Origin of the sequence: Pseudomonas citronellolis, assembly GCF_001586155.1 — a bacterium.
In the GTDB taxonomy this organism is placed as follows: domain Bacteria; phylum Pseudomonadota; class Gammaproteobacteria; order Pseudomonadales; family Pseudomonadaceae; genus Pseudomonas; species Pseudomonas citronellolis.
Map to the genome: position 1 here is coordinate 4901403 of NZ_CP014158.1, position 56128 is coordinate 4957530.

At 68.0% G+C, this 56128-nt stretch carries 50 protein-coding genes (2 of these 50 only partly in view); 30 read left to right on the forward strand and 20 right to left on the reverse strand.

All coding sequences use genetic code 11. The annotated features are described in order from the left end of the window. On the reverse strand, positions 1-2594 hold the 5' portion of the coding sequence (locus PcP3B5_RS21285; protein ID WP_145923934.1) for a DEAD/DEAH box helicase. The gene continues 1738 nt to the left of window position 1, outside the view; only the first 2594 of its 4332 coding nucleotides appear in the window; the start codon lies at positions 2592-2594; its stop codon lies beyond the left edge, outside the window. Positions 2595-2865: 271 nt separating this feature from the next. Here PcP3B5_RS21285 and PcP3B5_RS21290 point away from each other — a divergent pair, with 271 nt between their 5' ends. The 5 genes from PcP3B5_RS21290 to PcP3B5_RS21310 are packed head-to-tail and all read left to right on the forward strand — an operon-like array spanning position 2866 to position 5353. Continuing rightward, positions 2866-3471: a DUF4388 domain-containing protein gene (locus PcP3B5_RS21290; protein ID WP_009621610.1), complete on the forward strand. Its 606-nt coding sequence runs from the start codon at positions 2866-2868 to the stop codon at positions 3469-3471. Next, positions 3468-4022 carry a GTP-binding protein gene (locus PcP3B5_RS21295; RefSeq protein WP_061562334.1) on the forward strand — a complete coding sequence of 185 codons (555 nt, stop codon included), beginning with the start codon at positions 3468-3470 and terminating at the stop codon, positions 4020-4022. Before PcP3B5_RS21290 ends, PcP3B5_RS21295 begins: the two co-directional genes overlap by 4 nt. Then, positions 4019-4387, forward strand: a complete 369-nt coding sequence (locus PcP3B5_RS21300; protein ID WP_009621606.1) for a roadblock/LC7 domain-containing protein — start codon at positions 4019-4021, stop codon at positions 4385-4387. Before PcP3B5_RS21295 ends, PcP3B5_RS21300 begins: the two co-directional genes overlap by 4 nt. A 10-nt stretch (positions 4388-4397) precedes the next feature. Beyond that, positions 4398-4934 (forward strand): protoglobin domain-containing protein, encoded by a 537-nt coding sequence (locus PcP3B5_RS21305; protein ID WP_043270837.1) that lies wholly within the window; start codon positions 4398-4400, stop codon positions 4932-4934. A 44-nt stretch (positions 4935-4978) separates the two neighbouring features. Further along, complete coding sequence (locus PcP3B5_RS21310; protein ID WP_043270838.1) at positions 4979-5353, forward strand: hypothetical protein; 375 nt, start codon at positions 4979-4981, stop codon at positions 5351-5353. 708 nt (positions 5354-6061) lie between these two features. Here PcP3B5_RS21310 and PcP3B5_RS21315 read toward each other — a convergent pair. Then, the gene (locus PcP3B5_RS21315; protein WP_009621602.1) at positions 6062-7624 is read right to left on the reverse strand and encodes a sigma-54-dependent phenylalanine hydroxylase transcriptional regulator PhhR; all 1563 of its coding nucleotides are present in this window, start codon (positions 7622-7624) and stop codon (positions 6062-6064) included. A 260-nt stretch (positions 7625-7884) separates the two neighbouring features. Between PcP3B5_RS21315 and phhA the strand changes: the two genes are divergently transcribed. The 3 genes from phhA to PcP3B5_RS21330 all read left to right on the forward strand — a co-directional run bounded on the left by phhA (position 7885) and on the right by PcP3B5_RS21330 (position 10363). Beyond that, a complete protein-coding gene (gene phhA, locus PcP3B5_RS21320) occupies positions 7885-8673 on the forward strand; it encodes a phenylalanine 4-monooxygenase (RefSeq protein ID WP_043270840.1) in 789 nt (262 codons plus the stop codon). 140 nt (positions 8674-8813) lie between these two features. After that, a complete protein-coding gene (locus PcP3B5_RS21325; RefSeq protein ID WP_009621600.1) occupies positions 8814-9170 on the forward strand; it encodes a 4a-hydroxytetrahydrobiopterin dehydratase in 357 nt (118 codons plus the stop codon). Further along, a complete protein-coding gene (locus tag PcP3B5_RS21330) occupies positions 9167-10363 on the forward strand; it encodes an amino acid aminotransferase (protein WP_061562335.1) in 1197 nt (398 codons plus the stop codon). The genes PcP3B5_RS21325 and PcP3B5_RS21330 overlap by 4 nt, the downstream gene beginning before the upstream one ends. A gap of 55 nt (positions 10364-10418) precedes the next feature. On the opposite strand, the gene PcP3B5_RS21335 is transcribed toward PcP3B5_RS21330, so the two are convergent. Then, positions 10419-11450: an AraC family transcriptional regulator gene (locus tag PcP3B5_RS21335; protein ID WP_061562336.1), complete on the reverse strand. Its 1032-nt coding sequence runs from the start codon at positions 11448-11450 to the stop codon at positions 10419-10421. 113 nt (positions 11451-11563) lie between these two features. Between PcP3B5_RS21335 and PcP3B5_RS21340 the strand changes: the two genes are divergently transcribed. Further along, positions 11564-12457, forward strand: coding sequence for a TauD/TfdA dioxygenase family protein (locus PcP3B5_RS21340; protein ID WP_061562337.1), 894 nt, complete (start codon positions 11564-11566; stop codon positions 12455-12457). Positions 12458-12816: 359 nt separating this feature from the next. Here the strand turns inward: PcP3B5_RS21340 and PcP3B5_RS21345 are convergent, their stop codons facing one another. Further along, complete coding sequence (locus PcP3B5_RS21345; RefSeq protein ID WP_061563318.1) at positions 12817-13719, reverse strand: LysR family transcriptional regulator; 903 nt, start codon at positions 13717-13719, stop codon at positions 12817-12819. Between the two features lie 108 nt (positions 13720-13827). On the opposite strand from PcP3B5_RS21345, the gene PcP3B5_RS21350 reads away from it, so the two are divergent. Together PcP3B5_RS21350 and PcP3B5_RS21355 are read left to right on the forward strand one after the other, a co-directional pair. Continuing rightward, positions 13828-14898, forward strand: a complete 1071-nt coding sequence (locus PcP3B5_RS21350; protein ID WP_061562338.1) for an AbrB family transcriptional regulator — start codon at positions 13828-13830, stop codon at positions 14896-14898. Positions 14899-14972: 74 nt separating this feature from the next. Continuing rightward, entirely contained in the window at positions 14973-16214 is a 1242-nt protein-coding gene (locus PcP3B5_RS21355) for a flavin monoamine oxidase family protein (RefSeq protein WP_061562339.1), read from the forward strand. 78 nt (positions 16215-16292) lie between these two features. Here the strand turns inward: PcP3B5_RS21355 and arfB are convergent, their stop codons facing one another. Beyond that, positions 16293-16706 (reverse strand): alternative ribosome rescue aminoacyl-tRNA hydrolase ArfB, encoded by a 414-nt coding sequence (arfB, locus tag PcP3B5_RS21360; RefSeq protein ID WP_061562340.1) that lies wholly within the window; start codon positions 16704-16706, stop codon positions 16293-16295. 236 nt (positions 16707-16942) lie between these two features. Between arfB and PcP3B5_RS21365 the strand changes: the two genes are divergently transcribed. Then, complete coding sequence (locus PcP3B5_RS21365) at positions 16943-17866, forward strand: hypothetical protein (RefSeq protein ID WP_043270853.1); 924 nt, start codon at positions 16943-16945, stop codon at positions 17864-17866. A gap of 190 nt (positions 17867-18056) precedes the next feature. On the opposite strand, the gene PcP3B5_RS21370 is transcribed toward PcP3B5_RS21365, so the two are convergent. The 8 genes from PcP3B5_RS21370 to PcP3B5_RS21405 all read right to left on the reverse strand — a co-directional run bounded on the left by PcP3B5_RS21370 (position 18057) and on the right by PcP3B5_RS21405 (position 27476). After that, positions 18057-18434: an MliC family protein gene (locus tag PcP3B5_RS21370; protein ID WP_043312837.1), complete on the reverse strand. Its 378-nt coding sequence runs from the start codon at positions 18432-18434 to the stop codon at positions 18057-18059. 102 nt (positions 18435-18536) lie between these two features. Continuing rightward, positions 18537-19946 (reverse strand): amino acid permease, encoded by a 1410-nt coding sequence (locus PcP3B5_RS21375; RefSeq protein ID WP_061562341.1) that lies wholly within the window; start codon positions 19944-19946, stop codon positions 18537-18539. A gap of 1110 nt (positions 19947-21056) precedes the next feature. Further along, positions 21057-21842: an iron-containing redox enzyme family protein gene (locus PcP3B5_RS21380; RefSeq protein WP_061562342.1), complete on the reverse strand. Its 786-nt coding sequence runs from the start codon at positions 21840-21842 to the stop codon at positions 21057-21059. Positions 21843-21904: 62 nt separating this feature from the next. Next, positions 21905-24361: an EAL domain-containing protein gene (locus PcP3B5_RS21385; RefSeq protein ID WP_061562343.1), complete on the reverse strand. Its 2457-nt coding sequence runs from the start codon at positions 24359-24361 to the stop codon at positions 21905-21907. Between the two features lie 556 nt (positions 24362-24917). After that, positions 24918-25520 (reverse strand): DsbA family protein, encoded by a 603-nt coding sequence (locus PcP3B5_RS21390; RefSeq protein ID WP_162493542.1) that lies wholly within the window; start codon positions 25518-25520, stop codon positions 24918-24920. 39 nt (positions 25521-25559) lie between these two features. Beyond that, positions 25560-26501, reverse strand: a complete 942-nt coding sequence (gene trhO / locus PcP3B5_RS21395; protein WP_061562344.1) for an oxygen-dependent tRNA uridine(34) hydroxylase TrhO — start codon at positions 26499-26501, stop codon at positions 25560-25562. A 110-nt stretch (positions 26502-26611) separates the two neighbouring features. Then, the gene (locus tag PcP3B5_RS21400; protein WP_061562345.1) at positions 26612-26917 is read right to left on the reverse strand and encodes a BolA family protein; all 306 of its coding nucleotides are present in this window, start codon (positions 26915-26917) and stop codon (positions 26612-26614) included. Positions 26918-26930: 13 nt separating this feature from the next. Further along, on the reverse strand, positions 26931-27476 hold the full coding sequence (locus PcP3B5_RS21405) for a DUF2059 domain-containing protein (protein WP_145923935.1): 546 nt from the start codon (positions 27474-27476) through the stop codon (positions 26931-26933). A 152-nt stretch (positions 27477-27628) separates the two neighbouring features. On the opposite strand from PcP3B5_RS21405, the gene PcP3B5_RS21410 reads away from it, so the two are divergent. The 4 genes from PcP3B5_RS21410 to aqpZ all read left to right on the forward strand — a co-directional run bounded on the left by PcP3B5_RS21410 (position 27629) and on the right by aqpZ (position 31588). Then, positions 27629-28642, forward strand: coding sequence for a DUF2804 domain-containing protein (locus PcP3B5_RS21410; protein ID WP_082816388.1), 1014 nt, complete (start codon positions 27629-27631; stop codon positions 28640-28642). Between the two features lie 97 nt (positions 28643-28739). After that, on the forward strand, positions 28740-30134 hold the full coding sequence (locus tag PcP3B5_RS21415) for a class II fumarate hydratase (RefSeq protein WP_061562348.1): 1395 nt from the start codon (positions 28740-28742) through the stop codon (positions 30132-30134). Next, positions 30127-30750: an NAD(P)H-dependent oxidoreductase gene (locus PcP3B5_RS21420; RefSeq protein WP_009621568.1), complete on the forward strand. Its 624-nt coding sequence runs from the start codon at positions 30127-30129 to the stop codon at positions 30748-30750. Before PcP3B5_RS21415 ends, PcP3B5_RS21420 begins: the two co-directional genes overlap by 8 nt. Before the next feature lie 151 nt (positions 30751-30901). Continuing rightward, positions 30902-31588, forward strand: a complete 687-nt coding sequence (gene aqpZ, locus PcP3B5_RS21425; protein WP_061562349.1) for an aquaporin Z — start codon at positions 30902-30904, stop codon at positions 31586-31588. A gap of 884 nt (positions 31589-32472) precedes the next feature. Here aqpZ and PcP3B5_RS21430 read toward each other — a convergent pair. Next, positions 32473-33435: a DMT family transporter gene (locus PcP3B5_RS21430; protein ID WP_061563321.1), complete on the reverse strand. Its 963-nt coding sequence runs from the start codon at positions 33433-33435 to the stop codon at positions 32473-32475. A 220-nt stretch (positions 33436-33655) separates the two neighbouring features. Between PcP3B5_RS21430 and PcP3B5_RS21435 the strand changes: the two genes are divergently transcribed. Then, a complete protein-coding gene (locus PcP3B5_RS21435) occupies positions 33656-34615 on the forward strand; it encodes a threonine dehydratase (RefSeq protein ID WP_061562350.1) in 960 nt (319 codons plus the stop codon). Here the strand turns inward: PcP3B5_RS21435 and soxR are convergent. Continuing rightward, positions 34588-35070: a redox-sensitive transcriptional activator SoxR gene (gene soxR / locus PcP3B5_RS21440; RefSeq protein WP_052267625.1), complete on the reverse strand. Its 483-nt coding sequence runs from the start codon at positions 35068-35070 to the stop codon at positions 34588-34590. The two genes, PcP3B5_RS21435 and soxR, sit on opposite strands and share 28 nt — an antisense overlap. 73 nt (positions 35071-35143) lie before the next feature. On the opposite strand from soxR, the gene PcP3B5_RS21445 reads away from it, so the two are divergent. The 7 genes from PcP3B5_RS21445 to PcP3B5_RS21480 all read left to right on the forward strand — a co-directional run bounded on the left by PcP3B5_RS21445 (position 35144) and on the right by PcP3B5_RS21480 (position 44868). Next, on the forward strand, positions 35144-35512 hold the full coding sequence (locus tag PcP3B5_RS21445; protein ID WP_043270869.1) for an antibiotic biosynthesis monooxygenase family protein: 369 nt from the start codon (positions 35144-35146) through the stop codon (positions 35510-35512). 409 nt (positions 35513-35921) lie between these two features. Then, positions 35922-37958 (forward strand): type VI secretion system Vgr family protein, encoded by a 2037-nt coding sequence (locus tag PcP3B5_RS21455; RefSeq protein WP_061562352.1) that lies wholly within the window; start codon positions 35922-35924, stop codon positions 37956-37958. Next, complete coding sequence (locus PcP3B5_RS21460; RefSeq protein ID WP_058073236.1) at positions 37955-38848, forward strand: DUF4123 domain-containing protein; 894 nt, start codon at positions 37955-37957, stop codon at positions 38846-38848. The genes PcP3B5_RS21455 and PcP3B5_RS21460 overlap by 4 nt, the downstream gene beginning before the upstream one ends. Beyond that, entirely contained in the window at positions 38845-42051 is a 3207-nt protein-coding gene (locus PcP3B5_RS30990) for a toxin VasX (RefSeq protein ID WP_061562353.1), read from the forward strand. Before PcP3B5_RS21460 ends, PcP3B5_RS30990 begins: the two co-directional genes overlap by 4 nt. Beyond that, positions 42048-42974, forward strand: a complete 927-nt coding sequence (locus PcP3B5_RS21470; protein WP_061562354.1) for a hypothetical protein — start codon at positions 42048-42050, stop codon at positions 42972-42974. The genes PcP3B5_RS30990 and PcP3B5_RS21470 overlap by 4 nt, the downstream gene beginning before the upstream one ends. Next, entirely contained in the window at positions 42971-43915 is a 945-nt protein-coding gene (locus PcP3B5_RS21475; protein ID WP_061562355.1) for a hypothetical protein, read from the forward strand. The genes PcP3B5_RS21470 and PcP3B5_RS21475 overlap by 4 nt, the downstream gene beginning before the upstream one ends. Then, positions 43912-44868 carry a hypothetical protein gene (locus PcP3B5_RS21480; protein WP_061562356.1) on the forward strand — a complete coding sequence of 319 codons (957 nt, stop codon included), beginning with the start codon at positions 43912-43914 and terminating at the stop codon, positions 44866-44868. The genes PcP3B5_RS21475 and PcP3B5_RS21480 overlap by 4 nt, the downstream gene beginning before the upstream one ends. A 9-nt stretch (positions 44869-44877) precedes the next feature. On the opposite strand, the gene PcP3B5_RS21485 is transcribed toward PcP3B5_RS21480, so the two are convergent. Both PcP3B5_RS21485 and PcP3B5_RS21490 read right to left on the reverse strand, forming a co-directional pair. Beyond that, positions 44878-45465, reverse strand: a complete 588-nt coding sequence (locus tag PcP3B5_RS21485) for a tRNA-uridine aminocarboxypropyltransferase (RefSeq protein WP_061562357.1) — start codon at positions 45463-45465, stop codon at positions 44878-44880. Beyond that, positions 45462-46358 (reverse strand): LysR family transcriptional regulator, encoded by an 897-nt coding sequence (locus tag PcP3B5_RS21490; RefSeq protein ID WP_009623521.1) that lies wholly within the window; start codon positions 46356-46358, stop codon positions 45462-45464. The genes PcP3B5_RS21485 and PcP3B5_RS21490 overlap by 4 nt, the downstream gene beginning before the upstream one ends. A gap of 286 nt (positions 46359-46644) precedes the next feature. Here PcP3B5_RS21490 and speB point away from each other — a divergent pair, with 286 nt between their 5' ends. The 6 genes from speB to PcP3B5_RS21520 all read left to right on the forward strand — a co-directional run bounded on the left by speB (position 46645) and on the right by PcP3B5_RS21520 (position 53778). Next, positions 46645-47604, forward strand: coding sequence for an agmatinase (gene speB / locus PcP3B5_RS21495; RefSeq protein WP_058072822.1), 960 nt, complete (start codon positions 46645-46647; stop codon positions 47602-47604). Positions 47605-47614: 10 nt separating this feature from the next. Then, the gene (locus PcP3B5_RS21500) at positions 47615-48019 is read left to right on the forward strand and encodes a YybH family protein (protein WP_009623523.1); all 405 of its coding nucleotides are present in this window, start codon (positions 47615-47617) and stop codon (positions 48017-48019) included. A 25-nt stretch (positions 48020-48044) separates the two neighbouring features. Next, positions 48045-49559: a purine-cytosine permease family protein gene (locus PcP3B5_RS21505; RefSeq protein ID WP_061562358.1), complete on the forward strand. Its 1515-nt coding sequence runs from the start codon at positions 48045-48047 to the stop codon at positions 49557-49559. Between the two features lie 118 nt (positions 49560-49677). Further along, the gene (locus PcP3B5_RS21510; protein ID WP_043312816.1) at positions 49678-51057 is read left to right on the forward strand and encodes a sodium:solute symporter family protein; all 1380 of its coding nucleotides are present in this window, start codon (positions 49678-49680) and stop codon (positions 51055-51057) included. A gap of 93 nt (positions 51058-51150) precedes the next feature. Next, positions 51151-52752: a 5-guanidino-2-oxopentanoate decarboxylase gene (locus PcP3B5_RS21515; RefSeq protein ID WP_061562359.1), complete on the forward strand. Its 1602-nt coding sequence runs from the start codon at positions 51151-51153 to the stop codon at positions 52750-52752. Between the two features lie 300 nt (positions 52753-53052). Then, positions 53053-53778, forward strand: a complete 726-nt coding sequence (locus tag PcP3B5_RS21520; protein ID WP_009623527.1) for an MBL fold metallo-hydrolase — start codon at positions 53053-53055, stop codon at positions 53776-53778. A gap of 69 nt (positions 53779-53847) precedes the next feature. Here PcP3B5_RS21520 and PcP3B5_RS32345 read toward each other — a convergent pair whose 3' ends face one another. The 3 genes from PcP3B5_RS32345 to PcP3B5_RS21530 form a co-directional block, all read right to left on the reverse strand. After that, positions 53848-53979 carry a PA1414 family protein gene (locus PcP3B5_RS32345; RefSeq protein ID WP_009623528.1) on the reverse strand — a complete coding sequence of 44 codons (132 nt, stop codon included), beginning with the start codon at positions 53977-53979 and terminating at the stop codon, positions 53848-53850. Positions 53980-54134: 155 nt separating this feature from the next. Then, the gene (locus tag PcP3B5_RS21525; protein WP_009623530.1) at positions 54135-55067 is read right to left on the reverse strand and encodes a DMT family transporter; all 933 of its coding nucleotides are present in this window, start codon (positions 55065-55067) and stop codon (positions 54135-54137) included. 189 nt (positions 55068-55256) lie between these two features. After that, a protein-coding gene (locus PcP3B5_RS21530) for an extracellular solute-binding protein (RefSeq protein WP_043312808.1) crosses the window boundary here: on the reverse strand, positions 55257-56128 show its 3' portion. The gene runs 229 nt beyond the window's last position; 872 of the gene's 1101 nt are visible here — the last part of the coding sequence; its start codon lies beyond the right edge, outside the window — the gene reads right to left on this strand; its stop codon occupies positions 55257-55259.

The window sequence follows — 56128 nt, forward strand, 5'->3', positions numbered from 1 at the left end:
GTGCGGCGTTCTTCCAGCGGGGCGTCGTCGAGGTAGGCGTAGGGGCTGGCGCTCAGCACTTCCGCCGCCAGCGGCGAAGGCGCCGGCAGATCGCGGGCGTGCAGCGCCACCTCGCCGGCCTCCATGCGCCGCAGCAGAGCCAGCCAGCCGTCGCAGTCCATGGCTTCGTGCAGGCAGTCGTCGAGGGTCTGGGCCACCAGCGGGTGGTCGGGAATCTCGCGCTCGCCGACGATGTTCTCCAGGCACGCCACCTGGTCGGGAAACACCGCCGCCAGCAGGTCCTCGCTGCGCATGCGTTGCAGTTGCGGCGCCACCTTGCGCCCGCCGCGGAAGCGCGGCAGGGCCAGCGAGGTGGTGGCGTTCCAGCGCCAGCGCACACCGAACAGCGGCGCGTCGAGCAGGGCCTGGATCAGCACGTGTTCTGCGCTCTTCGAGTTCAGGTAGCGCCACACCTCGTCCAGCGGGAAGCTGTGGCTGGTGGACAGCGAGAGGATGATGGCGTCCTCGGTGGCCGCCGCCTGCAGCTCGAAGTTGAAGGTGCGGCAGAAGCGCTTGCGCAGGGCCAGGCCCCAAGCGCGGTTGATGCGGCTGCCGTAGGGCGAGTGCAGCACCAGTTGCATACCGCCGGATTCGTCGAAGAAGCGCTCCAGCACCAGCGCCGACTGGCTCGGCAGCACGCCGAGGGCGGCGCGGGCGCGGGCCAGGTATTCCACCAGTTGCCGGGCCGCGGCTTCCTGCAGGCCCAGCTCGTCCTCCAGCCAGCGCAGCGCCGGGGCCAGGGGCGCGTCGCTGCCCTGCCCTTCGGCGAGCAAGGCGTCCAGGCGCTCGCGCAGGCGCGACACGCTCACCGACAGCTCGTCGCTGCGCCCGGGCGCCTCGCCCAGCCAGAACGGGATGTTCGGCGGCAGGCCCTGGGCGTCCTCGACGCGCACCTTGCCCGGCTCCACGCGGAGGATGCGATAGGAGACGTTGCCCAGCTGGAACACGTCGCCGGCCAGGCTTTCCACGGCGAAGTCCTCGTTCACCGTGCCCACGGTCAGGCCCTGGGGCTCCAGCAACACCTGGTAGTCGCCGGCGTCGGGAATGGTGCCGCCGGAGGTCACCGCGGTCAGCCGAGCGCCGCGCCGGCCACGCAGCAGGCCGTGGACGCCGTCGCGGTGCAGGTAGGCGCCGCGCTGGCCGTTGCGGCTGGCGTAGCCCTCGGCGAGCATGCGCAGCACCGCGTCGAAACGCTCGCGCGGCAGGCCGGCGTAGGGCTGGGCGTGGCTCAGCAGCTGGAACAGCTCGTCCTCGCGCCATTCGCGGCAGGCCACTTCCGCGACTATCTGCTGGGCCAGCACGTCCAGCGGCGCGCGGGGGATCGCCAGGGCGTCCAGTTCGTCGCGGCGCACGCTGTCGAGCAGCGCCACGCATTCGATCAGCTCGTCGCGGGAGGTGGGGAACAGCCGCCCTTTCGGCGTGCCGCCGACGCTGTGCCCGGAACGCCCGACGCGCTGCAGGAAAGAGGCGATGGAGCGCGGCGAGGCGACCTGGCAGACCAGCTCGACGTCGCCGATGTCGATGCCCAGCTCCAGCGAGGCGGTGGCCACCAGCACCTTCAGGCGCCCGGCCTTGAGCCGCTGCTCGGCGCCCAGGCGCTGTTCCTTGGACAGGCTGCCGTGGTGCGCGGCGACCTTGTCTATCCCCAGGCGCTCGCCCAGGTGGCGGGTGATGCGCTCGGCCAGCCGGCGGGTGTTGACGAAGACCAGGGTGGTGCGGTGCTCCTCGGCCAGCGCGGCGAGGCGGTCGTAGACGCTGTCCCAGACCTCGTGGGACATCACCGCCTCCAGCGGCGCCGGCGGCACTTCGATGCCCAGGTCGCGGGCGCGGCTGTAGCCGATGTCGACGATGCGGCAGTCGGCGTTGCCGCAGAGGAACCGCGCCACCGCCTCGATGGGTTTCTGCGTGGCGGACAGGCCGATGCGCACCAGCGGCTCGGCGCACAGGGCCTGCAGGCGCTCCAGCGACAGCGCCAGGTGGCTGCCGCGCTTGCTGCCGGCCAGGGCGTGGATTTCGTCGACGATGACGCTGCGCGCGCCGGCCAGCATCTGCCGCCCGGAGTCGGAGCCGAGCAGCACGTAGAGCGATTCCGGGGTAGTGACCAGGATGTGCGGCGGCCGCCGGCGCATGGCCTCGCGCTCGCCCTGGCTGGTGTCGCCGGTGCGCACCGCGCTGCGGATGTCCACGACCGGTAGGCCCTGGCGCTCAAGCTCGGCACGGATGCCGGCCAGGGGTTCTTCCAGGTTGATGCGGATGTCGTTGGACAGCGCCTTGAGCGGCGAGACGTAGACCACGCAGGTGCGGTCCGGCAGCTCGCCGCCGTTGGCCAGGCCCTCGCGCACCAGTTGGTCGATGGCCGAGAGGAAGGCGGTGAGGGTCTTGCCCGAGCCGGTGGGCGCGGCCACCAGGGTCGAGCGCCCAGCGCGGATCGACGGCCAGGCCTGCACCTGGGCCGGGGTGGGCGCGGCGAAGTGGCGGGCGAACCAGGCGGCGACGGCGGGGTGGAAACCCTGCAGGACGTCGGCGGGCGTGGCGCTGCTGGCGAGTCGGTTCATGGGCACCAATATGGTGGCGGCGGGCGAGGCCCTCAAGCACCGCCGATCGTGGCTGGCCTGGCGCGGCGCAGGCATCGCGCGGCCAGGTCACGGGGGACCGAAGGAAACAGCCTCAGCACTCTACACAAACGACAGCGCCCCTCGGAGATCACCTACAAGCAGTACGGGCATGTCATAACAACGCCTCCCCTTATCATCTCGGCGCATCACGAATCGCGCACTGACTTCCTACCAGGACAGGGCGCCCAGCCCGCCCTGGAGGACACTTCGTTTGGCAATTTTCGGCAAGCTCTCCGACTTCCCGCTCGCGGAAGTCCTCTCGGTCATCGGCAAGCGCGCAGGCCAGCTGACGCTTGAAGAAGCGGACGGCAGGCGGCTCCGCCTGCGGCTGCAGAACGAACGGCTGCTCGGCCTGAGCCTCGAGCAGCCGATCGGCGAGCCGGGCGAGATCAAGCGCGCCCTGCAGTCGATCGGCGACGCCAGCTTTCACTTCGAACCCACGCCGCCCATGGAGGCGAAACCCGGCCAGCACCTGCCCATCGACCAGGTGCTCGCCAGCCTGGCGCCGTCGTCCCGGGCGGAGCCGTCGGTGCATCCGGACACGCGTTTCGTGCTGATCCGCGGGCGCACGGTGACGCTGCCGGCCGAGCTCGACGCCTTCCTGGCCAGGGCCATGCCCCTGCTGGCCGAGGGTTGCAGCGCGCGGCAACTGGCCCAGGCGCTGAAGCTGGAAGTCCGCGAGACCTGCGCATCCCTGCAGCACCTGCGGGAGATCAAGAAAATCTGGCCGGTGCGCGCCCACGAGAGCGCCGGTGCATCGACGAAACATGCCAACCCCACCCTCGCCAGCCGTCTGAAGAGGCTCTTCCGCCCATGAACCAGGACAGCGCACCGCCGATCAAGGTCGTCGTCTCCGGGCCCGTGGGCTCGGGCAAGACCACCCTGATCCGCAACCTCTCGCAAATCCCCGTCGTCGACACCGAGGTGCCCAGCAGCGAAGCCATCGGCAAGGCGAACACCACTGTGGCGCTGGACTTCGGCCGGATCACCCTGGGCGCCACCGACATCCATCTGTTCGGCACGCCCGGCCAGGAGCGCTTCAGCTTCATGTGGGAACTGCTCAGCGAAGGCGCCGACGGCCTGGTGCTGATGCTGGCCGCCGACCACCCGGAACAGTTCGGCCAGGCCCGCAGCATCCTCGAAGCGATCACCAGCGTGCAGCCGGTGCCCTTCATCGTCGCCCTCACCCACTGCGACGCCGACGACCAGGCCTGGGTGCCGGCCGAGGTCGCCGCCTACTTCGATCTGCCACCGCAGCACGTCATCGCCACGGACGCCCGCGACCGGCAGAGCGCCTGCGATGTCCTGGTACAGCTGCTGGCCAACGACGATCCATCACCCGACCCCCACCACGGAGAAACCCCATGACCCGACAAGAACGCCTGCAAGCCGAACTCGACCGCCTCCGGCAGTCGGTCCCCAGCATCCGCGGGGTGCTGCTCGGCAGCCTGGACGGCATGCCCATCGTCGACGCCATCAGCGACCATGGCATCGAACCGGCGCGCATCGCAGCCATGGCCGCCGCTGCCCTGGGCGTGGGCCGGCGCATCGGCGAAACCCTCAAGAGCGGCGCGATGAAGGAACTGAGTCTGCTGGCGGAAGACGGCCGGGTGTTCATCCACCTGGCCGGCGACAAGGCCTGCCTGGCGATCGTCGCCGCACGCGACAGCAACGTGGGCCTGATCAACCTCGAAGTGGCGGACAGCCTCGCCACCCTCGACAGCATTCTCTGAGGAGCCCCCCATGCATGCAGACCGACTGTCCTGGGCCACCAAGGACGCCGCCATCGTTCACGAACTGATCGCCCTGCTGGACCTGTCCGACAAGGAATGCGCACTGCTCGCAGGCCTTGCCGAACAGGCGAAGGCCATCAGCCCGGCGCTGATCGAAGACTTCTACCAACGCCTGCTGAGCCAGGAGGCCACCCGCGAATTCATCACCGACCAGAAGCGCCTGGGGGAATCCCTGGCCACCTGGTTCTGCGAACTGTTCGGCGGCGTCTACGACGACACCTACGCGCTCAAGCGCCTGAACATCGGCCTGATCCACGTGCGCATCGGCCTGCCGGTGCGCTACCCGCTGGTCATGCTCGACCTGATCGCCCGCTACGGCGAAGAGGTGGCCGGCCAGGCCGGCGCCGAGGCGCTGACGGCCTTCCGCAAAGTCCTGGCGCTGGACGTGGCGACCTTCAACCAGGCCTACGAGAACAACCAGCTGCAACACCTGGCCGACCTCACCGGCAACGAACGGCTGGCCCGCCGCCTGCTGTCCGGCGGCTGAGCCGGGCGCTACCCTTCGCGGATTCCCCCGACGGACCGCGAGACATGGCCGAGAAAGACCGCGATTGGTACTGGCAGAACCTGAAGAACCCCGGCCAGCCCGGCGAACCACCGCCGCGTCGGCGGCAGTGGTACCTGCGCCGGGCGTTCAAGCACCTGCTGCAACTGGCCCTGCTGGTGGCGCTGGCGATAGGCGCCGGCGCCCTCTGGCAGAACCCTGCCAGCCACCAGTGGGGCGAGGCGCGCTGGCACGCCCTGCTCGGCCGCCTGGGCCTGGAGCGCCCGGCCGACAAGGTCACGGCCCAGCCCATGAAGTACACCGACAGTTCCCGGAGCCTGGCCGAGTGCATCAAGCCGGGGAACCTGATCGACGACGAGGTGCGCGCCTGCGTGAAGGGGCAGCGGGTAAAGACCTGGTGACATCCGCCGGCGGGTTCTATCGCGGGCGGAGTCCGCTCCTACGCGATCCCCATCCACACCATTCCCATGTAGGAGCGCGCCCTGCGCGCGATTCGCGGGCAGGGCCCGCTCCTACAGGGAGGCACGGTGCAAAGAGGCAAACCGAGCGGATCTTATTCGCGATCCGGCTGGCGTGTGTCGGTGATCGCGGACGGAGTCCGCTCCTGCCATACCGGCGGGCACGGCTTCTCGTAGGATGGGTTGAGCTTGCGAAACCCATGCGGTTGCGGTGATGGGTATCGCTTCGCTCAACACCATCCTACGGCGGCACGGGACAACCCGTAGGGCGCACAACGCCTACGGCGTTATCCGCCGTTTGACCGACCTCACGGCCAACGGCGGATAACCGCGAACGGTTATCCGCCCTACGGTCGGGCACGGGTGTAGGAGCGGATTCATCCGCGATCGCGGACATGGTCCGCGACACCATGACGTCGAAGTTGCGCTGATGGGTATCGCTTCGCTCAACGCCATCCTACGAAAAGCCGTGCTTCCTGGAACCGTAGGAGCGGATTCATCCGCGATCGCCCTCTCCCCAGCCCTCTCCCGCTTGCGGGAGAGGGGGCTGTCCGGTGTGGGCGGATAGTCTGGAGTCGGCCGGGAATCCGGGTTCGCGAGCAAGCTCGCGCCTACAGGGGCGGAGCCCGGGCCAGGAGCCGAACCCCGATGTCAGGACTCCCCGCCCTGCCCCAACCCATGCTGGCGCAGCTTGTTGGCGATGGTGGTGTGCGACACGCCCAGGCGCTTGCCCAGCAGTCGGCTGCTGGGGTGCTCGCGGTAGAGGCGCTCCAGCACCGCGCGTTCGAAGCGGCCGACGATGGCGTCGAGGCCGCCTTCCAGGGAGAAGTCGCCCAGCGGGTGCGGCGCGCCGTAGTCCGGCAGGCGGATGTGCTCGACCTTGATGGTGCCGCCCTCGCACAGCGACACCGCCTGGAACAGCACGTTCTCCAACTGGCGCACGTTGCCCGGCCAGTGGTAGCGGCCCAGGCGGTCCATGGCCTGGGGCGCCAGCTGCGGCAGCGGGCAGCCGATCTGCCGGCTGGCCTGGTCGAGGAAGTGCTCCACCAGCGGCGTCAGGCCGTCGAGGCATTCGCGCAGCGGCGGGATGTGCAGCGACAGCACGTTGAGGCGGTGGTACAGGTCCTGGCGGAACTCGCCCTTGGCGCACAGCTCGGACAGGTCCACCTGGGTGGCGCAGATCACCCGCACGTCCAGGTACACTTCCTCGTCGCTGCCCACCCGGCGGAAGCAGCCGTCCTGCAGGAAGCGCAGCAGCTTGGCCTGCAGGCGCGGGCTCATCTCGCCGACGCCATCGAGGAACAGGGTGCCGCCGGCGGTCAGCTCCAGCAGGCCGAGCTTGCCTTCCGGGCGCGCGCCCTCGAAGGCGCCGGGGCCGTAGCCGAACAGCTCGGTCTCGGCCATGGATTCCGGCAGCCCGGCGCAGTTCAGCGCCATGAACGGCGCCTGGCCGCGCGGGCTGGCCAGGTGGCAGGCTCGGGCCAGCAGCTCCTTGCCGGTGCCGGTCTCGCCCTCGATCAGCAGCGGCGCGTCCAGCGGCGCCATGCGCCTGGCCTCGCGCACCACCGCGGCCATCACCCGCGAGCTCTGGAAGATGCTGTCGAAACCGCGCAGCTCGTGCTTGCGCACGTTGTAGATGCGCTCGCCGACGCGGTCGGCGCGGTGCAGGGTGAGCACGGCGCCGGCCAGGGCCTCGCTTTCGTCGTGTTCGGATTGCAGCGGGGCGATGTCGGCGAGGAACACGTCGCCCTTGATCTTCACCCGCAAGCCGTTGATCCGCGCCTTGTTGGCGCGCACCAGTTCCGGCAGGTCGAGGTCCTCGGCGTAGCGCGCCAGGGGAATGCCCGGCACCTCGTCGACGCGCACCCCGAGCAGCTGCGCGGCGGCGCGGTTGCCGGCGACGATCTGCCCGGCCATATCGATGGACAGCACCGGGAAGTCCAGCGCCGCCAGCAATGCGTTGAGCTCCAGGTGGCGGCGCTCGCTGGGCATCAGGCCGACGCGCTTGACGCCGAACACCCCGGGAATGACCTCCAGCTTGGGCTTGAGCGACTGGAACTGCAGGTTGATCAGGTTCGGGCAGAGCAGGTAGATGGCGTTGCCCTGCTCGCCGCCGACCTCGCCGCGGTTGACGTTGATGCCGTAGTCGACCAGCAGGTTGAGGATGTCGCGCAGGATGCCGACGCGGTTCTGGCAGTGGACTTTGATACGCATGGCGAGCCCGGAGATTGTCGTTGTGCGGGGCGGCGCCCGGCCGGATTTCGCCGGCGAGGCGGAAATTTCCGTCAAGAATATGTGACAGCAGACGCCAGCAGCAAGCCGATGACTCGCGATTCGGCGCGATTCGTAATCTTTTCTTTACGGGCGAAGGGGATTTGCAGCGCTCGCCCAAGGCCCTCGGGGGCTGCATGGGCACGCCGACGCGGCTATTGATGAGGCATCAAAACAACAAAGGCCTCGAAGCCGGAGGACCCATGAAGACAACGCAGTACGTGGCCCGCCAACCTGACGAAGACGGTTTCATCCACTACCCCGAAACCGAGCACCAGGTCTGGAACACCCTGATCACCCGCCAGCTCAAGGTGATCGAAGGCCGCGCCTGCCAGGAATACCTGGACGGCATCGAGCAGCTCGCCCTGCCCCACGAGCGCATCCCGCAACTGGGCGAGATCAACAAGGTGCTGCAGGCCGCCACCGGCTGGCGCGTGGCCCGCGTCCCGGCGCTGATCCCGTTCCAGACCTTCTTCGAATTGCTGGCCAGCCAGCAGTTCCCGGTGGCCACCTTCATCCGCACACCGGAGGAGCTGGACTACCTGCAGGAGCCGGACATCTTCCACGAAATCTTCGGCCACTGCCCGCTGCTGACCAACCCCTGGTTCGCCGAATTCACCCACACCTACGGCAAGCTCGGCCTGGCCGCCAGCAAGGAAGAACGCGTGTACCTGGCGCGGCTGTACTGGATGACCATCGAGTTCGGCCTGCTCGACACCCCGCAGGGCCGGCGCATCTACGGCGGCGGCATCCTCTCCTCGCCGAAGGAGACCGTCTACAGCCTCTCCGGCGAGCCCGAGCACCAGGCCTTCGACCCCGTGGAAGCCATGCGCACACCCTACCGCATCGACATCCTGCAGCCGCTGTACTTCGTGCTGCCGGAGCTCAAGCGCCTGTTCGAGCTGGCCCACCAGGACATCATGGCGCTGGTCCGCCAGGCCATGCAGCTGGGCCTGCACGCGCCCAAGTTCCCGCCGAAGCAGGCAGCCTGAACCCCGAGGCCTGCCCGACATCTTTTCGTAGGAGCGAGCTTGCTCGCGAACAAACGCAGTGCCATGCGGTTCGCAAGCAAGCTCGCCTCTACAGTCCTAAGATCAATATCTTGCGTGACGCCCCCTACAAGGAGAACCCCATGACCGCCCTCAACCAAGCCCATTGCGAAGCCTGCCGCGCCGACGCGCCCCACGTCTCCGACGAAGAACTGGCGACCCTGATCAAGCAGATTCCGGACTGGAACATCGAGGTCCGCGACGGCCACATGGAGCTGGAGCGCGTGTACCTGTTCAAGAACTTCCGCCACGCCCTGGCCTTCACCAACGCCGTAGGCGCCATCGCCGAGGAGGAAGGCCACCACCCGGACCTGCTCACCCAGTGGGGCAAGGTCACCGTCACCTGGTGGAGCCACGAGCTCAAGGGCCTGCACCGCAACGACTTCATCATGGCCGCGCGCACCGACGAGCTGGCCAAGGTCGCCGAAGGCCGCAAATGAACCACTTCGCCCCCATCCCGCGCGTGCCGGGCGACCCCATCCTGGGACTGCTCGACGCCTACCGCGCCGACCCCAACCCGGCCAAGCTGGACCTGGGCGTGGGCGTCTACAAGGACGCCCAGGGCCTGACGCCGATCCCCCGCGCAGTGAAGCTGGCCGAGCAGCGCCTGGTGGAGCACGAGACCACCAAGAGCTACGTCGGCGGCCACGGCGACGCGCTGTTCGCCGCGCGCCTGTGCGAACTGGTGCTGGGCAGCGACTCGCCGCTGCTGGCCAGCCAGCGCGCCGACGCCAGCCAGACGCCCGGCGGCACCGGCGCCCTGCGCCTGGCCGCGGACTTCATCGCCCGCTGCCTGCCCGGCCGCGGCATCTGGGTCAGCGATCCGACCTGGCCGATCCACGAGACGCTGTTCGCCGCCGCCGGCCTGAAGGTGCACCACTACCCCTACGTCGGCGCCGACAACCACCTCGACGTGGAAGGCATGCTCGCCACCCTGGAAAAGGTGCCCCACGGCGACGTGGTGCTGCTGCACGCCTGCTGCCACAACCCCAGCGGCTTCGACCTGGCCTACAACGACTGGCAGAAGGTGCTGGAAGTGGTGCGCCGCCGCGAGCTGCTGCCGCTGATCGACTTCGCCTACCAGGGCTTCGGCGACGGCCTGGAGGAGGATGCCCGCGCCGTGCGGCTGTTCGCCGAGAGCCTGCCGGAGCTGCTGGTGACCAGCTCCTGCTCGAAGAACTTCGGCCTCTACCGCGACCGCGTCGGCGCGCTGATCGTCTGCGCCGCCAATGCCGAGCAACTGGGCAACGTGCGCAGCCAGCTGGCCAGCCTGGCGCGCAACCTCTGGTCCACGCCGCCGGCCCATGGCGCCGAGGTGGTGGCGACCATCCTCGGCGACCGCGACCTCAAGCAGGTCTGGCTGGAGGAAGTCACCGCCATGCGCACGCGCATAGCCGGGCTGCGCCTGGGCCTGGTCGAGGCGCTGCAGCCCCACGGCCTGGCCGAGCGCTTCGCGCACATCGCCATCCAGCGCGGCATGTTCTCCTACACCGGCCTGAGCCCGGAACAGGTGCGCCGCCTGCGCGAGGAACACAGCGTGTACCTGGTCGGCAGCGGCCGCGCCAACGTCGCCGGGCTGGACGCCAGCCGCCTGGACGACCTGGCCAGGGCCATCGCCGCGGTCTGCGCCTGAAAACTATTTCCACCCTCGCTCGACCGGCCGCTGGCCGGTCTTTTTTTGCCCGGGTTCAGCGCGGCGACAGCGGCCCGGCCTGGCGCTTCCAGCGCCCCGGGGTGGTCCCGGTCCAGCGTTGGAAGGCCCGGCAGAAGCTGGCCGCCTCGGCATAACCCAGGCACTGGGCGACGCCGTTCAGGTCCATGCGCGACTCCAGCAGCAGGCGCTCGGCCAGGCGCAGGCGGATGCCGTCGCTCAACGGCTGGAAGCGCTGCCCTTCGGCGGCCAGGCGGCGCTGCAGGGTGCGTTCGGAAAGCCCCAGGCGCTGCGCCACCTCACGGCAGCCCGGCAGACTCGCGGCATCGCGCACCAGCAGGCGCTGCACCGCCCGCGCGGTGGGCGTGGCGGCCAGGGGCAGCGCCAGCTCCTCGCAGAGCTTCTCGCACAGTTGCTCGCCGCTGCTGCGGCTGTCCGGGTTGGCCTGCGGCAGGCTGGCCTCCAGGTCGGCGCGGGCGAACAGCAGGGCGTTGCGCGGGGCGCCGAAGCGCACCGGGTACGGCCAGGCGCGGGCGTAGGCGTCGAGGTCGGCCGGCGCCTCGGCGCGCAGCTCCAGCGCCAGCGGCTGCACCGGGCGCTGCAGCAGTTCGCCGGCCAGTTGCAGGCAACCGGCAATGCCGCGCTCGACCACGAAGGCGCGGGCGTCCGGCGGCAGCACCTGGTCGTCGAAGATCATCCAGTGCCCGCGCGGCTCGGCCTCGCGGCTCACCGGGCACAGCGTCAGGGCCAGGCTCTGGTAGCGGCCGAAGGTCTCGAAGGCTTCCCGCAGGCTGCGGCAGGCGAGCATGGTGAAGCCCAGCAGCCCCAGCGAAGTGAGGTGGTAGCGGCGCCCGGCGGCGAAGCCCAGGCCGGGGCGGGCGCCCTGTTGCAGCAGGTTGCGGATCACCGCCAGCTCCTGCCAGGCCTGGATCTGCGCGTGGCGCCCGCTGAGTTCGCGCGGCTCGATGGCGCTGCCCACCAGGCAGGCCTCCGCGGCCAGGCCCTCGCTGCGGGCGCAGTCGAGCAGGTGGCGCACGCCGGTGATGTCACGGGTCTGTCGCCAGTCCATGGGGCCTCCTGCAAGTGGCGGGAATCATCAATTTCTGGCGCCGATCATCATGGCGCAAGTACGCCGCGGCGACCATCCTCAACAGGCCGACAACACCAACAAGAGGGCACCCCATGTTCGAGTTCTTCTACGCCTTGCCGAGCCAGAACCGCGCCGCCAGCTACCGTCACTTCCAGATCGTCCCGGCCACCGGCGCCATAGGCGCGGACGTCTGCGGCGTCGACCTGCGCAGCCTCGGCGAGGAAGGCTTCGCCGAGCTGCGCCAGGCGCTGCTGGCGCACAAGGTGCTGTTCATCCGCGGGCAGTCGCTGGGCGTCGAGGACCTGGAGGCGGTCACCCTGCGCCTCGGCGAATTCGGCCGCGAGCCCTACGTGCAGGGCCTGCCCGACCATCCCCACGTGGTGCGGGTGGTCAAGGAAGCCGACGAGAAGACGCCGGTGGTGTTCGGCGGCGCCTGGCACAGCGACTGGTCGTTCCAGGAGCGCCCGCCGGCCTTCACCCTGCTCTACGGCCACGACATCCCGCCGTTCGGCGGCGACACCCTCTACGCCAACCTGGCGCTGGCCTACGAATGGCTGTCGCCCAAGCTGCGCGCACAACTGGAGAGCCTGGACGCCATCCACAGCCCGGAACGCGCCTACGGCGCCGAGGCCAAGCACAACGAGCTGATGGAGAATATGGCGGTGCGCTACGGCAACGCCGACGGCGAGACCCGCTCGCACCCGCTGGTGACGCGCCACCCGGAAACCGGCAAGAAAATACTCTTCGTCAACCCGGCCTACACCAGCGGCATCAATGGCATGCGCCCGGCCGAAGCGCAGCCGCTGCTGGACTACCTCTACGGCATCGCCACCCAGCCGGCCTTCACCTGCCGCATGCGCTGGAGCCAGGGCACCCTGGCGATCTGGGACAACCGCAGCACCTGGCACTACCCGGTGTCGGACTACCACGGGATGCGGCGTGAGATGTATCGGACTACGGTGGTGGGGGAAGTGCCGAGTCGGTGAGAGGCGCTGCTTTTCTGCTTTGCTGCTTTGCTGCTTTTCTGCTTTTCGTAGGAGCGAGCTTGCTCGCGAACAGCGTTTACCGGCGGCAACTGTGTTTCAGATTGACTCCGCTCCCTCTCCCCAGCCCTCGGCTGCGCGCCCCGCCCTGAAGGGAGAGGGGGCTTGTCCGTGCCGAGAGTAGGAATGGTTTCAGCCGAAAACCTTCGGAGTTGCCGGCTGACTCAGGAATACCCACGTACTCCGAACGGTCCCCTCTCCCTTCAGGGAGAGGGTTAGGGAGAGGGAACAGAGGTGAGCCCGGCAGCGGAGTCACCGGGGAGCTTGTTCGCGAGCAAGCTCGCTCCTACGAAAAGCCCAGCTCACTCCCCCGCAAACCTCTGCGCATGCTCCCGCAACATCCCCCGCAACAACTGCGCCGCCGGCGACAGATAGGCCCCCTCCCGCACCGCCAGGCCCATGGTCCGCGTCAAGGTGGTTTCCGCCAGCCTCACCTCGCGCAGTTGGCTCATCCCATGCAGCCCGCCGTCCAGCGTTTCACGGGCGACGAAGCTGAGCAGCCGGGTGCGGGCGATCAGGTTGGGCAGCATGGGAATGGCGTTGGTCTCGATCTGCACCCGCGGCGGCGGCAGGCCGTGGGCCTGGAAGGTGGCGTCCATCCAGCGCCGCGACGACACGCTGGGCGCCGGCAGCACCCAGCGGTAGCGGCACAGGTCGGCGATGGCCACCGGGCCGTCGAACAGCGGGTGCTCGCGGCTGGCCACCACTACCACCTGGTCCTGCAGCAGCGGCTCGCTGACCAGATGCGCGTCGTCGAGGATGCGCGAGCAGATCGCCATGTCCAGGCGCCCGCCGCGCAGGGCCTCGCGCAATACGTCGTCCTGGCCCAGGGACAGGCTGATGGTCACCTCCGGGGCGCGCCGCAACAGTTCCTCCACCAGCGGCGGCAGCAGGTACTCGGCCATGGTCGCGGCGCAGCCCAGGCGGATGTTGCCCACCAGGCCGCTGGCGAAGTCGCGCACCTCGCGGCGCGTCTCCTCGATGTCCTGGCGCAGCTGGCGGGCGCGCTGCAGCATCAGCTCGCCGGCCGGGGTCAGGCGGATGCGCCGGCCCTCGCGCTGGAACAGGCTGGTGCCCAGGGACTGCTCCAGGCGCTGGATGCTCTTGGTCAGCGCCGGCTGGCTGCGCCCCAGGCGGTCCGCCGCGCGGCCCAGGTGGCCGAGCTCGGCGATGGTTTCGAAATAGGCAAGATCGCGCAGGTCCATGGCGGCCACCGATAGATTTCAGGAATGAATTCATGACTATTAGAAAATGGACTTGATGGATTGCGCTATCGATAATTTTCCCCGTTGTCCGCAGTCGGGAGCCTTCGCGTGTCCAGCCCTCCAGCCCAGAGCCTCAGCCGTATCCCCGCCAGCCTGCAGTGGCCGGCCCTGATCCTGGCGGCCGGCGGCGCCGGGCAGTTGCTCGCCTGGCTGGGCATCCCCGCCGCGCTGTTCCTCGGCCCCATGCTGGTGGCCATCACCTTCGGCGTCGGCGGCGCCGGCATCCGCCTGCCGCGCCAGGCCTTCCGCCTCAGCCAGGGCTGCATCGGCCTGCTGGTGGCCCACGCCATCAACTGGTCGGTGCTGCAGGCCATGGCCGCATCCTGGCCGCTGATGCTCTGCGCCACCCTGCTCACCCTGCTGCTCAGCGCCCTGGTCAGCTACGCCATGGTGCGCTTCGGCGGCATCCCCGGCAGCACCGCCGCCTGGGGCACGGCGCCCGGCGGCGCGGCGGCCATGGTGGCGATGGCCGAGTCCCACGGCGCCGATCCGCGGGTGGTGGCGACCATGCAGTACGTGCGGGTGGTCTGCGTGGTCATGGCCGGCGCCCTGGTCGGCCGCCTGCTGGGCCTGGAAGGCGGCGGCTCGGCGGCCCACAGCACGCCGCTGAACGACGCCGGCCACCTGCCCGACCTGGTCAACTGCCTGCTGCTGATCTTCGTCGGCGTCAGCCTGGGCGCGCGCCTGCCGGCCGGCCCGCTGCTGGTGCCGCTGGTGGCCGGCGCGGCGCTGCAACTGGGCGGGCTGCTGCAGATCGCCCTGCCGCACTGGCTGCTGGTGCTGGCCTACGGGGTGATCGGCTGCTACATCGGCCTGCGCTTCGACCGCGCCAGCCTGGCCTACGTCGGCCGCCACCTGCCGGCCATGCTGGTCAGCGCCCTCGGCCTGATCCTCAGCTGCGCGCTCTTCGCCTGGGCCCTGGCGGCCGTCACCGGCATGGACTTCCTGTCCCTCTACCTGGCCACCAGTCCCGGCGGCCTGGACGCCATGGCGATCATCGCGGTGGACACCCATTCCGACGTCGGCCTGGTGCTGGCCATGCAGACCCTGCGGCTGTTCGTGGTGCTGTTCAGCGGCGTGTCCATCGCCCGCCTGGTGATCCGCCTGAGCCACGCCTGAAGCGCGGCGCCTTGTGCGCGCGGCCGGGGGCGTCCAAGATCGGAAGCCCTTCGACTCGGCCAAGAACAGCCCCCATGCACCGCCCCACCGCCTGGCACGTCACCCACTGGAGCGACGACCCCTTCAGCCTCGGCGCCTACAGCGCACTGCTGCCCGGCGGCAGGCCCGCACACCGCGCCGCCCTCGGCGCCTGCCTGGACGGCCGCCTGGTGCTCGCCGGCGAAGCCTGCAACCCGCGGGCGCCGGCCATGACCCACGGCGCCTGGGACGACGGCCTGCGCGCCGCCGAGCTGGCCCTGCGCGCGGGCGCCCGCCGGGTGATCGTCATCGGCGCCGGATGCGCCGGCCTGGCCGCCGCGCGGCGCCTGCGCGAGCAAGGCGTCGACTGTGTGGTGCTGGAGGCCCGCGAGCGCATCGGCGGGCGCACCCACAGCATCCGCCTGGGTGATGCCAGCGTAGACGTCGGCGCCGCCTGGCTGCAGCAGTTCGCCGACAACGCCCTGGCCCGCGAGGCGCTGGCGCTGGACCTGGCGCTGGCGGAAACCGACTTCGCCCAACCGCTGGCCGCCGCCAGCGACGGCCCGCTGCCGGACATAGACGCGGCCTGGCAGGCCCTGCGCAACGGGCTGGACCGGCGACTGCCGCTGGCTGAGGCGGTCGAGCGCTACCTGGCCGACCTGGACGCCGCGCAGGCCCGCGCCACAGGTTTCGCCATCGACGCCAACCTCGTCCTCGAAGCCTGCCTGCCGCTGGCGCAGCTCTCGGTGGACGCCCTGGACGAGGAAGGCGTCGGCAACGGCGACCGTTTCCTCCCCGGCGGCTACGGCCAGTTGATCGCGCACTTGGCGCAAGGTCTGGACATCCGCCTGGGCCAACTGGTGACGCACATCGACTGGTCGGGCGAGCAGGTGCGGGTGAACGACGAGCGCGGCGACTTCTGCATCTGCAGCGTGCCGCTGGGCGTGCTCAAGACGCTGCGCTTCACCCCGGCGCTGCCGGCGGCGCAGCAGGATGCCCTGGCCCACCTGGGCATGGGCCGCCTGGAGAAGGTGGTGCTGCAGTTCGAGCGGCGCTGGTGGCCGCGCTCGCCCTCGGGCTACCTGCGCTGGTACGACAGCCCGGCCAGTTGGGGCGAATGGCTGGACCTCACCGACGCCGTGGGCGTGCCGACGGTGGCCGGGCTTATCGCCGCCGACGCCGTGGAACGCCAGTTCGCCGGACGCAGCGACGAGCAGATCGCCCTCGCCGCCCGCGATGCCCTGCAGGCCTGGGCCGCCGCGGTGGAAGGTTCACGCCAGATATCCCAGGCTCCGTAGGATGGCGTTGAGCGCAGCGATACCCATCGATGGGAGTCGCTTCGCTCGTCCCCTCCTGCGCAGAGCCGGCAGCCCCTTTCAGTAATCCACCTTGCCGCGCCCGGCCTTGATCGCCCCGCGCTTGCTCTTGCCCTCCAGGCGGCGGGTCTTGGAGCCGAGGGTCGGCCGCGTCGGCTTGCGCTTCTTCTGCACCGTGGCCACCGAGCGGATCAGCTCGGCCAGGCGCTCCAGCGCATCCTCGCGGTTCTGTTCCTGGGTGCGGTACTGCTGGGCCTTGATCACCACCACGCCGTCGCCGCTGATGCGCTGGTCGCTCAGCGCCAGCAGGCGCTCCTTGTAGAAATCCGGCAGCGACGAGGCGCGGATGTCGAAGCGCAGGTGCACCGCGCTGGACACCTTGTTGACGTTCTGCCCGCCGGCGCCCTGGGCGCGGATGGCGCTCAGCTCGATTTCGGCGTCGGGGATCTGCACGGCGTTGGAGATGACGAGCATGGCGGGGAATTCGGACGGAGGGAAAGCACAGCATAACGCGCAATCGCCAGCAGGCACAGAACGCAGCACGGCGCGGCGCAAGGCCGATTCCTGACTCGCGGATCAATTTTTGAATACACTTATGTATACAAAAATCTCTTGCAATGAATCCAACAGACCTTTAGAACCGTCCCTGTCCGGCCGCGGGCAGTCACGCGGCAACCGGCCCCATAACAACAACAAGATCGAGGTGCAGCATGTTCCGCCCGGTATCCTCCGTGCCGGCGCCCAGCGCCGTCCGCCAACACCCGCATACGTCCCGCCGCCTGAGCACCGGTAGCCGTATCGCCCTGAGCGCCGCCCTATTGGCCGGCCTCCCCCTGGACGCGGCCTTTGCCGACGACGACCGCTTCTTCGAGTGGACCAGCAACACGCTGGGCTTTCGCTACGGCCAGCAGTTCACCAACCCGAACAACCCGGACAAGTTCGCCAAGCGCATCTACAGCTTCAGCCACGCCGACGGCTATCGCTACGGCAGCAACTTCTTCCACCTGGACGTGTTCCTCTCCGACAGCCGCGACCCGCGCAAGGGCACCGACCACGGCGGCAGCGAGGTCTACGCGGTGTACCGCCACCAGTTGTATGCCTCGCGGGTGTTCGACGTGCCGCTGGGCAAGGGCCTGGTGAAGGATCACGCGCTGACCTTCGGCTTCGACGCCAGCCGCAACAACAACCTGGCCTCGGCGAAGAAGCGCGCCCTGGTGATAGGCCCCACGGTGAAGTTCAACGGCGCCGGCGTGCTCGATCTGAGCCTGCTGTACTACCGCGAGAAGAACCACTTCGGCGTGCCCGGCGCAAAACATCCGGACCACAGCTTCGACGGCACCTACATGCTCAACCTGACCTGGCTGAAGCCCTTCCAGCTCGGCGAGCGCATGGCCAAGTTCCAGGGTTTCCTCAACCACGTCGGCGAGAAGGGCGAGGACTACAACGACAAGGACACCGCCGCCGAGACGCTGGTGCGCACCTCGCTGATGGTGGCGGCCCTGCCCGGCGCCAAGCGCCAGCCGAACCTCTGGCTCGGCGTGGGCTACGAGTACTGGCACAACAAGTTCGGCGTGGACGGCGGCACCGGCAGCCGCACCTCGACGCCGACGGTGAACCTGGAGTTCAGTTTCTGAGGTTCGGGCCTCGGTACGGGTACGGCTTCTCGTAGGAGCGAGCCCCGTAGGATGGGTTGAGCGAAGCGATACCCATCACCAATGCCCGCATGGGTTTCGCAGGCTCAACCCATCCTACGAAAGCACCTCGGCGCAGCTCTCACCAATGAAAAAGCCCGGCGCAGGCCGGGCTTTCTTCATCGCGACGAACTCAGCGCTCCTTGCAGGAAACCCCGTCGGCGGGCTCGCCGCCCTTCCAGTCCTTGTACAGGGTGGCTTCCTCGCCCTTGGTCCACCAGATGTACTGGCCGGCGGCGTACTTGGCGCCGGAGGCCGAGATGACGTTGGCGAACACCAGGCTGGCGCTGTCGCTCACCGGCACCACCGCCAGGTGGTTGTCGCCCTTGTTCAGGTACTGGACGCTGAACTTGCGGCCGTCGTCGCACTTGTAGTCGACGCTGCGCGAATCCAGCTTGGCGTCGCCGGGCAGGACCAGCGCGTCCACCGGCGGCGCCTTCTTCTCCTCGCCGCCACAGGCGGCCAGCAGCACGGGAACGGCGGCGGCCAGCAGCCAGAATGCTTTTTTCATGGGTGTCCCTCTGACGAAAAATGGCCAGGACACTCTAGCCAAGGTTCGCCGCCGGCGGCAACGCCGCGCGTCCCGGCGAAAAGTCGGGCGCGCGGCTCGCCCTCATTCGGCCAGTGCCAGCACCGGCTGCGCGGCGCGCGAGCGCTTGAGGCGGTAGCAGGCGAACATCACCAGCAGCCACAGCGGGATCACGTACACCGAGACCTGGATGCCCGGGATCATCGCCATCACCCCGAGGATGAACACCACGAAGGCCAGGCACAGCCAGTTGCCGTAGGGGTAGAAGATGGCGCGGAAGGCGGTGCGCACGCCGTCGCGGTCCATGCGCTGGCGGAACTTCAGGTGCGCGTAGCTGATCATCGCCCAGTTGATCACCAGCGCCGCCACCACCAGCGACATCAGCAGCTCCAGCGCCTGGTGCGGGATCACGTAGTTGACCACCACGGCGAGGAAGGTCACCAGCGCCGACACCAGCAGCGCGCGCACCGGCACGCCGCGCTTGTCCACCTTCGCCAGGGCGCGGGGCGCGTCGCCCTGCTCGGCCAGGCCGACCAGCATGCGCCCGTTGCAGTAGGTGCCGCTGTTGTAGACCGACAGCGCCGCGGTGAGCACCACGAAGTTGAGGATGTGCGCGGCGGTGTCGCTGCCCAGCAGCGAGAACACTTTCACGAAGGGGCTGCCGCTGTAGTCGTCGCCGGCCGCGCTGATGCTCTGCAGCAGGCTGTCCCAGGGCGTCAGCGCGAGCAGCACGGCCAGGGCGCCGACGTAGAAGATCAGGATGCGCCAGAGCACCTGGTTGATCGCCTTGGGGATCACCGTCTTCGGCTGGTCGGCCTCGGCGGCGGTGAAGCCGAGCATCTCCAGGCCGCCGAAGGAGAACATGATGAAGGCCATGGCCATCACCAGCCCGCTGGCGCCGTTGGGGAAGAAGCCACCATGGCTCCACAGGTTGCTCACGCTCGCCTGCTCGCCGCCGTGGCCGGAGAACAGCAGCCAGCAGCCGAGCAGGATCATGCCGACCACGGCGCTGACCTTGATCATCGCGAACCAGAACTCGGCCTCGCCGAACAGCTTGACGTTGGCCAGGTTGATGAGGTTGACCAGCACGAAGAACACCGCGGCGCTGGCCCAGGTGGGCACGTCCGGCCACCAGTAGTGCACGTACTTGCCCACCGCGGTGAGTTCGGACATGCCGACCAGGATGTACAGCACCCAGCAGTTCCAGCCGGAGAGGAAGCCGGCGAAACCGCCCCAGTATTTGTGGGCGAAGTGGCTGAAGGAGCCGGCCACCGGCTCTTCGACGATCATCTCGCCGAGCTGGCGCATGATCAGGAAGGCGATCACTCCGGCGATGGCGTAGCCGAGCAGCATGGATGGCCCGGCCGACTTGAGCACCCCGGCCGAGCCGAGGAACAGGCCGGTGCCGATGGCGCCGCCGAGGGCGATCAGCTGGATGTGGCGATTCTTCAGGCCGCGCTGCAACTGGCCTGCGTGCTGGGTATCACGCGTCATTGCGTCACCTTTTGTTGTTATCTGTGACGGATCGGGCCCCGCGGTTCGTGGCCGCGCGGCATGCAAGGCGCATCGCGCCGCGACGAATTGCCGCCGGGCGCGGGGCAGGCGCCATATCAGCGGCTGCGGTCGCGGCGAACAAGTCCGCGACCCTTGTGGGAAAGCGCCCGGCCAGCGTCGCGGGCGGCAGCTTTTCGTTACAGCCATGGCGGGTTGCGCAGTGCGTCGGCGGCCGCGTAAAGCCTTCGTTACACAGCGGTTCGTCAGGTTTCCAGGGTAGATGCACGGCGCTACACCGCTGTGGATGGTGGCGTAGGGCGGATAACCGTTCGCGGTTATCCGCCGTCGAACCCGAGAGCCATGTTCTTGCTTGCGAAGGAGCCCCACAGTGGAGAGTGTTCGCGAGCAAGCTCGCTCCTACGAGAAGCCATGCTCGCCTGCAACGGAGCGGACCTTGTCCGCGATAGCCGGGGGTATCGGCGCGATTCGCGGATGAGATCCGCTCCTACGCTGCCCCACCCGCACCATTCCCATGTAGGAGCGCGCCCTGCGCGCGAATCGCGGGCAGGGCCCGCTCCTACAGGTCACCGTGAGGCGTGGCACTCTCCCCCAAGGAGCGGACCTTGTCCGCGATAGCCGGGGGTATCGGCGCGATTCGCGGATAAGATCCGCTCCTACGCTGCCCCACCCATGCCGTAACCATGTAGGAGCGCGCCCTGCGCGCGAATCGCGGGCAGGGCCCGCTCCTACAGGTCGCCGTGCGGCGTGGCATTCTCCCCCAAGGAGCGGACCTTGTCCGCGATAGCCGGGGGTTCCGGCGCGATTCGCGGATGAGATCCGCTACGCTGCCCCACCCATGCCGTAACCATGTAGGAGCGCGCCCTGCGCGCGAAATCGCGGGCAGGGCCCGCTACAGGTTGCCGGGGGCACGGTATTCCTCCCCCGTAGGAGTGGACCTTGTCCGCGATTAGCCGGAGCCTCCGGCGCGATTCGCGGATGAGATCCTACGCCGCCCCACCCGCACCATTCCCATGGGCGGCGCAATCCGCCTGCCTCTACGCCTGCCTCTACGCCTGCCTCTACCCCGCCAAACGCCCCCGAGGCGGGGTCTCAGCCGGCCACGCGCACCTGCGGGCGGCGCGAGGTGCCGGCCAGTTCCTGGGCCAGGCAGTGGTCGAGGAACAGTTCCATGTAGCGGAAGCTATTGCAGATGGCCGCGCGCAGTTCGTCCCAGCGCCCGGGGGCGATTTCCTGGCCGCACAGGGTGCAGATGATCTCCAGGGCTTCCCAGGGGTGGTCGTCGTCGTAATGGGCGTGCAGGCGCAGCCACTTCATCGCGCTCTTGCGCAGTTCCGCCGGCAGCGTCTGCTCGTAGGCGTCGCTGGAGCAGACCAGCGCCGACCAGTCGCCGGTCACGCCCTCCACCGCGTAGTTGGTGGCCGCCATGGCCACCGCCAGGTCGTCCGAGGCGCTGCTGTGCCAGCACCAGTGGCCGAGGGCGTGCAACGCCTCGGGCACCTCCTGCGCACGCAGCGCCGCCAGGCCCACGCCATAGGCCTCGGCCCAGCGCAGCCAGTGGTCGGCGTGGTTCAGTTCGACGCGGATGTTGCGCATCAGCCAGCGCCGCGCCATGTCCTCGCCGGGGGAACGGCCGAAGCGCGTCTTCAGCAGGTTCTGTGACATATAGAGGGGGAACTGCTCGACCACCGGCCAACCGCCGATGAGGTAGGTGCGCATGGTCGCGGCGCCAATCTGGCCGTCGCGCAGGCGGCGGTAGAACTCGTGCCCGGAGACCGCGCGGCGGGCGCCTTCGCAGGCGGCCACCAGATCCTGTGCCCACTGCGGGTAGCTGGTCAGGTCCTTCAGCGACCCGACGCGGAGAAATGCTTCGTTCATGCTGGCCCATCCTTGTGCGTCGACGAAATCGACCGCCAGACTAGATGACGGGCCGCCGGCTGTCACCGTCCGGAGGTGGTGTCCGGCTCCACCAGGGCCGGCTCCGCCTGCCCGGAATAGTGACGGTTGAACGGCAGCGGGCGGCCCACGGCGTAACCCTGGGCATAATCGATACCGATTTCCCGCAGCACCTCAAGGATTTCCTCCGACTCGACGAACTCCGCCACCGTGCGCTTGCCCATGACGTGGCCGATCTGGTTGATCACCTGGACCATGGCGCGGTCGATGGGGTCGTCGAGCATGTCCTTGATGAAGCTGCCGTCGATCTTCAGGTAGTCCACCGGCAGGTGCTTGAGGTAGACGAAGGACGACATGCCGGCGCAGAAGTCGTCGAGGGAGAAGCGGTAGCCCATGGCCTTGAGTTCATGGATGAACTGGGTGGCGCTGACCAGGTTGGCGATGGCGCTGGTCTCGGTGACCTCGAAGCAGATGTTCTCCGGCGCCAGGCCGTAGGCCGGCTGCAGTTCGCGGAGCATCTGGATGAAACTGGCGTCGCCGATGGTGGCGCCGGACAGGTTGATGGCGCAGGTGGCGATCGGCTCGCAGCCGGCCTCGCGGCGTTCGGCGAGGATCTCGAAGGCGCGGTTGGCCACCCAGCGGTCGATCAGCGGCATCAGGCCGTAGCGCTCGGCGGCCGGGATGAAGTCGTTGGGCGGCACCAGGCGGCCGTTCTCGTCCAGCACACGCAGCAGCAGCTCGACGTGCAGGCCCTCCTCGGCCTGCGGGTCGACGGCGCGGATGCGCTGGGCGAACAGGCGGAAGCGGTCCTCGTCCAGGGCTTGGCGGATGCGCTGGACCCAGGCCATCTCGCCGAAGCGCATGGACAGCTCGCTGTCGTCCGGGCTGAACACCTGGGCGCGATTGCGGCCCTTCTCCTTGGCCAGGTAGCAGGCCATGTCGGCGCAGCGCAGCGCCTCCTCCACCGACACCAGCATGGCCGTGACGTGCACCACGCCGATGCTGACGGTGATGTTGAAGGGCCGCCGGTCCCAGACGAAGTGCAGGTTCTCGACGCCCTGGCGGAGGTTCTCGGCGATCTGCTCGGCGACCTCCGGCGGGCAGTTCTCCAGCAGCACGCCGAACTCGTCGCCGCCCAGGCGCGCCAGGGTGTCGCCCTCGCGCAGGCAGCTTTCGAGGACGCTGCAGGCCTGGCGCAGCAACTCGTCGCCGGCGGCGTGCCCGCAGGTGTCGTTGACCAGCTTGAACTGGTCCAGGTCGAGGTACATCAGGCTGTGGCGGTCGTTGCGCTGCGCCGAGCGCTCCAGCGCCTGCTCCAGGCGGTACTCGAACTCGCGGCGGTTGCTCAGGCCGGTCAGGGAATCGTGGGTGGCCTGCCAGGACAGGCTTTCCATGTACTGCCGCTCGCGGGTCATGTCGTGCAGCACCAGCGCCGCGCCGACGATGCGCCCGCCGACGCGGATCGGCGTGCCCACCAGGGTCACCACCACGCCGCTGCCGTCCAGGCGCTGCAGCAGCTTGCTGATCTCGCTGCCGGCCTCCACCTCGCCGCGCAGGACCTGCCCGACCAGGGCCAGGTCCTCTTCCTCGGAGGTCTCGTCGAGCATGCGCAGCAGCGACTTCAGCGGCAGCCCCACGGCCATCTCGCTGTCCCAGCCGATCATGCGTTCGGCGGCCGGGTTGAGGTAGGCGATGTGGGCGTTCTCGTCGATGGTGATGACCGCGTCGCCGATCGCCGCCAGGGTCGTCTGGGCCTTCTCGCGCTCGCTGTCCAGGGCGCTCTGGAAGGCGCGCTGGGCCAGCAGCAGGTTGCGCGTGCGCCAGGCCGCCAGGAGGATCAGGGCCAGGCCGCTGACGACGTTGGCCGCCAGCAGCAGGCGCATCACCGAGCGCGAACCCTGGGCGAGCGCAGCGCTGAAGGCCATGGAGGCGGGGGTCACGCCTTCGTTGATGGCCTGGATGCGCTGGTCCCAGTAGCTGATGTCGCCGGGGCCGACCTGGCCGGTCTGGATGCGCTGGTGCATCTCTTCGGCGATGGCCTGGAGCTGGTCGAGGTAGCGGTCGCCCTCCTTCCAGTAGCGCACCGCCTCGTTGAAGTAGCTGAAGTCGTGGAAATAGCGGTAGAGGGTGATGATGGCGCCGACGTCGTCGGGATGGTTGCCGCCGGCGAGGATGCCTTTGCGCGCCAGTTCGTAGTCCGGCTGCGGGCTGTCCAGGGCGGTGCGCAGCAGGCGGTCGCCGAGGGGGATGGCGATGGCTTCCTGGTAGCGCCGGTAGTCGTCGGCGTCGCGCGTCTCGCCGTAGCGCTGCAGGTAGTGGATGGCGTCCTTCTGGCCCTTGGACCAGAGGCTCTCGCCGCCGACGTAGGCGCGCACTCCCGAAATCAGGTAAAGGCTGCCTACGCCAAGCAATCCCTGCAGCAGGACCACGGCGATGAACGGCCATACCAGCTTCCACAGCCGGGAGTCATGGCGAATACGGCTCTGCCCAGTAGCACCCATGGATATTGTCGGATTCCTTTCGTGTCCTTACCGCTGCGGCAGCCCGCCGTAGCCGGACTGGAGCGCAACGGCCCCTCCTTACTCTTAGCGCATGGTAGCCATTCCACAAGGCGGGGGTACAGGGCCTGGGCCGAGGAAAATCTCAAAATTGTCCGACAATATGCCGCCGGCCGTCGCCTGCGCCGCTGCCAACCCCTGCGCCAGGGCCTCCGGTCAGCCGATGGGCGACAGTGGCGCGCTTCGTCGGTGGTGGACGTGTCGGCGCTGCCGGGCAATTCCGTTCGCGAACGCGAAGCGCAGCGATGCGGATTCAGGATGACGTCGAGCGATCAGGCCACGCCGGCCGCCGGGGAGCGCCGTTCGCGAGCAAGCTCGCTCCTACATCCGCCGGCAAACACCATGCCCGTAGGGTGGGTTGACATGAAGCGATACCCATCCTACGAAAAGCGCCTCGGCGCGGGCGGCAAGACAGTGGCGTCGGCATGACAGGAGGAACACCGACGTAGGATGGTGTTGAGCGAAGCGATACCCATCACCACCAACAGCGAAACAGGAATCAGCCCTGGCGGCCGCGCTCCAGCCAGCGTTCCAGCAGCGGCGCCAGTTCTTCAAGCGGCTGGTAGCCATTGGTCAGCAGGGCCAACTGGCCATTGCGCTCGGCCAACAGGGTGGGGAAGCCGGCGATGCCCAGGTCGCGGGCCCAGGAGAAGTCGGCCTGGGTCGCCAGGTGGTTTTCCTGGCTGTCGAACAGCTCGGCGAACTCGATGCGCGGCAGGCCGACGCTTTCGGCCAGCTGCGCCAGGGTCGCGGCCTCGGTGACGTCGCGTCCCTCGACGTAGAAGGCCTGCTGGATGGCCTTGACCAGCGCCCAGGCGGCCTCCTCGTCCAGGCGCCGGGCGGCGACCACCGCGCGGCAGGCCGGCTCGGTGTCGTAGACGAAGCCTTCGGGCAGCGCGCCCTCGAAACGGAACGGCTGGCCGGTGGCCTGCTGCACCGCCTGCCAGTGCTCGAGGATGTAGCGCCGGGTGGTCGGCTCCAGCGCCGCGCCATGGCCGGTGCGCAGCCCGCCCATGACCAGCGCCAGCGGTACGCCGGCGGCATCCGCCTGCTCGATCAGCGCCTGGGCCACCGGGGCGAAACCCCAGCACCAGGAGCACATGGGATCCATCACGTAGAGCAGGCGGGCGTTGGCCAAGGATCAGTCCTCCAGGACGGCCTGCCGCGGGTCGCGGCCGATGGGGTGGGGCTGGTTGCGCAGCTTCGCCAGTTCGATCTGCTTCTGCCGCTCGCGGGCGCTGGCGCGGGTCTTCTCGCTCAGCGTGTCCCAGCAGTGCGGGCAGCTGATGCCCGGGGCGTAGTGCTCGCTGGCGCGGTCCAGGGCAGAGATCGGGTTGCGGCAGGCGTGGCACTGGTCGTAGTCGCCCTCGGTGAGGTCGTGGCGCACGGTCACCCGGTTGTCGAACACGAAGCAGTCGCCGCGCCACAGGCTCTGTTCCTCGGGCACTTCCTCCAGGTACTTGAGGATGCCGCCCTTGAGGTGGAAGACCTCTTCGAATCCCTCGCCGAGCATGTAGCTGGAGGCCTTCTCGCAGCGGATGCCGCCGGTGCAGAACATGGCGACCTTCTTGTGTTTGGCCGGGTCGTAGTGGGCCTTGACGTATTCGGGGAACTCGCGGAACGACTTGGTCCTGGGATCGACGGCGCCTTCGAAGGTGCCGATGGCCACTTCGTAATCGTTGCGGGTGTCGATCAGCAGCACCTCGGGGTCGCTGATCAGCGCGTTCCAGTCCTGCGGCTCGACGTAGGTGCCGACGCGGCGATTGGGGTCGACGCCGGGCACGCCCAGGGTGACGATCTCTTTCTTCAGCTTGACCTTGGTGCGGTAGAACGGCTGCTCGTCGCAGTAGGATTCCTTGTGGTCGACGTCGGCCAGGCGCGGGTCCCGGCGCAGCCAGGCGAGCAAGCCGTCGATGCCCTCGCGGGTGCCGGACACGGTGCCGTTGATGCCTTCCTCGGCGAGCAGCAGGGTGCCCTTGATGCCGTTGTCCAGCAGGGTCTGCAGCAGGGGTTCGCGCAGCGCGACGTAGTCCGGCAGGGAAACGAACTTGTACAGCGCCGCCACGACGATGGAGCGGGTCATGGGGTACATCCTCCAGTGGTCGCCCGCGTAAAGGGCGGACCGGGTCAGAAAAGACAACGCCGGCATCGGTTGCCGGCGTTGGCGCATTCTACCGCAACGACCGGGCAGCGTCAGTGGTCGTGCTTGCTGCCGCCGCGGCAGGTCGGCGAGTCGGGCGCGCTGCCCTGCCCGGCCCACTCCTCGGGGGTGTAGGTGTGCAGCGCGAGGGCGTGGAACTGGCCCATCAGCTCGCCGAGGGTGGCGTAGACCTTCTGGTGTCGCTTGACCGAATTCAGCCCGGCGAACACCGGGCTGACGATCACCGCCTTGTAGTGCGTTTCCTGCCCGCGGCTGTGCATGTGGCTCTCGTCCAGCACCTGCAGGTGCTGCGGTTCGAGGCCGGCCAGGGCGGACTGGATACGTTCCTGCATGCTCATGTCGCTGTTTCCGTCACTTCTTCGCCGGGGCCTTCACGCCCAGTTCCTTGTCCATGTCGCCCAGCAGCTTGTTCACCGGGTCGACCGCGGTCTGCAGCTTGGCCTGGGTCAGCTGGGCGGACTGCGCGGTCAGGCGCGGCATCTTCTGCAGCACTTTCTGGCCCAGGGGCGAGGCGTAGAAGTCGTTCAGCTGCTTGAGCTCGGACTCGGTGAAGTTGTCCGAATAGAGCTTGACCAGCTCCGGCTTGATCTTCTCCCAGCCCACCGCGCGGTCCAGCTCGGCGTTGGCCTTGGCCTGGTAGCGGTCGAGCACCGCCTTCTTGCTGTCCGGCGCCTTCGCCTGGGCGAAGTGCTGGGCGAACATCTGCTGCACCTGGGCGTAGACCGGCACCGTGAGCTTGTCGGCGTGGACCTGCTTGAGGAATTTCTCGGCCTCGGCGGACGAATCAGCCAGGGCCATGGAGCTGAAACCAACGAGGAGTGCAGCGGTGCAAATCTTGCGAAGGGCGGTCATGGGCAGTCCTTGAGTCTGTCTGGTGTGTCCCTTGGGACCCGCCATTCTGCGCCTAAGTTCTGAAAGCCCTCAAGCGGGAGCCGAGCAACGGCGTTTATGCCAGCCCAGTGGCAGAAATGACTGAAAGTTGCTGCCTACCCTTGTTCTGCCAGCGGCGAATCGGCATGCTGGGTCAGATTGTCACATGGATGTGTTCGATGACCTCCCAGGCCCGCCTTACGCTGCCTCCTGCCCTACCGATGTTGTGCGATGCGCGAGGCCACCTGGACCCGGGCGCCATCGGCTGGTCGTCGCGGCCGCTGCTGGATTGCGCCCTGCCCGGCCAGCGCGGCCGGCGCAAGCGCTGGAACCACTGGTGCCTGATCAGCCCGGGCTGGATGCTCTCGCTGACCATCGCCGACCTCGACTACCTCGGCTACGGCGCCCTCTACTTCCTCGACCTGAACACCGGCAAGGCCTATTCCCGCACCCAGATCAGCCCGCTGGGCCTGTGCTGCGAGCTGCCCGACCACCCCAACCAGAGCCACGCCTTCCGCCACGAACGCCTCAACCTGGGCTTCGACGACCAGGGCGCGCGCCTGCGCATCCACGCCGACGCCGGCGACCTGGGCGGCCTGCCGCTGTCCCTGGCGCTGGACGTGCAGCGCCCGGCGCACCTGGACTCGGTCAACCTGGTGGTGCCCATGGGCGGCAACCACTTCCACGCCTGCAGCCGGCAGATGGGCCTGCCCTTCACCGGCGCCCTGCAACTGGGCGAGGAAACCTACCAGGCCCAGGCCGGGCAGAGCTTCGCTGCGCTGGACTTCGGCCGCGGCGTGTGGCCCTTCCGCAGCTTCTGGACGCGCGCCGCCTTCGCCGCGCCCGGCGGCATCGCCGGCAACTTCGGCTCGGGCTGGACCGACCACAGCGAACACAAGGAAAACGCCCTGTGGTTCGGCGGCGAGCTGCAGCGCCTGCGCGGCGAGGTGGACATCCGCCAGGCGCCCAACGACCCGCTCGCCCCCTGGCGCCTGAGCACCGCCGACCAGCGCGTCGACCTCGCCTTCACCCCGCTCAAGCTGCACGAGGCCTCGCCACGCCTGGGCCTGCTCTACGCCCACACCAGCCAGTGGTTCGGCCACTACGACGGCTTCCTGCGCAGCGCCGCCGGCGAGCAGGTGCCGGTCAAGCGCGCCCTGGGCTGGATAGGCGCCACCCACGCACGCTGGTAGGCCCGCCGGCAAGCTATAAGCGCCATTGACGCAGCGCGGAACCCGAAAGCCGGCACAAGGCCTAAACTCCCTCAGATCATTCCGGGAGGACGCCTTCATGAAACGGACCGAAACCGACAGCCTGGGGCCTATCGAGGTCGACGAGCAGGCCTACTGGGGCGCGCAGACGCAGCGCTCGCTGGAGAACTTCGCCATCGGCGGGCAGCGCATGCCGCTGGCCGTGGTCTACGGCCTGACGCTGGTCAAGAAGGCCGCCGCGCGCATCAACGTGCGCCTGGGCGAGTTGCCGGCGGAGATCGGCCAGTTGATCGAGCAGGCCGCCGACGAAATCCTCGCCGGCCAGCACGACGACCAGTTCCCGCTGGTGGTCTGGCAGACCGGCAGCGGCACTCAGAGCAACATGAACGTCAACGAGGTGATCGCCGGCCGCGCCAACGAGCTGGCCGGCAACGCCCGCGGCGGCAAGGCGCCGGTGCACCCCAACGACCACGTCAACCGCGCGCAGAGCTCCAACGACAGCTTCCCCACCGCCATGCACCTGGCCGCCGCCCGGGCCGTGCACCAGGAGCTGCTGCCGGCCATCGCCGAGCTGGTCGGCGGCATCGCCGCGCAGTCGGCGCGCCACGCCGACCTGGTGAAGACCGGGCGCACCCACCTGATGGACGCCACGCCCATCACCTTCGGCCAGGAACTGTCGGCCTTCGTCGCCCAGCTCGACTACGCCGAGCGCGCCATCCGCGCCGCGCTGCCGGCGGTCTACGAGCTGGCCCAGGGCGGCACCGCGGTGGGCACCGGGCTGAACGCCCCGGCGGGCTTCGCCGAGGACATCGCCGCCGAGCTGGCCGGCCTCACCGGCCTGCCCTTCGTCTCGGCGCCGAACAAGTTCGCCGCCCTCGCCGGCCACGAGCCGCTGGTGACGCTCTCCGGCGCCCTGAAGACCCTCGCCGTGGCGCTGATGAAGATCGCCAACGACCTGCGCCTGCTCGGCTCCGGCCCGCGCGCCGGCATCGCCGAGGTACGCCTGCCGGCCAACGAGCCGGGCAGCTCGATCATGCCCGGCAAGGTCAACCCGACGCAGTGCGAAGCGCTGTCGATGCTGGCCTGCCAGGTCATGGGCAACGACGCCGCCCTCAGCTTCGCCGCAAGCCAGGGCCACCTGCAGTTGAACGTGTTCAAGCCGGTGATCATCCACAACCTGCTGGAATCCATCCGCCTGCTGGCCGACGGCTGCCGCAACTTCAACAGCCACTGCATCGCCGGCCTGCAGCCGGACGCCGAGCGCATGGCCGAGCACCTGGAGCGCGGCCTGATGCTGGTCACCGCACTGAACACCCACATCGGCTACGACAAGGCCGCGGAGATCGCCAAGAAGGCCTACAAGGAAGGCACCTCGCTGCGCGAGGCGGCGCTGGAGCTGGGCTACCTGACGGACCAGCAGTTCGACGAATGGGTCCGCCCGCAGGACATGCTGGAGGCCGGGCAGCATGGTTGAATCCGGCAAATCCGGCGCCACGCCCCTGGAGGGCGACGGCAAGCGCATCCTGGTGATCCTCGGCACGCCCAAGGCCGACGGCTTCTGCCACGCCCTGGCCGACGCCTACCAGCACGGTGCGCGCAGCCGGGACCACGTGGTGCGCACCCTCAAGCTCGGCGAACTGCGCTTCGATCCGGTGCTGCGCGGCGGCTACGAGCGCAGCCAGGACCTGGAGCCGGACCTGCTCGAAGCCCAGCGCCAGGTGCACTGGGCCCAGCACCTGGCGTTCGTCTACCCGATCTGGTGGGGCGGCCTGCCGGCGCTGCTGCAGGGCTTCTTCGACCGGGTGTTCCTGCCCGGCTTCGCCTTCCGCTACCGCACCCCGCAGGACCGCGAGTGGGAACCACTGCTGGGCGGGCGCAGCGCCGACCTGCTGGTGACCCACGACCAGACGCACTGGCGCTACCGCCTGCGCCAGGGCGCCCCGGCGCACCGCCAGATGGTGCGCTGCATCCTCGGCCCGTGCGGCATCGCCACGCGCCACCTGGAAGAGTTCAGCCCCATGCGCGGCGCCAGCGAGGAACAGCGCCAGGCCTGGCTCAAGCGCGCCGAGCAGTTGGGCACGCAGGTGTGAGCACCGGGCGGGCCGACGGCCAGCCCAGCATCCCGTCTCCGGGAGCCGGGGCTTTTCCAGACGTTCCCTAAAGCCCCCTCCCGCCCTCCTCGCCTAGCATCCCGGCCCTTGCCGCCATTCCGGCGGCGTATTGCCTGTCTAGGGAGGAAACATGTTCCGCAAACTGGGAGCCGAACTGCTCGGCACGTTCTGGCTGGTCTTCGGCGGCTGCGGCAGCGCCGTGCTGGCCGCGCAATTCGGCAATGTCGGCATCGGCCTGCTCGGCGTGTCGCTGGCCTTCGGCCTGACCGTGGTGACCATGGCCTACGCCGTGGGGCCGATCTCCGGCGGCCACTTCAACCCGGCGGTGAGCCTGGGGCTGTGCGTCGGCGGGCGCTTCCCCGCCCAGCACTTGCTGCCCTACATGCTGGCCCAGGTGGCCGGCGGCCTGCTCGCCGGCGCCGCGCTCTACTGCATCGCCAGCGGCGCCGCCGGCTTCGACCCGCTGAAAGGCTTCGCCGCCAACGGCTACGCCGAGCACTCGCCGGGCGGCTACAGCCTGCAGGCGGTGCTGCTGTGCGAAGTGCTGATGAGCGCGGTCTTCCTGTTCATCATCATGGGCGCCACCGACCGCGACGCCCCCGCCGGCTTCGCGCCGCTGGCCATCGGCCTGGCCCTGGCGCTGATCCACCTGGTCAGCATCCCGGTCAGCAACACCTCGGTGAACCCGGCGCGCAGCCTGGGCGTAGCGCCCTTCACCGATCCCTGGGCGCTGCAGCAGCTGTGGGCATTCTGGGTTGCGCCGCTGGCCGGCGGGGTGCTCGGCGCCCTGGCCTGGCGGGTGATTCGCGGGCGTTGAGTGATTCGCGGATGGGGTCCGCTCGTTCAGGGGAATGACATCGGCGCGCGGGCTTTCCCCTCACCCCAGCCCTCTCCCGGAGGGAGAGGGGGCTAGTCCGTGCCGAGAGGAGGCCTGGTTTCAGCCGGCAATCCCAAGCCGGCTAACGCCGAAACACCAACGCACTCCGAACGGTCCCCTCTCCCTCCGGGAGAGGGTTAGGGTGAGGGGGCCGCAGGCCTGCTCGCTCGATTCCGTTCCCCCACACGCTCCATGAAGCCATGCACTTGTAGAAGCGGGCCCTGCCCGCGATTCGCGCGTAGGGCGCACTCCTACAGGGAATGACATCGGTGCTCGGGCTTTCCCCTCACCCCAGCCCTCTCCCGGAGGGAGAGGGGGCTGGCCCGTGCCGAGAGAAGGCCTGGCTTCTGCCGGCGATCCCTGTGCCAGCCGGCTAACGCCGAAGCACCAACGCACTCCGAACGGTCCCCTCTCCCTCCGGGAGAGGGTTAGGGTGAGGGGGCTGCAGGCCTGCTCGCTCGATTCCGTTCCCCCACACGCTCCATGAAGCCATGCACTTGTAGGAGCGGGCCCTGCCCGCGATTCGCGCGCAGGGCGCACTCCTACAGGGAATGACATCGGCGCTCGGGCTTTCCCCTCACCCCAGCCCTCTCCCGGAGGGAGAGGGGGCTAGCCCGTGCCGAGAAGGGAGATGGAGTCAGTTGGGGATCCCGCAGTTGCCGGCTAACGCCGAAACACCCGCGCACGCCGAACGGTCCCCTCTCCCTTCAGGGAGAGGAGGGTGCCCTGATCCACGGCCCCGCCGATCGCCCTTCCCGCATTCACGATAACGTCCCCGCACCGGCTTCATCCGCGCCTATCATTCGCGAAATTAAAGGGATGGCTCAGGACGACAGTGCCGCCCTCGCCCGCCGCGCCCGGTAGCTACGCAGCAGCGACGGCGCCAGCGCGGTCAGCGCCGAACCCGACACCACCAGCAGCGCTCCCAGGTAGGCCAGGCCGTTGAGGCTTTCCGGCTGCAGGTGCCCGGGCCACAGGCTGGCCGCCACGGCCACCGAGGCGATGGTCACCAGGGGCGTCAGCGCCAGGGTCGCGCTGACCCGCGAGGCTTCCCAATGCGCCAGGGCCTCGGCGAAGGCGCCGTAGGCCACCAGGGTGTTCAGGCAGCAGGCCAGCAGCAGCCAGGCCTGCACGCCATCGAGCAGCAGCGCCTGCTGCGGATGCGCCCAGGGGCTGAGCAGCAGCGCGCAGCCCAGGTAGATCACCATCATCACCTGCAGCGAGTTCCACTGCGTGAGCAACTGCTTCTGCGCCAGGCCGTAGAAGGTCCAGACGAAAGCCGCCAGCAGGACGATGAGCACGCCCAGGGTGTAGTCGCCCAGCGAGCCGAACAGCTCCCCGAGACGCTGGTTGAAGAACAGCGCGAAGCCGCCCAGCAGCACCAGCAGGCCCAGCCCCTGGCCGAGGCTGAAGCTCTCCTTGAAGACGAACAGGCTGCCGAGCAGCAGCAGGATGGGCGCGATCTGGATCACCAACTGGGTGGTGCCCGGGGTGAGCATGCGCAGGCCGACCAGGTAGAACACGTAGTTGCCGGTCAGCCCCAGCACCGCCAGCAGCACCAGGCTGCCGCCGCGCCGGCCCAGCGGGCGGAAGCGCGGCAGCTGGCCGCGCAGCGCCAGCCAGACGAACAGCACGCCACCGGCCACCACCAGGCGGTACCAGGTGACGGTGACCGGGTCCATCACCTTCAGGACTTCCTTCAGCTTGATCGGCAGGATGCCCCAGAGCACGGCGGTGACCAGGGAGAGGAACAGGCCGAATTGCCAGCGGCCGGAGGAAACGTGCATGGAGGACAGCCCTTCGCGTGTGCGGTCAGCCATGCTAAGCCAGCCTCGGTGGCGCTCGACAGGAACAGTTCGGCGATACAACTGTACCGGTCCGGCGGCACACCCGGGCGCAGGCGCTCGGAAGCGCTACTGGCGACCTGCGAAAATCCTCTTCCCAGCTGTACCTGTCGCATTCCCGGCGCAGCGTCCTAGACTGCCCTCTCCCCATAGGAGAACCCCCATGCCGCTCAGCCTGCCTGCCCTCGAAGCCGCTGCCGCCATCGTCCACCGCAGCCTGCCGCCCACCCCGCAGATCCGCTGGCCCCTGCTGGTGGAAGCCCTGGGCTGCGAAACCTGGGTCAAGCACGAGAACCACTCGCCGGTGGGCGCCTTCAAGCTGCGCGGCGGGCTGGTCTACTTCCACCACCTGGCGGCCCAGGCGCCCTGCCCGGCCGGGGTGATCAGCGCCACCCGCGGCAACCACGGCCAGTCCATCGCCTTCGCCGCGGCGCGCCTGGGCATGCCGGCGACCATAGTCGTGCCCCACGGCAACAGCCGCGAGAAGAACGCCGCCATGCGCGCCCTGGGCGCCAACCTGATCGAGCACGGCGAAGACTTCCAGGCCTCCCGCGAGTACGCCGGCGAACTGGCCGAGCGCGACGGCCTGCACCTGATCCCCTCCTTCCACCCCTGGCTGGTGGCCGGCGTGGCCAGCTACAGCCTGGAGCTGCTGCGCGCCCTGCCCGGCCTGGACGTGTGCTACGTGCCGGTGGGCATGGGCTCGGGCATCTGCGGGATGATCGCCGCGCGCGACGCCCTGGGCCTGAAGACGCGCATCGTCGGCGTGGTCTCCAGCCATGCGCCAGCCTATGCGCTGTCCTTCGCCGCCGGGGAGCCGGTGTTCCATGCCACCAGCACGCAACTGGCCGACGGCATGGCCTGCACCACCCCGGAGCCGAATGCGGTGGCGATGATCCGCGCCGGCGCCGACCATTTCGTCCAGGTCAGCGATGCGGAAATCGGCGCGGCCATGCGCCTGCTGTTCACCGCCACCCACAACGTCGCCGAGGGCGCCGGCGCCGCGGCGCTGGCCGCCGCCCTGCAAGAGCGCGAGGCGCTGCGCGGGCTGAAGGTGGGCCTGGTGCTCAGCGGCGGCAACGTCGACCGCGAGGTCTACGCCCGCGAGCTGTCCGGCGGCTGACCGTCCCAGTGCGCGCCCGGCCCCTGCTCCGCCAGCCTGTCGCCGGGGTTGCGCAGCGGGCAGCTCTCCAGCGACAGGCAGCCGCAGCCGATGCAGCCGTTGAGCTGGTCGCGCAGCAGCACCAGCTTGGCGATGCGCTCGTCCAGATCGTCGCGCCAGCGCGCTGAAAGCCGCGCCCAGTCGGCGGCCATGGGCGAACGCCCGCTGGGCAGGCTGGCCAGGGCCTCGGCGATCTCGTTCAGTGGAATGCCGACGCGCTGCGCCACCTTGATCACCGCCACCCGGCGCAGCACGTCGCGCGGGTAACGGCGTTGGTTGCCGGCATTGCGGGTGCTGTGGATCAGCCCCTTGGCCTCGTAGAAATGCAGCGCGGACACGGCCACGCCGGCGCGCCTGGCGAGTTCGCCGACGCTCAGTTCATGGGGTACGTGCAGGGCCTGGTGTTTTTTCGGCATGGCGGGCTTGACCTCAAGTTAAGTTGAGGTTTTACCCTCGCCAGCGTCTGCCTTCAAGCCCAGGAGCCCACCCATGATCATTCCCAGCGCCTACTGCAGCACCGACGCCGACCAGCCCGAGACCCCGACGCATTTCGCCCTGCTGATCGACATCGAGGTGGCGCCGGCGCAACAGCCCGACATCGCCGAGCGCCTGGGCCGCTACCTGGAGCAACTGCGCGAACTGTTCCACCAGGCGCCGGGCTACCTGGGCGCGGAACTGCGCGCCAGCGAAGACGGCCGCCACCTGCTCGGCTGCGTGCACTGGCGCAGCCGCGAGGACTGGGAAACCACCTGGGACTGCGGCGCCACGCGCAGCGAGCTGTTCAGCGACAGCCTGCTGCGGCTGGGGGCCAGGAGCATTCATTTCGACAGTTTCCTGGTGGCGGAGCGGCTGGCCTGAGGGGCGAAGCCGAGGCGCTCTTCGTAGGATGGGTTGAGCCTTGGCGAAACCCATGCGGTTGCGGTGATGGGTATCGCTTCGCTCAACACCATCCTACGCTGGAATTTCCGCGGCCCATGGCCACGAATCGCGCGCAGGGCGCGCTCCTACAGGTGGGAGCGGAGGTGGACTCCGTCCGCGATCCGGCCGCCAGGCTGGCTTCTCTCTACAGGCTCATGTGCAGCAGCGGGAACAGCCGGACTTGTTCGTCAGTCTCGGTGCGGCCGTTCCTCGTCATCGATGACAAGAGCTCTACATCATGACTGAGACTTGAGAGGGGAATTCCTTCATCCATTGAGGAAGCGGCCGATATTTCTCCACGCTCCTTGGTTGTTCTGATGCGTGGCTCGCAAAGAATTGGAGCCACGTCATGTTCGCCCCCGCCAACCAGCCCCATTTCAGCCTGAATATCGACGGCCTCGACAGCGACCTGCAGGTGCTCGAATTCCATGGCCGCGAAGCCCTGAACCAGCCCTACCGCTTCGACATCGAGCTGGTCAGCGAACGTCCCGACCTGGACCTGGAAAGCCTGCTGCACAAGGGCGCCTACCTGGACCTGGGGCAGGGCCACGGCATCCATGGCCAGTTGCACCGGGTGGCCCAGGGCGAATCCGGCAAGCGCCTGACCCGCTACCAGGTGAGCCTGGTGCCGCGCCTGGCCTACCTCGCGCATCGACATAACCAGCGCATTTTCCAGCAGCTGACGGTGCCGCAGATCATCACCCGGGTGCTGGAGGAACACGGCATCCTCGCCGACGCCTACCGCTTCCAGCTCGGCCCCACCGTCTACCCGCCGCGCGACTACTGCACCCAGTACGACGAGAGCGACCTGCACTTCGTCCAGCGCCTGTGCGAAGAGGAAGGCCTCCACTACCACTTCGAGCACAGCCCCGACGGGCACCTGCTGGTGTTCGGCGACGACCAGACCGCCTTCCCCAAGCTGGCGCCGGTGGCCTACCAGCAGGACTCCGGCCTGGTCGCCGACCTGCCGGTGATCAAGCGCTTCGGCCAGCGTCTGGATACCCGTACCGCCCGCGTCAGCCGCCGCGACTACGACTTCGAGAAGCCCAGGCTGCAACTGGAAAGCATGGCGCGCAGCGACAGTCGCCCGGACCTCGAGGACTACAATTACCCCGGCCGCTTCACCGACCGCGAGCGCGGCAAGCTGCTGAGCCAGCGCAGCCTGGAAAGGCACCGCGCCGACTACCGCCAGGCCGAAGGCCGCAGCGACCAGTCGGGCCTGCGCAGCGGCCATTTCCTGCCCCTGCGCGAGCACCCGCGCGGCGAGTGGAACGACCTCTGGCTGCTCACCGAAGTGCGGCACGAAGGCAAGCAGCCGCAGGTGCTGGAAGAGTCGGTCACCAGCGACGCCCGCGACGGCAAGGACGACTTCCAGCAGGGCTACCGCAACCGCTTCCTCGCCACACCCTGGGACGTGCCCCACCGCCCGCCGCTGGCGCATCCCAAGCCGCGCGTGCTGGGCAGCCAGACCGCCGTGGTGACGGGGCCCAAGGGTGAGGAAATCCACTGCGACCGCTACGGCAGGGTCAAGGTGCAGTTCCACTGGGACCGCGAGGGCCAGGCCGACGACAAGACCAGCTGCTGGCTGCGCGTGGCCTCCAGTTGGGCTGGCAAGCAGTACGGCGCCATCGCCATCCCGCGCATCGGCATGGAAGTGCTGGTGACCTTCCTCGAAGGCGACCCGGACCAGCCGCTGATCAGCGGCTGCCTGTACCACGCCGAGCACCTGCCGGCCTACGAGCTGCCGGCGAACAAGACCCGCAGCCTGTTCAAGAGCCTCTCTAGCCCCGGCGGCGGTGGCTACAACGAACTGCGCATCGAGGACCGCAAGGGCCAGGAACAGATCTACCTGCATGCCCAGCGCGACTGGGACGAGAACATCGAGCACGACCAGAAGATCCGCGTCGGCCACGAACGCCACGACACGGTGGAGGCCAACGCCTACAGCGAGTTCAAAGCCGAGGAACACCGCACCACCCATGGCGACCGCAAGGTCGAGGTGCGCGTCGACGACCACCTGACGGTGGGCAACGACCAGCACCTGAAGCTCGGCAGTGGCCAGTTCATCGAGGCCGGCAACGAGATCCACTACTACGCCGGCGAGAAGGTGACGATCGACGCGGGCCAGGAACTGACGCTCAAGGCCGGCGGCAGCTTCGTCAAGCTCGACCCCGGCGGCGTCACCCTCAGCGGCGCCGACGTCAAGCTCAACAGTGGCGGCAGCCCCGGTGTCGGCACGCCGGCCGCGCCCCTGCTGCCCGGGCCGTTGCAACAGGCGGACCAGGACAAGCCCGGAGCCTTGTTGATCGCCGCGCAGCGCCAGGCCCTGCTGCGCAAGTTGCCGGTGTGCGCCATCTGCGCCCAGGCAGCGGGAGTGCAAGCATGAACGCCGAGGTTCGCTACCTGCCGCCGCTGCCAGTCGGCCTGCCATGGGCCGAAGGGGCCAGCCTGCTGCTGGATGGCGCCAGCCTCGCAGAGCTCCCCCAATGGCTGCGGCAATGGAGCGGGACTGCGACCTTCCAGCCCCTCTACGCCCAGACGCGATGGGACGAGCTGGTCGATATCTCCCCCTGCCTCGTCCAACTGAACGGGCCGGACGATGCGTTGCTCGACGCCTTTCTGGCTCAGGGCCAGGGGGATTGGGGCTACCTGCTGTTCGGCCAGGCCCCCTGGCATGAACGGCTCGCCCATCTGCGCTGGCTGCTCAACGCACGTCATCCCCAGGGCGAAGAAATGCTCCTGCGCCTGGCCGATCCGGCGGTAGCCAATGCGCTGCTGGGGCGGGCCGTGGCCAATGGCGATACCTGCCTGTTCGGCCCATTCGAAAGCATCCTCGCCTTCGATGGCGAAACCCGCTCCTGGCTATGTCACCGTCGCCCCGCGGGGCCTGTGCCGGCTCGACAGGATGGCCCGTACCGACTTGACGACGAAGAACTGGAACGCCTGGGCGAAGTGCGCTGGCAGCGCGTCGTGGAGCAACTGGATGCGCACCTGCGGCAGGCCTTCCCGCACTACGCCGCGGATTGCGACAGGTCGGCGCGCCGCGCCCATTTGCGCGGGTTGGCCGAGCAGGCCCACGCCAGAGGCCTATATAGCGAAGTCGACATTGCCCGCTACGCCAACCTCTTCGGTCTGCTGGGGGAGCAAGCGCTGCAGGACTACCCGGAGATAGCCGCACTGCTCGACGCGACGTCCAGCCAAACGCCGTCCCGGCGCCTGGAGGCTGCCGCGGACCTCGCCTACGCCATCGTCCTGCAAGCAAGGAGCGCTTCATGATCAGCAACCCCAACCGCCTGCACGGCATGAGCCATGACGACGCCCGCAACCCGATAGCCAGTTGCCCGGCGCGCCAGAACGAGCTGTACGTCGTCCCGGCGCGCTACGCCCTGGCCGAGCACCCCGCCCGCCACGCCAGCCTGCAACCGGCCGTGCGCGCCAGCAGCCACCCCATGGCCCTGCGCCGCCTGCGCGGTGGCTTCCTCTACCTCTGGCATGGGCAGGGGCCGCTGCAACGCTATGCCGTGGCCGCCGATGGGTTGCTGCAGTCACAACCGCTGACGGCCGACGAGAGCGTCCTGCTGCGCGGCAGCCAGGCCGGCTTCGCCCTGGACAAGCGCCACGATGCCTGGCTCCTGTACAGCGAAATCCCCCTCGGCGCAGATGCCTGCGCCCAACTGGCGGAGGCCGGCATCCGCCAGCGGCGCATGCGCCACATCGCCCTGGGCGAGGTCGCCCTGCGCCTGCAGGCACCGCACTGCCCTCCGCTCGACGCAAGTGAAACTCTGCTGGCCGAACTGATGCCGGAGGTTCGTGAACGCATTCTGGCCAAGGAACATGCGCAGAACCGCGAGGCGGACAAACGACGGACCCGGGAACTGGCCGAGCGGATGAACGCCGCCCCCACCCAAGAGAACGTGCGCGCCTATATCCACGCCATGGAGTGGTACAACGCCGGCTCGCAAGCCGCCATGCGCCACCCCCAGGCCGAGCAGGAGGACGCGCCGGGCGCCTGGAGCGCCCAGGTGTGGGAAGTGCCCGCCACCTCGGCGTGGCTGGACAGCGCACGCAGCGAGGCCGGGGAACTGCATGCGGTGCTCGCCGTGCTCGACGACGACCTGGGCGTACTGCGCGACCTCAACCACGAGCAGGAACAGCTGGAAGCCCGCCACGAAGCCTGGATGGCCGACAACAACCTGCGCCAGAACGTCGGCGGCTTCATCCGCAGCCTGGTCCGCGAGGACGGTGGCGAGCTGGCCAGCCTGCTCAATTACCGTTACCGCGAACACGATATCCAGCTCACCCCCGAGCAGGGCGAGCAGTTGCTCGCCGCCCAGGCGCCCCTCAAGGCCCTGCTGGACGAAGAGACCCAGGTCAACGTCCACGAGCGCCAGCGCATCGGTCACGCCGCCGCCGACGAGCGCATCGCGGATATCGCCCGCCGTCGCGAACAACGCCTGGCGCCGCTGCGCGCCTTCATCCCCGCCGAGTTGCAGCAGCAGGTACAGGACATCGTGCGCGACTACCGCCAGGACAAGGCCAGCCAGCTCGCCGGCGGCCGGGCCAGCGCCAAGGTCGCCGAATACATCGACCTGGAACGCATGGATCGCTGGCTGGACGAGCAGGCCCCGGCGCATTTCCGCCAGGTCGAGGCCCGCCATGCCAGCCTCTATGCCGACCGCCAGGCCTTCCTGCCGCGCCACGACCTGGGCAGTTGGTTCGTCGAGCACGACAACCCGCAGCATCAGTGCTGGCTGGACGAATTGGCCGACGCCTGCCTCAGCGCCCAATGCCATCGCCGCCAGGGCGTCGAGCAGTTCAGCGACTTCCTGCGCGCCAAGGACGGCGGCGTCTTCCGCTTGCTGTTCCTGGGCTGGAGCCCATCGCTGGAAGCGGCGGTGAACAACACCGCGCGCCTGGGCGAGCTGCAGGCGGTGCTCGCCCAGGACAACCTGAGCGCCACCCACGAGGCCCTGACCCACCTGCTCGGCGCCGCGACCGTGCAGGCGCTGCAGCGCCTGGCCAGCGACGTCGACGGCTACTGGAGCCTCACCGTGGCCCGCCTGGGCGCCGTGCTGCTGGCGCTGCAGCAGAAGGGCACCCTGCCGGGGCAATGGCTGGGCACCCTGCTGGTCACCCGCCTGGGCGCCGGTGCCCCGCTGGTCCGCACCCTGAACAACGGCGTGGCCACCTGGCGCCTGCTCGGCCAGCAGGCGCAACAGCTCGGCCAGTGGGTCAACAACACCGCCCAGGCCATCGGCCAGGGCCGCGCCGCCGGCATCCTGCAAAGCCCCGCAGTGCAGAACAGCGGCGGCTTGCTGCCGCTGGCGGCGCTGCTGGTCAACGCGCTCAATGCCGAGAGTTACCTGGCGCAAGCCCATGTCCTGGAGCGAATGGATACCCAGCGCCGGGCCGAGAGCATTTCGGCCACGCTCTATGCGGGAGCGGCATTGGTGGCGGTGGTGCAGAATTGGGTGATTGTTGGGCGAGGAATTGAGGAACTGGGGCGTGGTGCTTCAGTTGCTCCAACTCTGACGCTGTTTGGTGGAGTAGTAGGTTTACTATCCATGCTGGCTGCCCGAGAAGAGTCGGTAGCCTTAGGCATGCAAATTGAGGCTGCACAAAGCAGCATGGATCCATGGGTGGAAATCCGCCGGCTGGCGGTGGCTGGCCAGATTGGCGCTTATGGTGCTCAGGCTGCACTGGGACTGGGACTGACCGGTATGCGCCTGTTCAATCGCATCGACACTCCCACAGCTATCCGCCGCTTCCGCCTGGGCATGGGGCCGATCAATCTGTTGCTGCTCGCATTGGGAGGTGTGTACCTGTACGCCTGGTGGCGGCAATCCACACCGCTGCAGCAGTACCTGGCCAACTGTTGCTGGTCCAAGGCTCGCGCCGGCAATACCGATCCCATTCCCGCCGAGCAGCAGCAACGGGAGTTCGACCAGTTGCTGACATTGCTCTACCAACCGCGCGTCAGCGTCGACAGCAAGCCCCAGCGAGTGCCCGGCTCCCTGGGCGACACCGTTAGCCTGGAAGCCATCCAGCGCCTGACCGTCGACTTGCCGGGTGCCGAGCCGTCCAGTGTCGAACTGGAGTTGGGCCTGATCGGCAGTCCCGTACCCGACCACTTCCGCATGTTCCGCAGCAACGACCAGCCCAACCTGGATATCGGCGATCTCTGGCTGGAGCGCAGCCAATGCACCTGGATACCGGCGGACCAAGGCCAGGGCCTGCGCCTGAGCGGCACCTTCCGCCAGGCCCAGGTGCGTCTCTCGCTACGCCTTCACTACCACAACCCGCTGGCAGACCTGGCCGGTATCACAACCATTGGTGGAGAACAGGGCCTGGCCTATGTCCTGACGGCGGAAAATGCACCTGTCACATTGCGCCCCGGCGAACCTACCCCGGAACTGGACCGTGCACAAACCTACCGCCTGACTGGCGAGAACCACCTGCATCCCAAGGAAACTCGATGACACTTCCCCCCGCCGGCAGCCAGAAGCAGGGTCTGTTCTCCCGCGAGGACTACCTGGCACCTCCGGCCATTCCCACTGGGCAGCCTCCAAAAGATGTGCTCAATACCATCTGGCGCAAGAACGAAGTTTTTCTCGATATCGGTCAGTACAGCATTGGCTCGTTTGTGATGATTCTATGGCCACTAGTACTGATATCCGTCTTATATCTCTATTTCTCCTGGACAGAGGGTGCAATAGATTATTTTTGGGGCTCGGCACTATTAATCTTCTTGGTAGTGGGAGTTCCCCTATTGATGCTGCTCTACAGCCTAACTAAGCCGGTCCCACCGCCCACCCGCTTCAACCGCCAACGCCGCGAAGTCTGTGTACCGCAGAAAGACGGTAGCTACTGGATAGTGCCTTGGGAAACCGTAGTGGCGCAGGCCATTGCCATGGACTCGGTGGGGCGCCATGGCAAGACCACCCAAGGCATGCTGGTGGTGGGTTTCAAGAACCCGGACCCGAATGCGAAGGAAGGCGAACGGGACTGCAGTATGGGATTCAGTTGTGGTGGCGGTACTACGGCGATGTGCCTATGGGAGTGCATTCGCAGTTATATGGAGATCGGTCCCGAGGCGGTGCCAGATACACGCCTGGGCCATCGGCCTTATGAGGAAACCCAAATCGGCTCCATCATTACCAGCCTGCGCAAAGGAGACATTCTTGATGTACTGCACGGTTTGTTCTTCGTTATCTGCCTTGGAACCTATTTTTCCGAGAAACTCCAGAACCTGAAGCTGGCGCCTCCCCCCGATTTGACCGATCCCAATATTGTCGAATGGTCCAAGCCTCTACCGCCCGGGCAATGGGCCAAGCGCTCCCCCGAATGGGATGAAGCCATTCGACAACGAGAGGCAGAACTGGCACGAGAGGTTGCGACATGACGCTTCCCCCCGCCGGCAGCCAGAAGAAAGACCTCTTCTCCCGCGAGGACTACCTGGCGCCACCGGCCATTCCCACCGGGCAGCCTCCAAGGGATGTACTTAATACCATCTGGCGTAAGAACGAGGTGTTTCTTGATATTGGCGAGTACAGCATTGGCTCGTTTGTGATGATTGCGTGGCCCATGATTCTCCTGTTGCTGGCTATGGGGGTGCCATTTAGGGAGTCGTTGCCCGAGTTTTCTCTGTTCATCCTGATAGCAGGTCTGATCATTGTCGGAATTCCTTCCTCGTTCGTGCTCTATAGCCTGACCCAACCTGTCCCTCCACCTACCCGCTTCAACCGCCAACGCCTCGAAGTCTGTGTACCGCAGAAGGATGGCAGCTACTGGATAGTGCCCTGGGAGACCGTAGTGGCGCAGGCCATTGCCATGGACTCGGTGGGGCGCCATGGCAAGACCACCCAAGGCATGCTGGTGGTGGGCTTCAAGAACCCGGACCCGAATGCGAAGGAAGGCGAACGGGATTGCAGTATGGGGTTCAGTTGTGGTGGCGGTACTACGGCGATGTGTCTGTGGGAGTGTATTCGCAGTTATATGGAGATCGGTCCCGAGGCGGTGCCTAAATGCCATTTCGAAGGAGAGAAAACCGGTAGGAGTCTACTGGGTTGGTTCTTGAGCATCATGGGCGATACCATTCGTTCCCTATTGAAGGGAAACGTCAAGTCCGCGCTCAAGGATGTTTTCTTCACCTTCTTTCTAGGCGCTCCGCTAGGTTTTTATCTACAGGAGCGAAAGCTGATCCCCCCTCCCGATCTGACCGACCCCGCCATAGTCGAATGGTCCAACCCCCTGCCATCCGAACAATGGGCCAAACGCTCCCCTGAGTGGGACGAAGCCATTCGACAATGTGAGGCGGAGTTAGCAGGGAAGGCTGCGACGTGACCTTGCCACCCGCAGGCAGCCAGAAGAAGGGCCTGTTCTCCCGCGAGGACTACCTGGCGCCACCGGCCATTCCCACCGGGCAGCCTCCAAAAGATGTGCTCAATACCATCTGGCGCAAGAACGAGGTATTTCTCGATATCGGCCAGTACAGCATTGGCTCGTTTGTGATGATTCTTTGGCCACAACTATTAATAGCCATCTTTTTGATCATCAATGTACGAGACTATGGTGAACTTCTTTGGATGTTCAGCATATTGTTCTCTCTCGTTATTGGCATTCCTCTGTTGATGCTCCTCTACAGTCTGGCCAAACCTGTATCACTTCCCACCCGCTTCAACCGCCAACGCCGCGAAGTCTGCGTACCGCAGAAGGACGGTAGTTACTGGATAGTGCCCTGGGAAACCGTAGTGGCGCAGACCATTGCCATGGACTCGGTGGGGCGCCATGGCAAGACCACCCAAGGCATGCTGGTGGTGGGTTTCAAGAACCCGGACCCGAATGCGAAGGAAGGCGAACGGGACTGCAGCATGGGGTTCAGTTGCGGCGGCGGCACAACAGCGATGCGCTTGTGGGAATGCATGCGCAGCTATATGGAAATAGGGCCGGAAGCGGTGCCACTGGAAAATGACCTGGAAGGCACACGAAAACTATTGGGGGGGCGGGGAGCCATCTGGGGAAGTATCTGGATGTTCTATGCCGGCATAAAAAAGCACTTGCTCGCCAAGGAGTTCGGTAAAGCACTATGGCTGATATTTACGATTGTCGCCTTCGGGCCCCCCTTGGCAGCTATGCTGCAAACCTGGAAGCTGGCGCCGCCTCCCGATTTGACCGACCCCGCCATAGTCGAATGGTCCAAACCCCTACCGCCCGAACAATGGGCCAAACGCTCCCCTGAGTGGGACGAAGCCATTCGCCACCGTGAGGTGGAGCTGGCGGGAGAGGCTGCGACCTGATCTTGTCGCTTACCTCCGATGGTTCCGCACGAAGACATCCTCCCCCATCGCTGCGATCTGCCCGTCGATCAGCGCCTCGAACGGTCTCAGCAGCGCGTCAAAGGACTGCGGTGCATCCAGCGCGTTCAGGGCGTGCACCACCGCCTCGATGGTCGACAGCGCGCCCTCGGCCGGTGCCTTGCGCAGGCGGTAGCGCGAGGTCAGGCCTTCGGGCAGCACCACCCGCGGCAGGGCCGCCAGGTTGGGGTTGAGGTGCAGCAGCTTGCGCGCCTTGCGCCAGGTGCCGTCGGGGACCACCAGCAGGCGCGGCCGGGTGGCCGGGCGGGCGGCCAGTTCGGCGAGGGGGATGGCGTTTTCGCCGGGGAACAGCAGCCAGGCGTCCTCGGCGGACAGGTCGAGGTCGCTGAAGTCCTCGCCCACCCGCAGTTCGGCGTTGGCCAGGCCGAGGGCCGCCAGGCGGGCGGTGTTCAGGGCGTGGCCGGCTTCGCTGGGGTGTTGCAGCAGGAGCACGCGGGTGCGGTTGTCCAGGTGCGGGATCAGCGCGCACAGGCAATGGCCGGCCGGGCGCAGGCAGCGTTCGCAGCGGGCGCGGCTCATGGCTTGCCCGGCTGCGTGCGCAGCAGGTCGCGGAAGTTCTGGATCAGCGGCTCGCGGGAGCGGCCGCGGCGCAGGATCAGCGAGAACGGCGCCTGGTAGCCGAAGGTGGCCGGCGACAGCGCGCGCAGCCTGCCCTGCTCCACCCAGGAATGTGCGTAGTGCTCGGGCAGGTAGCCGATGTAGCCGCCGGAGAGGATGAGGATCAGCTGCGCTTCCATGCTTTCCACCGTCGCCGCGCTGTGCTTGAAGCCGTGGCGCGCCAGTTCCGCCTGGCTCCAGTAGCCGCGGCCGACCATGCGCTGCTGGGTGATCAGCTCGGCGGGGATGCGCCGGCCGTCGAACAGCGGGTGGCGGTCGCTGCAGTACAGCCAGTGCTGTTCGCGATACAGCGGCTGGTAGACCAGGCCGTTCATGCGGCTGAAGAAGGAGCCGATGGCCAGGTCCAGGCGGTTGTCCAGCACCGCCAGTTGCAGTTCGTAGGGGCTTTGTACCTGCAGGTGCAGGTGCACCGCCGGGTGCAGACTGCTGAAGGAGCCGATGACGTCGGCCAGCGGCAGCGCCGGGTCGCTCACCGTGGAGTCGAGCACGCCGAGGTTGAGGGTGCCGCGCAGTTCGCCCTTCAGGGTCGCCGCGTAGCGCTCGAAGCCTTCCAGTTCGCCGAGGATGCGCAGGGTTTCCTGGTGGAACAGCTCGCCCTTGCTGGTCAGGCCGAAGCCGCCGCGGCCGCGGTGGCAGAGCACGATGCCCAGCTGGTTCTCCAACTGGCTCATGTAGGTGCTGATGGCCGAGGTCGACAGGTTCAGCTCCTGCTGCGCCGAGGCGAAGCCCTGGTTGCGCACCACGCAGGCGAAAATCCGCAGAAGCTTGACGTCGGGCAGGGCGCTGGCGCTCATGAAGGGCTCCGCAATTCGAGGTGGAGGGGCTCCAGTTCAGCAGTCACTGGACTGGCAATCGGCCAGACCGTCCGTCGCCGCCCGGCCTGCAAGGCACATACGACGGGGCTGGCGCCGCGGGGGCTGCGACAGGGCAGCGCAGTCTAGCCGTGGAAATAAGTTTAGAAAACTCTGAACTGATTATTTGTAGCCAGCGATTTTTCCCACTACCGGGCATGACCAGAATCCGGCCTCAGTATCAACAAGCCTGTTTCCACGAAAACAGCGATTCCCGTGAGGCCTACCCATGGACAAGAAACTCCACCAGCCCCTGGGCGGAAACGAAATGCCGCGCTTCGGCGGCATCGCCACCATGATGCGCCTGCCGCATATCCAGGCCCCCGAACAGCTCAACGAGCTCGACGCCGCCTTCGTCGGCGTGCCCCTGGACATCGGCACCTCCCTGCGCTCCGGCACCCGTTTCGGGCCGCGCGAGATCCGCGCCGAGTCGGTGATGATCCGTCCATACAACATGGCCACCGGCGCCGCCCCGTTCGATTCGCTGAACATCGCCGACATCGGTGACGTGGCGATCAACACCTTCAACCTGCTGGAGGCCGTGCGCATCATCGAGGAGGCCTACGACAAGATCCTCGACCACGGCATCGTCCCGCTGACCCTCGGCGGCGACCACACCATCACCCTGCCGATCCTGCGCGCCATCCACAAGAAGCACGGCAAGGTCGGCCTGGTGCACATCGACGCCCACGCCGACGTCAACGACCACATGTTCGGCGAGAAGATCGCCCACGGCACCACCTTCCGCCGCGCCGTGGAAGAAGGCCTGCTGGATTGCGACCGGGTGGTGCAGATCGGCCTGCGCGCCCAGGGCTACACCGCCGAGGACTTCAACTGGAGCCGTAAGCAGGGCTTCCGCGTGGTCCAGGCCGAGGAGTGCTGGCACCAGTCGCTGGCGCCGCTGATGGCCGAAGTGCGCGAGAAGGTCGGCGGCGGCCCGGTGTACCTGTCGTTCGACATCGACGGCATCGACCCGGCCTGGGCGCCGGGCACCGGCACCCCGGAAATCGGCGGCCTGACCACCATCCAGGCGATGGAGATCGTGCGCGGCTGCCAGGGCCTGGACATCATCGGCTGCGACCTGGTCGAGGTCTCCCCGCCCTACGACACCACCGGCAACACCTCGTTGCTCGGCGCCAACCTGCTGTACGAAATGCTCTGCATCCTCCCGGGCGTACAGCGCCGCTGAGTGACCCCAAATGCATAACGACGCCTGCGTAGCACAGGTGCTGGAGGCTGCCCGCGCGCTCGTGGCAGCCTTCGCGCGCACCGACACCGAGGCCTATTTCGCGGCCTTCAGCGAAGACGCCAGCTTCATCTTCCACAACTGGCCGCAGCCGCTGCGCACCCGCGCGGCCTACCGCGAGGTGTGGGAGAGCTGGTTGCGCGACGACGGCTTCGAGGTCCTCGACTGCCAGTCCAGCAACACCTTCGTCAGCCTGCAGGGCGAGGACGTGGCGATCTTCAGCCACGACGTCGCCACGCGGCTGCGCATCCAGGGAACGGAGAGCCTGAACCACGAACGGGAGACCATCGTCTTCCGCCGTGAACAACAACAAGGCCGCTGGCTGGCCGTCCACGAGCACCTGTCGCCTACGCCATGAGGCGGGACTTTCCCGGGAGGAAGTCATGGATAACAAGAACAACCAACACGCAATCACCACCATCGAGACATTCGGCGTCGAGCAGATTCCCGACGCCGAGCGCAACGCCACGCCCACCGACCTGTTCCGCATGATCTTCGGCGGCGCCAACACCTTCGCCACCGCCGTGCTCGGCAGCTTCCCGGTGCTCTTCGGGCTGTCGTTCCAGGCCGGCGCCTGGGCCATCGTCCTGGGCGTGCTGGTCGGCGCGCTAATCCTCGCGCCCATGGGCCTGTTCGGCCCGATCAACGGCACCAACAACGCGGTCTCCTCCGGCGCGCACTTCGGCGTGCACGGGCGGATCGTCGGCTCCTTCCTGTCGCTGCTGACCGCCATCGCCTTCTTCTCGCTGTCGGTGTGGAGCTCGGGCGACGCCCTGGTCGGCGGCGCCAAGCGCCTGTTCGGCCTGCCGGAAACCGACCTCACCCTGGGTCTGGCCTACGGCCTGTTCGCGGTGCTGGTGCTGGTGGTGTGCATCTACGGCTTCCGCTTCATGCTGCTGGTCAACAAGATCGCCGTGTGGGCCGCCAGCCTGCTGTTCCTGCTGGGCGTGTTCGCCTTCGCCGGCCCCTTCGACGCCGCTTACGCCGGCAGCGTGCAGCTGGGCAGCGCGGGCTTCTGGGCCGCCTTCATCGGCGCCACCCTGCTGGCCATGAGCAACCCGGTGTCGTTCGGCGCCTTCCTCGGCGACTGGGCCCGCTACATCCCGCGCGAAACCTCGAAAAAACGCATCATGCTGGCGGTGCTGCTGTCGCAGCTGGCCACGCTGATCCCGTTCTTCTTCGGCCTGGTCACCGCCACCATCGTCGCCGTGAAAGCGCCGGACTACATCGCCGCGAACAACTACGTCGGCGGCCTGCTGGCCATCTCGCCGAGCTGGTTCTTCCTGCCGGTGTGCCTGATCGCCACCATCGGCGGCATGTCCACCGGCACCACCTCGCTGTACGGCACCGGCCTGGACATGTCCAGCGTGTTCCCGCGCCTGCTCAACCGCGTGCAGGCCACCCTGTTCATCGGCCTGCTGTCGATCGCCTTCATCTTCATCGGCCGCTTCGCCGCCAACCTGGTGCAGAGCGTGTCCACCTTCGCCGTGCTGATCATCACCTGCACCAGCCCCTGGATGGTGATCATGATCCTCGGCCTGATCGTACGCCGCGGCTTCTACCACGCCGACGACCTGCAGGTGTTCACCCGTGGCCAGCAAGGCGGCGCCTACTGGTTCCACCGCGGCTGGAACTGGCGCGGCATGGGCGCCTGGATCCCCAGCGCGCTGGCCGGCCTGTGCTTCGTCAACCTGCCGGGGCAGTTCGTCGGCCCGCTGGGCGAGCTGGCCGGCGGCATCGACATCAGCCTGCCGGTGACCCTCGGCCTCGCCGCCCTGCTCTACCTGGCGCTGCTGCGCACCTTCCCGGAATCCGCCGGGGTGTACGGCCCGCAAGGCCCGCGCTGGGTCGGCAGCCACGACCGCCCGGTGCTCGGCATCAACGAGCCGGCGGCCTGAACCCGCGACACCCGTAGTACCCGTGAGACGCCGACGAGCCGGTCGCCACCGGTCCGCCGGCCTACCGCCCGCCAGCCGCGGGCGGCAACAATGACAATTCGAGTGTGAGGAGCCGATCATGGCCTTGGATATAATCGTCGTTCTGATCTATGCCGCCGGCATGCTGGTACTGGGCTGGTACGGCATGCGCCGGGCGAAGACCCACGAGGACTTCCTGGTAGCGGGACGCAACCTGGGCCCGTCGTTCTACATGGGCACCATGGCCGCCACCGTGCTCGGCGGCGCCTCCACCGTCGGCACCGTGCGCCTTGGCTACGTCCACGGCATCTCCGGCTTCTGGCTGTGCGCCGCGCTGGGCGCCGGCATCATTGCGCTGAACCTGTTCCTGGCCAAGCCGCTGCTGAAGCTGCGCATCTTCACCGTCACCCAGGTGCTGGAACGCCGCTACAACCCCATGGCGCGCCAGGCCAGCGCGGTGATCATGTTCGCCTACGCGCTGATGATCGGCACCGTCTCCACCCTGGCCATCGGCACCGTGATGCAGGTGCTGTTCGGCCTGCCATTCTGGGTCTCGATCCTGCTCGGCGGCGGCGTGGTGGTGGTCTACTCGACCATCGGCGGCATGTGGTCGCTGACCCTCACCGACATCGTCCAGTTCATCATCAAGACCGTCGGCCTGATGTTCCTGCTGCTGCCGATCTGCCTGTACCGCGTGGGCGGCTGGGACGAACTGGTGGCCAAGCTGCCGGCCAGCGCCTTCAGCTTCCACACCATCGGCTACGACACCATCATCACCTACTTCCTGATCTACTTCTTCGGCATCCTCATCGGCCAGGACATCTGGCAGCGCGTGTTCACCGCGCGCAGCGAGGGCGTGGCCAAGTACGCCGGCACCGCCGCCGGCGTGTACTGCGTGATCTACGGCCTGGTCGGCGCGCTGATCGGCATGTGCGCCAAGGTCCTGCTGCCCGACCTGGACAACGTCAACAACGCCTTCGCCGCCATCGTCCAGGCCTCGCTGCCGGACGGCATCCGCGGCCTGGTGATCGCCGCCGCCCTGGCCGCGATGATGTCCACCGCCAGCGCCGGCCTGCTGGCCGCCTCCACCACCCTGACCGAGGACCTGCTGCCGAAACTGCGCGGCGGCAAGACCTCCAGCCTGGGCATCAACCGCCTGTTCACCGCCCTCACCGGCCTGGTGGTGCTGGCCATCGCCCTGGTGGTGAACGACGTGATCAGCGCCCTGACCCTGGCCTACAACCTGCTGGTGGGCGGCATGCTGATCCCGCTGATCGGCGCCATCTACTGGAAGCGCGCCACCACCGCCGGCGCCATCACCAGCATGACCCTGGGCTTCGTCACCGCCCTGGCGTTCATGCTCAAGGATGGCTTCGACGCCAACACGCCGATCTACTACAGCCTGGCCGTCGGCCTGGTGAGCTTCGTCGTGGTCAGCCTGCTGTCGCGCCGCCCGCAGGCGGCCGCCAGCGTCGCCTGACGCGTACGCGGCGATGAACAAGGGCGCGGCGAGTCGATCTCCGCGCCCTCTTCGTTTGAGAAACCTCCTCACCCACGAACAAAAGGAACTGCCATGACCACCTGCGGCGAATTCCTCGTCAAGCAACTCGAAGCCTGGGGCGTGGACACCGTCTTCGGCATCCCCGGCGTGCATACCGTCGAGCTCTACCGCGGCCTGCCGGGCAGCGCCATCCGCCACGTCACCCCGCGCCACGAGCAGGGCGCCGGCTTCATGGCCGACGGCTACGCGCGCGTCACCGGCAAGCCGGGCGTGTGCTTCATCATCACCGGCCCGGGCATGACCAACATCCTCACCGCCATGGGCCAGGCCTACGCCGACTCCATCCCGATGCTGGTGATCAGCAGCGTCAACGAGCGCTCGCGCCTGGCCCACGGCAACGGCTACCTGCACGAGCTGCCCGACCAGCGCGCCATGACCGCCGGGGTGAGCGCCTTCAGCCACACCCTGATGAGCGTCGAGGAGCTGCCGGCGGTGCTGGCCCGCGCCTTCGCCGTGTTCGACAGCGAGCGCCCGCGCCCGGTGCACATCGAGCTGCCGCTGGACATCATCACCGCCCCCGCCGAGCACATGCAGGTGCGCCCGCGCGTGCAACTGGCGCGCCCGGCCCCGGCGCGCTCGCCGCTGCACGAAGCGGCGGCCAAGCTGGCCAAGGCGCAGAAGCCGCTGCTGCTGCTCGGCGGCGGTTGCGTGGCCGCCCAGGCCGAAGCCCGCGCCCTGGCCACCGCGCTGGACGCCCCCACCGCGCTGACCGTCAACGCCAAGGGCCTGCTGCAGCCGGAGCACCCGCTGCTGGTCGGCAGCAACCAGTCGCTGGTGCCGGTGCGTGAACTGGCGCTGGAGGCCGACGTGGTCCTGGCCATCGGCACCGAGCTGGGCGAGACCGACTACGACGTGGTGTTCGACGGCAACTTCCGCATCGGCGGCGAGCTGATCCGCATCGACATCGACCCGCAGCAGCTGATGCGCAACCAGGTCCCGGGCATCGCCATCCAGGCCGACGCCCGCACCGCCATGCGCGCCCTGCTGGAACTGCTGCCGGCCCGCCAGGCCAGCGCCGACAGCCCCGGGGCCCAGCGCGCGGCCAAGGTGCGCGCGCAGCTGGCCGAGGACTTCAGCGGCTGGGCGCACTACCGCACGCTGTTCGGCAAGATTCTCGAAGCGCTGCCGGACGCCCGCTTCGTCGGCGACTCCACCCAGACCGTGTACAGCGGCAACCACCTGGTGGAACTGGACGGCGGCCGCCGCTGGTTCAACTCCGCCAGCGGCTACGGCACCCTCGGCTACGGCCTGCCGGCGGCCATCGGCGCCAAGCTCGGCGAACCGGGCCGCCCGGTGATCAGCCTGATGGGCGACGGCGGCCTGCAGTTCACCCTGCCGGAGCTGGCCAGCGCCGTGGAGGCCAGGGTGGGCATCATCGTGCTGCTGTGGAACAACCACGGCTACGGCGAGATCAAGCGCTACATGGAGCGCCGCGACATCACCCCGCTGGGTGTGGATATCTATACGCCGGACTTCCTCGCCATCGCCCGCGGCTTCGGCTGCGAAGCGGAGCGGGCGCGGGATTACGAGCACCTGCAAGAGTTGCTGCGCAATGCGCCGAGTGATCGGCCGTTGATCGTGGAAGTAATGGAGGCGGCGCCGTTCGCGCCTTGAGGCGATGGAGTGAGGCGCGGCAACCCTCTCCCCCCGCCCTCTCCCTGAAGGGAGAGGGAGCCTGTCCGTGCCCGCTGAAAGTCATGTGCTCCAACTCATGCCAAGGCATCCGGCGAACACAGAAACCCCAGCACACGCCGAACGGTCCCCTCTCCCTTCAGGGAGAGGGTTAGGGAGAGGGAAAGGCCTCCCACCCAGCACCACCCTCACAGGTATGCCACCCTGTAGGAGCGGGCCCTGCCCGCGAAATCGCGCGCAGGGCGCGCTCCTACACAAACCACAAAGACACCAGGCCCCAGCATGAAAATCGTCACCCGCGACCGCTGGTTCGAAGTCCGCCACTGCTACGACGGCGTCAGCCTGATCCACGAGCCCTGGGTGCGGCCCTTCTACCGCTGCAACATGTGGCACATCCAGGGCCGCGAGCGCGACCTGCTGGTGGACAGCGGCTCCGGCCTGGTCAGCCTGCGCGAGCAGTTGCCCTGGCTCACCGAGCGGCCGCTGCTGGCGGTGGCCAGCCATACCCACTTCGACCACATCGCCGGCCACCACGAATTCCCCGAGCGCCTGTGCCACCCGGCCGAGGCCGACATCCTCGCCAGCCCCGACGGCGAGCGCACCCTGGCCACGGCCTTCGTCGGCGACGAGATGTTCGAAGCGCACCCGGACTGCCCGCTGTGCTACGCCGAGTACCGGGTGAAGGCCGCGCCGGCCACGCGCACCATCGACGAAGGCGACGTGCTCGACCTGGGCGACCGCGTGCTGGAGGTGCTGCATACCCCCGGCCATTCACCGGGCGGCATCAGCCTGTGGGAAGCACGGACGCAGACGCTGTTCTCCGGCGACATCGTCTACGACGGCCCGCTGATCGAGGATGCCTACCACTCCAACCTGGACGACTACGCGCGCAGCCTGGAGCGTCTGCGCCAGCTACCAGTGCGCACCGTGCACGGCGGGCACTTCCCGAGCTTTTCCGGGGAGCGCCTGCGGCAGATCATCGACGAGTGGTTCGCGGCCCACGGCTGAAATACCGGGACCCAACGCAATCTGCCCGCGTGAGCGGGCAGAAGGTGTGTCCAGCAGATGCTTCAGGAGTCAGCGTCGGCGTTGCTGTGCGTAGCGCCGTTGCTCATCGCTTGGAATGGGAATGGGTTGCAGGCGCGGAGGCTCGATGAGGCCGAGCGTGACACCCAGTTTCCATGCCAGGGTTTGCAGCCAGAGTTTCATGGGATGCCTCCTTTGCGGCGGAAGGGTCGGGCGGCCCGCTTCCGGGCCGCCCTAAGAGTAGAGTAGCCCGGCGTCCCACTCTCCGCCCGTGCCACTCACTCCTTGCAACAAAGACTACGCGTCGGCCGGCCGCGATCCGCTGACCTGGATCAAGTTCAGGCACGCTTGCCGCGCAATGCCCGGCGCACCCACGCCTCGCCGCTGACCAGGGAAATCCCCGCCAGCACCAGCGCCGCCCCGGCGACGAAGTTCCAGGCCAGCGGCTCGTGCAGCAACAGCACGCCGAAGGCGATGCCGAACAGCGGCGTCATGAAGGAGAATACCGCCAGGTTCGACGCCAGGTAGCGGCGCAGCAGCCAGAACCAGGCGAAATAGCTGAAGAAGGACACCACCACGCCCTGGAACAGCACGCTGCCCACGCCCAGCGCGGTGAAGCGCACGTTGCCGAACTCGCCCAGGGCCAGGGCGATGAAGGGCAGCAGCAGCGCGGCGGCGAACAACTGGTAGAACAGCGTCAGGCTGGTCGGCGCCTCCGACAGCCGCGTGCTGCGCACCACCACCGTGGTGGCGCCCCAGGAGGCCCCGGCGAGCACGCCGAAGAAATCCCCCAGCAGCATGCGGCTGTCCATGTGCCGCAGGTCGAAACCGCCGCCGAAGCACAGGGCGATGCCGCCGAAGCACACCGCGATGCCCAGCCACTGCAGCGGCCGCAGGCGCTCGCTGGGCAGCAGGAAGTGCAGGCCCAGGGCGGAGAAGATCGGCGCCGTGTAGATGAACACCGCCATGTGCGAGGCGCTGGTGTACACCAGGCCCTGGGCGATGAACAGGAACTCCATGGCGAACAGCAGCCCGGCCAGCGCGCCGCCGGCCAGGGTGCCGCCCGCGGCCTTCCAGTCGCCGCGCCAGAGCACCAGCAGGCCCACCAGCGTGGCGGCCAGCAGGTTGCGGGCGAAGGCCTGCATGATCGGCGCTATGTCGCCGGCGGCGAGCTTCACCGCCACCTGCTGCACGCCCCAGATCAGGCACAGCAGCAGCATCGCTTGCAGGGCGAAGGCGTCGGCGCCTTTGCGCGGGGGTAGCGGCGTCATATGCACCTCCGCAGTCCGGGCGAAGGAAGGGAGCAACGGCAGCAAGGCAGTTTCATGGCAAGGCTCGGCAGTGAGCGGGCACCAAGACGAGGAAACGGCGGTACCCCAAGGGTATACCGCCGATTATTCCAGTTAAGCGACGAACGGCACCAGCGCAAATCCGACACCGCCGGCCGCCAGGGCGTCAACTTACTGCCCGGTCTTGACCTTGCTCCAGGTGCGGGTGCGGATGCGCTCCAGCTTCGGCGGCAGCATCTCCACCGAGTACAGCTTGGCCTGCACCTCGGCCGGCGGGTAGACGTTGGGGTTGTCGCGCAGGTCGGCGGAAATCAGCTTGTCCGCCGCCTGGTTGGGGTTGGCGTAGGCCACGTAGTCGGAGATCGGCGCCACCACCTCCGGGCGCAGCAGGTAGTTGAGGAAGGCGTGGGCCTGCTCGACGTTCTGCGCGTCCCTGGGGATGGTCAGCACATCGAACCAGGCCGCGGTGCCCTCCTTGGGAATGCGGTATTCGATGTGGATGCCGTTGTTCGCCTCCTTGGCGCGGTTGGCCGCCTGCATGGCACCGCCGGACCAGGCCATGGCCACGCAGACGTCACCATTGGCGAGGTCGGTGACGAACTTCGAGGAGCTGAAGTAGGTGATGTACGGGCGCAGGCTGCTCAGTAGCGCCTCGGCCTTGGCATAGTCCGCGGGGTCGTGGCTGTTGGGCGACAGCCCCAGGTAATGCAGGGCCTCGGGGATCACCTCGGTGGGCGAGTCGAGGAAGGCCACGCCGCACTGCTTGAGCTTGGCGAGGTTCTCCGGCTTGAAGATCAGGTCCCAGGAATCCACCGGCGCGTCGGCGCCGAGGATGGCCTTCACCTTGTCGACGTTGTAGGCGACGCCGTTGGTGCCCCACATGTACGGCATGGCGTACTGGTTGCCCGGGTCCTTGCTCTCCAGCACCTTGAGCAGCGCCGGGTTGAGGTTCTTCCAGTTCGGCAGCTTGCTCTTGTCCAGCTTCTGGAACACGCCGGCCTTGAGGTAGTTGGGCAGGAAGCTGTCGCTGGGCACCACCAGGT

Coding starts and splice junctions, on each gene's coding strand:
- PcP3B5_RS21295 (WP_061562334.1), top strand. CDS start 3,468: ATGAACCAGGACAGCGCACCGCCGATCAAGGTCGTCGTCTCCGGGCCC.
- PcP3B5_RS21300 (WP_009621606.1), top strand. CDS start 4,019: ATGACCCGACAAGAACGCCTGCAAGCCGAACTCGACCGCCTCCGGCAG.
- PcP3B5_RS21305 (WP_043270837.1), top strand. CDS start 4,398: ATGCATGCAGACCGACTGTCCTGGGCCACCAAGGACGCCGCCATCGTT.
- PcP3B5_RS21310 (WP_043270838.1), top strand. CDS start 4,979: ATGGCCGAGAAAGACCGCGATTGGTACTGGCAGAACCTGAAGAACCCC.
- PcP3B5_RS21315 (WP_009621602.1), bottom strand. CDS start 7,624: ATGCGTATCAAAGTCCACTGCCAGAACCGCGTCGGCATCCTGCGCGAC.
- phhA (WP_043270840.1), top strand. CDS start 7,885: ATGAAGACAACGCAGTACGTGGCCCGCCAACCTGACGAAGACGGTTTC.
- PcP3B5_RS21325 (WP_009621600.1), top strand. CDS start 8,814: ATGACCGCCCTCAACCAAGCCCATTGCGAAGCCTGCCGCGCCGACGCG.
- PcP3B5_RS21330 (WP_061562335.1), top strand. CDS start 9,167: ATGAACCACTTCGCCCCCATCCCGCGCGTGCCGGGCGACCCCATCCTG.
- PcP3B5_RS21335 (WP_061562336.1), bottom strand. CDS start 11,450: ATGGACTGGCGACAGACCCGTGACATCACCGGCGTGCGCCACCTGCTC.
- PcP3B5_RS21340 (WP_061562337.1), top strand. CDS start 11,564: ATGTTCGAGTTCTTCTACGCCTTGCCGAGCCAGAACCGCGCCGCCAGC.
- PcP3B5_RS21345 (WP_061563318.1), bottom strand. CDS start 13,719: ATGGACCTGCGCGATCTTGCCTATTTCGAAACCATCGCCGAGCTCGGC.
- PcP3B5_RS21355 (WP_061562339.1), top strand. CDS start 14,973: ATGCACCGCCCCACCGCCTGGCACGTCACCCACTGGAGCGACGACCCC.
- arfB (WP_061562340.1), bottom strand. CDS start 16,706: ATGCTCGTCATCTCCAACGCCGTGCAGATCCCCGACGCCGAAATCGAG.
- PcP3B5_RS21365 (WP_043270853.1), top strand. CDS start 16,943: ATGTTCCGCCCGGTATCCTCCGTGCCGGCGCCCAGCGCCGTCCGCCAA.
- PcP3B5_RS21370 (WP_043312837.1), bottom strand. CDS start 18,434: ATGAAAAAAGCATTCTGGCTGCTGGCCGCCGCCGTTCCCGTGCTGCTG.
- PcP3B5_RS21375 (WP_061562341.1), bottom strand. CDS start 19,946: ATGACGCGTGATACCCAGCACGCAGGCCAGTTGCAGCGCGGCCTGAAG.
- PcP3B5_RS21380 (WP_061562342.1), bottom strand. CDS start 21,842: ATGAACGAAGCATTTCTCCGCGTCGGGTCGCTGAAGGACCTGACCAGC.
- PcP3B5_RS21385 (WP_061562343.1), bottom strand. CDS start 24,361: ATGGGTGCTACTGGGCAGAGCCGTATTCGCCATGACTCCCGGCTGTGG.
- PcP3B5_RS21390 (WP_162493542.1), bottom strand. CDS start 25,520: ATGTGCTCCTGGTGCTGGGGTTTCGCCCCGGTGGCCCAGGCGCTGATC.
- trhO (WP_061562344.1), bottom strand. CDS start 26,501: ATGACCCGCTCCATCGTCGTGGCGGCGCTGTACAAGTTCGTTTCCCTG.
- PcP3B5_RS21400 (WP_061562345.1), bottom strand. CDS start 26,917: ATGAGCATGCAGGAACGTATCCAGTCCGCCCTGGCCGGCCTCGAACCG.
- PcP3B5_RS21405 (WP_145923935.1), bottom strand. CDS start 27,476: ATGGCGGGTCCCAAGGGACACACCAGACAGACTCAAGGACTGCCCATG.
- PcP3B5_RS21410 (WP_082816388.1), top strand. CDS start 27,629: ATGACCTCCCAGGCCCGCCTTACGCTGCCTCCTGCCCTACCGATGTTG.
- PcP3B5_RS21415 (WP_061562348.1), top strand. CDS start 28,740: ATGAAACGGACCGAAACCGACAGCCTGGGGCCTATCGAGGTCGACGAG.
- PcP3B5_RS21420 (WP_009621568.1), top strand. CDS start 30,127: ATGGTTGAATCCGGCAAATCCGGCGCCACGCCCCTGGAGGGCGACGGC.
- aqpZ (WP_061562349.1), top strand. CDS start 30,902: ATGTTCCGCAAACTGGGAGCCGAACTGCTCGGCACGTTCTGGCTGGTC.
- PcP3B5_RS21430 (WP_061563321.1), bottom strand. CDS start 33,435: ATGCACGTTTCCTCCGGCCGCTGGCAATTCGGCCTGTTCCTCTCCCTG.
- PcP3B5_RS21435 (WP_061562350.1), top strand. CDS start 33,656: ATGCCGCTCAGCCTGCCTGCCCTCGAAGCCGCTGCCGCCATCGTCCAC.
- soxR (WP_052267625.1), bottom strand. CDS start 35,070: ATGCCGAAAAAACACCAGGCCCTGCACGTACCCCATGAACTGAGCGTC.
- PcP3B5_RS21445 (WP_043270869.1), top strand. CDS start 35,144: ATGATCATTCCCAGCGCCTACTGCAGCACCGACGCCGACCAGCCCGAG.
- PcP3B5_RS21455 (WP_061562352.1), top strand. CDS start 35,922: ATGTTCGCCCCCGCCAACCAGCCCCATTTCAGCCTGAATATCGACGGC.
- PcP3B5_RS21460 (WP_058073236.1), top strand. CDS start 37,955: ATGAACGCCGAGGTTCGCTACCTGCCGCCGCTGCCAGTCGGCCTGCCA.
- PcP3B5_RS30990 (WP_061562353.1), top strand. CDS start 38,845: ATGATCAGCAACCCCAACCGCCTGCACGGCATGAGCCATGACGACGCC.
- PcP3B5_RS21470 (WP_061562354.1), top strand. CDS start 42,048: ATGACACTTCCCCCCGCCGGCAGCCAGAAGCAGGGTCTGTTCTCCCGC.
- PcP3B5_RS21475 (WP_061562355.1), top strand. CDS start 42,971: ATGACGCTTCCCCCCGCCGGCAGCCAGAAGAAAGACCTCTTCTCCCGC.
- PcP3B5_RS21485 (WP_061562357.1), bottom strand. CDS start 45,465: ATGAGCCGCGCCCGCTGCGAACGCTGCCTGCGCCCGGCCGGCCATTGC.
- PcP3B5_RS21490 (WP_009623521.1), bottom strand. CDS start 46,358: ATGAGCGCCAGCGCCCTGCCCGACGTCAAGCTTCTGCGGATTTTCGCC.
- speB (WP_058072822.1), top strand. CDS start 46,645: ATGGACAAGAAACTCCACCAGCCCCTGGGCGGAAACGAAATGCCGCGC.
- PcP3B5_RS21500 (WP_009623523.1), top strand. CDS start 47,615: ATGCATAACGACGCCTGCGTAGCACAGGTGCTGGAGGCTGCCCGCGCG.
- PcP3B5_RS21505 (WP_061562358.1), top strand. CDS start 48,045: ATGGATAACAAGAACAACCAACACGCAATCACCACCATCGAGACATTC.
- PcP3B5_RS21510 (WP_043312816.1), top strand. CDS start 49,678: ATGGCCTTGGATATAATCGTCGTTCTGATCTATGCCGCCGGCATGCTG.
- PcP3B5_RS21515 (WP_061562359.1), top strand. CDS start 51,151: ATGACCACCTGCGGCGAATTCCTCGTCAAGCAACTCGAAGCCTGGGGC.
- PcP3B5_RS21520 (WP_009623527.1), top strand. CDS start 53,053: ATGAAAATCGTCACCCGCGACCGCTGGTTCGAAGTCCGCCACTGCTAC.
- PcP3B5_RS32345 (WP_009623528.1), bottom strand. CDS start 53,979: ATGAAACTCTGGCTGCAAACCCTGGCATGGAAACTGGGTGTCACGCTC.
- PcP3B5_RS21525 (WP_009623530.1), bottom strand. CDS start 55,067: ATGACGCCGCTACCCCCGCGCAAAGGCGCCGACGCCTTCGCCCTGCAA.